This is a genomic window from Pseudomonas vlassakiae, assembly GCF_014269035.2.
Classification (GTDB): Bacteria; Pseudomonadota; Gammaproteobacteria; order Pseudomonadales; family Pseudomonadaceae; genus Aquipseudomonas; species Aquipseudomonas vlassakiae.
This window is the reverse complement of record NZ_JABWRP020000001.1, coordinates 227,794-281,022: the sequence shown is the minus strand read 5'-3', so window position 1 is coordinate 281,022 and position 53,229 is coordinate 227,794. Positions and strand designations below refer to the sequence as shown.

Annotated in this window: 56 protein-coding genes, 3 tRNA genes and 2 pseudogenes (1 of these 61 only partly in view); 30 read left to right on the top strand and 31 right to left on the bottom strand. The window is 64.2% G+C overall.

Annotated features, from left to right (window positions below; all coding sequences use genetic code 11):
• Positions 1-4: 4 nt before the first annotated feature.
• Together HU738_RS01325 and HU738_RS01320 are read right to left on the bottom strand one after the other, a co-directional pair.
• A tRNA-Gly gene (locus tag HU738_RS01325) sits at positions 5-80 on the bottom strand.
• A 2-nt stretch (positions 81-82) separates the two neighbouring features.
• Positions 83-158, bottom strand: a tRNA-Glu gene (locus tag HU738_RS01320).
• 337 nt (positions 159-495) lie between these two features.
• Here HU738_RS01320 and HU738_RS01315 point away from each other — a divergent pair.
• Positions 496-1,263: a hypothetical protein gene (locus HU738_RS01315; RefSeq protein ID WP_186601967.1), complete on the top strand. Its 768-nt coding sequence runs from the start codon at positions 496-498 to the stop codon at positions 1,261-1,263.
• A gap of 109 nt (positions 1,264-1,372) precedes the next feature.
• Here the strand turns inward: HU738_RS01315 and HU738_RS01310 are convergent, their stop codons facing one another.
• Positions 1,373-1,855, bottom strand: a complete 483-nt coding sequence (locus HU738_RS01310) for a GAF domain-containing protein (protein ID WP_186601970.1) — start codon at positions 1,853-1,855, stop codon at positions 1,373-1,375.
• 2 nt (positions 1,856-1,857) lie between these two features.
• Positions 1,858-2,745 (bottom strand): ATP-binding protein, encoded by an 888-nt coding sequence (locus HU738_RS01305; RefSeq protein ID WP_176507659.1) that lies wholly within the window; start codon positions 2,743-2,745, stop codon positions 1,858-1,860.
• A gap of 224 nt (positions 2,746-2,969) precedes the next feature.
• Between HU738_RS01305 and HU738_RS01300 the strand changes: the two genes are divergently transcribed.
• Entirely contained in the window at positions 2,970-5,282 is a 2,313-nt protein-coding gene (locus HU738_RS01300) for a hybrid sensor histidine kinase/response regulator (protein WP_186601971.1), read from the top strand.
• Here the strand turns inward: HU738_RS01300 and HU738_RS01295 are convergent.
• Together HU738_RS01295 and msrB are read right to left on the bottom strand one after the other, a co-directional pair.
• Complete coding sequence (locus tag HU738_RS01295; RefSeq protein ID WP_186601972.1) at positions 5,272-5,760, bottom strand: glutathione peroxidase; 489 nt, start codon at positions 5,758-5,760, stop codon at positions 5,272-5,274. The genes HU738_RS01300 and HU738_RS01295 overlap by 11 nt on opposite strands.
• A gap of 2 nt (positions 5,761-5,762) precedes the next feature.
• Entirely contained in the window at positions 5,763-6,164 is a 402-nt protein-coding gene (gene msrB, locus HU738_RS01290) for a peptide-methionine (R)-S-oxide reductase MsrB (protein ID WP_186601973.1), read from the bottom strand.
• 165 nt (positions 6,165-6,329) lie between these two features.
• Here msrB and HU738_RS01285 point away from each other — a divergent pair, with 165 nt between their 5' ends.
• Together HU738_RS01285 and htpX are read left to right on the top strand one after the other, a co-directional pair.
• Entirely contained in the window at positions 6,330-7,541 is a 1,212-nt protein-coding gene (locus tag HU738_RS01285; protein WP_012313392.1) for a pyridoxal phosphate-dependent aminotransferase, read from the top strand.
• Between the two features lie 269 nt (positions 7,542-7,810).
• Positions 7,811-8,698 (top strand): protease HtpX, encoded by an 888-nt coding sequence (htpX, locus tag HU738_RS01280; RefSeq protein WP_003259721.1) that lies wholly within the window; start codon positions 7,811-7,813, stop codon positions 8,696-8,698.
• Positions 8,699-8,748: 50 nt separating this feature from the next.
• On the opposite strand, the gene HU738_RS01275 is transcribed toward htpX, so the two are convergent.
• Entirely contained in the window at positions 8,749-9,396 is a 648-nt protein-coding gene (locus HU738_RS01275) for a thiopurine S-methyltransferase (RefSeq protein ID WP_186601974.1), read from the bottom strand.
• A 101-nt stretch (positions 9,397-9,497) separates the two neighbouring features.
• Between HU738_RS01275 and HU738_RS01270 the strand changes: the two genes are divergently transcribed.
• On the top strand, positions 9,498-10,250 hold the full coding sequence (locus HU738_RS01270) for a DODA-type extradiol aromatic ring-opening family dioxygenase (RefSeq protein WP_186601975.1): 753 nt from the start codon (positions 9,498-9,500) through the stop codon (positions 10,248-10,250).
• Between the two features lie 150 nt (positions 10,251-10,400).
• Here HU738_RS01270 and HU738_RS01265 read toward each other — a convergent pair whose 3' ends face one another.
• Positions 10,401-12,083 carry a DEAD/DEAH box helicase gene (locus tag HU738_RS01265; RefSeq protein WP_054883710.1) on the bottom strand — a complete coding sequence of 561 codons (1,683 nt, stop codon included), beginning with the start codon at positions 12,081-12,083 and terminating at the stop codon, positions 10,401-10,403.
• 370 nt (positions 12,084-12,453) lie between these two features.
• On the bottom strand, positions 12,454-13,209 hold the full coding sequence (locus HU738_RS01260; RefSeq protein WP_176507308.1) for a spermidine synthase: 756 nt from the start codon (positions 13,207-13,209) through the stop codon (positions 12,454-12,456).
• Positions 13,210-13,325: 116 nt separating this feature from the next.
• Between HU738_RS01260 and HU738_RS01255 the strand changes: the two genes are divergently transcribed.
• Positions 13,326-14,672, top strand: coding sequence for a class II 3-deoxy-7-phosphoheptulonate synthase (locus HU738_RS01255; protein ID WP_176507309.1), 1,347 nt, complete (start codon positions 13,326-13,328; stop codon positions 14,670-14,672).
• Here HU738_RS01255 and HU738_RS01250 read toward each other — a convergent pair.
• Together HU738_RS01250 and HU738_RS01245 are read right to left on the bottom strand one after the other, a co-directional pair.
• Positions 14,653-15,767, bottom strand: a pseudogene (locus tag HU738_RS01250) (winged helix-turn-helix domain-containing protein). The gene HU738_RS01255 and the pseudogene HU738_RS01250 sit on opposite strands and share 20 nt — an antisense overlap.
• A gap of 233 nt (positions 15,768-16,000) precedes the next feature.
• Positions 16,001-16,219, bottom strand: a complete 219-nt coding sequence (locus HU738_RS01245; RefSeq protein WP_186601976.1) for a DUF1127 domain-containing protein — start codon at positions 16,217-16,219, stop codon at positions 16,001-16,003.
• Positions 16,220-16,315: 96 nt separating this feature from the next.
• Between HU738_RS01245 and HU738_RS01240 the strand changes: the two genes are divergently transcribed.
• Positions 16,316-17,167, top strand: a complete 852-nt coding sequence (locus HU738_RS01240; protein WP_176507312.1) for a LysR substrate-binding domain-containing protein — start codon at positions 16,316-16,318, stop codon at positions 17,165-17,167.
• 3 nt (positions 17,168-17,170) lie between these two features.
• Here the strand turns inward: HU738_RS01240 and HU738_RS01235 are convergent, their stop codons facing one another.
• The gene (locus HU738_RS01235; protein WP_186602221.1) at positions 17,171-17,920 is read right to left on the bottom strand and encodes a sulfite exporter TauE/SafE family protein; all 750 of its coding nucleotides are present in this window, start codon (positions 17,918-17,920) and stop codon (positions 17,171-17,173) included.
• Between the two features lie 112 nt (positions 17,921-18,032).
• On the opposite strand from HU738_RS01235, the gene HU738_RS01230 reads away from it, so the two are divergent.
• From HU738_RS01230 to HU738_RS01220, 3 genes are all read left to right on the top strand, one after another.
• The gene (locus HU738_RS01230; RefSeq protein ID WP_186601977.1) at positions 18,033-18,989 is read left to right on the top strand and encodes a LysR family transcriptional regulator; all 957 of its coding nucleotides are present in this window, start codon (positions 18,033-18,035) and stop codon (positions 18,987-18,989) included.
• Between the two features lie 55 nt (positions 18,990-19,044).
• Positions 19,045-19,500 carry a MarR family winged helix-turn-helix transcriptional regulator gene (locus tag HU738_RS01225; RefSeq protein WP_054883704.1) on the top strand — a complete coding sequence of 152 codons (456 nt, stop codon included), beginning with the start codon at positions 19,045-19,047 and terminating at the stop codon, positions 19,498-19,500.
• Between the two features lie 141 nt (positions 19,501-19,641).
• The gene (locus HU738_RS01220; RefSeq protein WP_176507314.1) at positions 19,642-20,070 is read left to right on the top strand and encodes an organic hydroperoxide resistance protein; all 429 of its coding nucleotides are present in this window, start codon (positions 19,642-19,644) and stop codon (positions 20,068-20,070) included.
• Between the two features lie 56 nt (positions 20,071-20,126).
• Here HU738_RS01220 and efp read toward each other — a convergent pair whose 3' ends face one another.
• Both efp and earP read right to left on the bottom strand, forming a co-directional pair.
• Positions 20,127-20,696, bottom strand: coding sequence for an elongation factor P (gene efp, locus HU738_RS01215; protein WP_054883702.1), 570 nt, complete (start codon positions 20,694-20,696; stop codon positions 20,127-20,129).
• A gap of 48 nt (positions 20,697-20,744) precedes the next feature.
• Complete coding sequence (gene earP / locus HU738_RS01210) at positions 20,745-21,878, bottom strand: elongation factor P maturation arginine rhamnosyltransferase EarP (RefSeq protein ID WP_186601978.1); 1,134 nt, start codon at positions 21,876-21,878, stop codon at positions 20,745-20,747.
• 129 nt (positions 21,879-22,007) lie between these two features.
• On the opposite strand from earP, the gene HU738_RS01205 reads away from it, so the two are divergent.
• On the top strand, positions 22,008-22,394 hold the full coding sequence (locus tag HU738_RS01205; RefSeq protein WP_186601980.1) for a hypothetical protein: 387 nt from the start codon (positions 22,008-22,010) through the stop codon (positions 22,392-22,394).
• Between the two features lie 2 nt (positions 22,395-22,396).
• Positions 22,397-22,867: a GreA/GreB family elongation factor gene (locus tag HU738_RS01200; protein WP_186601982.1), complete on the top strand. Its 471-nt coding sequence runs from the start codon at positions 22,397-22,399 to the stop codon at positions 22,865-22,867.
• A gap of 12 nt (positions 22,868-22,879) precedes the next feature.
• On the opposite strand, the gene HU738_RS01195 is transcribed toward HU738_RS01200, so the two are convergent.
• Entirely contained in the window at positions 22,880-23,812 is a 933-nt protein-coding gene (locus tag HU738_RS01195) for a LysR family transcriptional regulator (protein WP_186601984.1), read from the bottom strand.
• Between the two features lie 118 nt (positions 23,813-23,930).
• Between HU738_RS01195 and HU738_RS01190 the strand changes: the two genes are divergently transcribed.
• From HU738_RS01190 to HU738_RS01180, 3 genes are all read left to right on the top strand, one after another.
• Positions 23,931-24,680: a 3-oxoacyl-ACP reductase family protein gene (locus tag HU738_RS01190; RefSeq protein ID WP_186601986.1), complete on the top strand. Its 750-nt coding sequence runs from the start codon at positions 23,931-23,933 to the stop codon at positions 24,678-24,680.
• A 237-nt stretch (positions 24,681-24,917) separates the two neighbouring features.
• Complete coding sequence (locus HU738_RS01185; protein WP_176507320.1) at positions 24,918-26,099, top strand: MFS transporter; 1,182 nt, start codon at positions 24,918-24,920, stop codon at positions 26,097-26,099.
• 119 nt (positions 26,100-26,218) lie between these two features.
• Positions 26,219-26,599, top strand: a complete 381-nt coding sequence (locus HU738_RS01180; RefSeq protein ID WP_186601988.1) for a hypothetical protein — start codon at positions 26,219-26,221, stop codon at positions 26,597-26,599.
• An 88-nt stretch (positions 26,600-26,687) separates the two neighbouring features.
• On the opposite strand, the gene HU738_RS01175 is transcribed toward HU738_RS01180, so the two are convergent.
• Positions 26,688-26,777: transfer RNA gene (locus tag HU738_RS01175), tRNA-Ser, on the bottom strand.
• Positions 26,778-27,067: 290 nt separating this feature from the next.
• On the opposite strand from HU738_RS01175, the gene HU738_RS01170 reads away from it, so the two are divergent.
• The 3 genes from HU738_RS01170 (at position 27,068) to HU738_RS01160 (ending at position 29,626) form a co-directional block, all read left to right on the top strand.
• The gene (locus HU738_RS01170) at positions 27,068-27,757 is read left to right on the top strand and encodes a crotonase/enoyl-CoA hydratase family protein (protein WP_176507321.1); all 690 of its coding nucleotides are present in this window, start codon (positions 27,068-27,070) and stop codon (positions 27,755-27,757) included.
• 81 nt (positions 27,758-27,838) lie between these two features.
• On the top strand, positions 27,839-28,558 hold the full coding sequence (locus HU738_RS01165; RefSeq protein WP_176507322.1) for a lysophospholipid acyltransferase family protein: 720 nt from the start codon (positions 27,839-27,841) through the stop codon (positions 28,556-28,558).
• A 96-nt stretch (positions 28,559-28,654) separates the two neighbouring features.
• Positions 28,655-29,626: a magnesium and cobalt transport protein CorA gene (locus HU738_RS01160; protein ID WP_054883690.1), complete on the top strand. Its 972-nt coding sequence runs from the start codon at positions 28,655-28,657 to the stop codon at positions 29,624-29,626.
• Positions 29,627-29,657: 31 nt separating this feature from the next.
• On the opposite strand, the gene HU738_RS01155 is transcribed toward HU738_RS01160, so the two are convergent.
• Positions 29,658-30,392, bottom strand: a complete 735-nt coding sequence (locus HU738_RS01155) for an amidotransferase (RefSeq protein ID WP_054883689.1) — start codon at positions 30,390-30,392, stop codon at positions 29,658-29,660.
• Between the two features lie 478 nt (positions 30,393-30,870).
• Between HU738_RS01155 and HU738_RS01150 the strand changes: the two genes are divergently transcribed.
• Positions 30,871-31,680: a c-type cytochrome gene (locus tag HU738_RS01150; RefSeq protein WP_186601990.1), complete on the top strand. Its 810-nt coding sequence runs from the start codon at positions 30,871-30,873 to the stop codon at positions 31,678-31,680.
• 85 nt (positions 31,681-31,765) lie between these two features.
• Here HU738_RS01150 and HU738_RS01145 read toward each other — a convergent pair whose 3' ends face one another.
• The 4 genes from HU738_RS01145 to HU738_RS01130 all read right to left on the bottom strand — a co-directional run bounded on the left by HU738_RS01145 (position 31,766) and on the right by HU738_RS01130 (position 35,037).
• A complete protein-coding gene (locus HU738_RS01145) occupies positions 31,766-32,098 on the bottom strand; it encodes a ribonuclease E inhibitor RraB (protein ID WP_176507324.1) in 333 nt (110 codons plus the stop codon).
• 174 nt (positions 32,099-32,272) lie between these two features.
• Entirely contained in the window at positions 32,273-32,509 is a 237-nt protein-coding gene (locus tag HU738_RS01140) for a hypothetical protein (RefSeq protein ID WP_054883686.1), read from the bottom strand.
• A 134-nt stretch (positions 32,510-32,643) separates the two neighbouring features.
• Positions 32,644-34,701 (bottom strand): LTA synthase family protein, encoded by a 2,058-nt coding sequence (locus HU738_RS01135; protein WP_186601992.1) that lies wholly within the window; start codon positions 34,699-34,701, stop codon positions 32,644-32,646.
• A 144-nt stretch (positions 34,702-34,845) separates the two neighbouring features.
• A complete protein-coding gene (locus tag HU738_RS01130) occupies positions 34,846-35,037 on the bottom strand; it encodes a PLDc N-terminal domain-containing protein (protein WP_176507326.1) in 192 nt (63 codons plus the stop codon).
• Positions 35,038-35,160: 123 nt separating this feature from the next.
• Between HU738_RS01130 and HU738_RS01125 the strand changes: the two genes are divergently transcribed.
• Positions 35,161-36,099 (top strand): ZIP family metal transporter, encoded by a 939-nt coding sequence (locus tag HU738_RS01125; RefSeq protein ID WP_186601994.1) that lies wholly within the window; start codon positions 35,161-35,163, stop codon positions 36,097-36,099.
• A 130-nt stretch (positions 36,100-36,229) separates the two neighbouring features.
• On the opposite strand, the gene HU738_RS01120 is transcribed toward HU738_RS01125, so the two are convergent.
• Together HU738_RS01120 and HU738_RS01115 are read right to left on the bottom strand one after the other, a co-directional pair.
• Positions 36,230-36,760 (bottom strand): hypothetical protein, encoded by a 531-nt coding sequence (locus tag HU738_RS01120; protein WP_186601996.1) that lies wholly within the window; start codon positions 36,758-36,760, stop codon positions 36,230-36,232.
• A 60-nt stretch (positions 36,761-36,820) separates the two neighbouring features.
• Positions 36,821-37,357 carry an ankyrin repeat domain-containing protein gene (locus tag HU738_RS01115; protein ID WP_186601997.1) on the bottom strand — a complete coding sequence of 179 codons (537 nt, stop codon included), beginning with the start codon at positions 37,355-37,357 and terminating at the stop codon, positions 36,821-36,823.
• A 268-nt stretch (positions 37,358-37,625) separates the two neighbouring features.
• Here HU738_RS01115 and HU738_RS01110 point away from each other — a divergent pair, with 268 nt between their 5' ends.
• Positions 37,626-37,898 carry a DUF3509 domain-containing protein gene (locus HU738_RS01110; protein ID WP_054883680.1) on the top strand — a complete coding sequence of 91 codons (273 nt, stop codon included), beginning with the start codon at positions 37,626-37,628 and terminating at the stop codon, positions 37,896-37,898.
• A gap of 123 nt (positions 37,899-38,021) precedes the next feature.
• Here HU738_RS01110 and HU738_RS01105 read toward each other — a convergent pair whose 3' ends face one another.
• The 3 genes from HU738_RS01105 to aroC all read right to left on the bottom strand — a co-directional run bounded on the left by HU738_RS01105 (position 38,022) and on the right by aroC (position 40,937).
• Positions 38,022-38,558 (bottom strand): oxidase, encoded by a 537-nt coding sequence (locus tag HU738_RS01105; RefSeq protein WP_186601998.1) that lies wholly within the window; start codon positions 38,556-38,558, stop codon positions 38,022-38,024.
• A complete protein-coding gene (locus HU738_RS01100) occupies positions 38,555-39,712 on the bottom strand; it encodes an MFS transporter (RefSeq protein ID WP_186601999.1) in 1,158 nt (385 codons plus the stop codon). Before HU738_RS01100 ends, HU738_RS01105 begins: the two co-directional genes overlap by 4 nt.
• A 133-nt stretch (positions 39,713-39,845) precedes the next feature.
• Positions 39,846-40,937 (bottom strand): chorismate synthase, encoded by a 1,092-nt coding sequence (gene aroC / locus HU738_RS01095; protein ID WP_110639703.1) that lies wholly within the window; start codon positions 40,935-40,937, stop codon positions 39,846-39,848.
• A gap of 142 nt (positions 40,938-41,079) precedes the next feature.
• On the opposite strand from aroC, the gene HU738_RS01090 reads away from it, so the two are divergent.
• Complete coding sequence (locus tag HU738_RS01090; protein WP_176507331.1) at positions 41,080-42,042, top strand: alpha/beta hydrolase; 963 nt, start codon at positions 41,080-41,082, stop codon at positions 42,040-42,042.
• Positions 42,043-42,144: 102 nt separating this feature from the next.
• Entirely contained in the window at positions 42,145-42,933 is a 789-nt protein-coding gene (locus HU738_RS01085; protein WP_186602000.1) for a hypothetical protein, read from the top strand.
• Between the two features lie 37 nt (positions 42,934-42,970).
• On the opposite strand, the gene prmB is transcribed toward HU738_RS01085, so the two are convergent.
• On the bottom strand, positions 42,971-43,879 hold the full coding sequence (prmB, locus tag HU738_RS01080) for a 50S ribosomal protein L3 N(5)-glutamine methyltransferase (protein ID WP_186602001.1): 909 nt from the start codon (positions 43,877-43,879) through the stop codon (positions 42,971-42,973).
• A gap of 181 nt (positions 43,880-44,060) precedes the next feature.
• Here prmB and HU738_RS01075 point away from each other — a divergent pair, with 181 nt between their 5' ends.
• From HU738_RS01075 to HU738_RS01055, 5 genes are all read left to right on the top strand, one after another.
• Entirely contained in the window at positions 44,061-44,651 is a 591-nt protein-coding gene (locus HU738_RS01075; RefSeq protein ID WP_054883673.1) for a cysteine hydrolase family protein, read from the top strand.
• 88 nt (positions 44,652-44,739) lie between these two features.
• Positions 44,740-45,060 carry a hypothetical protein gene (locus tag HU738_RS01070; RefSeq protein ID WP_176507334.1) on the top strand — a complete coding sequence of 107 codons (321 nt, stop codon included), beginning with the start codon at positions 44,740-44,742 and terminating at the stop codon, positions 45,058-45,060.
• 105 nt (positions 45,061-45,165) lie between these two features.
• Positions 45,166-45,726 carry a Smr/MutS family protein gene (locus HU738_RS01065; RefSeq protein ID WP_060479984.1) on the top strand — a complete coding sequence of 187 codons (561 nt, stop codon included), beginning with the start codon at positions 45,166-45,168 and terminating at the stop codon, positions 45,724-45,726.
• Positions 45,727-45,795: 69 nt separating this feature from the next.
• Positions 45,796-46,341, top strand: a complete 546-nt coding sequence (folE, locus tag HU738_RS01060; RefSeq protein WP_103449647.1) for a GTP cyclohydrolase I FolE — start codon at positions 45,796-45,798, stop codon at positions 46,339-46,341.
• A 58-nt stretch (positions 46,342-46,399) separates the two neighbouring features.
• On the top strand, positions 46,400-46,765 hold the full coding sequence (locus HU738_RS01055) for a glutathione S-transferase N-terminal domain-containing protein (protein WP_186602002.1): 366 nt from the start codon (positions 46,400-46,402) through the stop codon (positions 46,763-46,765).
• Positions 46,766-46,793: 28 nt separating this feature from the next.
• On the opposite strand, the gene HU738_RS01050 is transcribed toward HU738_RS01055, so the two are convergent.
• A complete protein-coding gene (locus tag HU738_RS01050) occupies positions 46,794-47,396 on the bottom strand; it encodes a glutathione S-transferase family protein (RefSeq protein ID WP_176507336.1) in 603 nt (200 codons plus the stop codon).
• A 146-nt stretch (positions 47,397-47,542) separates the two neighbouring features.
• On the opposite strand from HU738_RS01050, the gene HU738_RS01045 reads away from it, so the two are divergent.
• A complete protein-coding gene (locus HU738_RS01045; protein ID WP_186602003.1) occupies positions 47,543-48,739 on the top strand; it encodes a benzoate/H(+) symporter BenE family transporter in 1,197 nt (398 codons plus the stop codon).
• Between the two features lie 66 nt (positions 48,740-48,805).
• On the opposite strand, the gene HU738_RS26255 is transcribed toward HU738_RS01045, so the two are convergent.
• The 3 genes and pseudogenes from HU738_RS26255 to HU738_RS01035 form a co-directional block, all read right to left on the bottom strand.
• Entirely contained in the window at positions 48,806-49,669 is an 864-nt protein-coding gene (locus HU738_RS26255; protein WP_371263261.1) for a methyl-accepting chemotaxis protein, read from the bottom strand.
• A pseudogene (locus HU738_RS26250) lies at positions 49,667-49,891 on the bottom strand (HAMP domain-containing protein); the annotation flags it as partial. The pseudogene HU738_RS26250 and the gene HU738_RS26255, both read right to left, overlap by 3 nt.
• A gap of 969 nt (positions 49,892-50,860) precedes the next feature.
• Positions 50,861-52,258 (bottom strand): aminotransferase-like domain-containing protein, encoded by a 1,398-nt coding sequence (locus HU738_RS01035; protein ID WP_186602005.1) that lies wholly within the window; start codon positions 52,256-52,258, stop codon positions 50,861-50,863.
• A 228-nt stretch (positions 52,259-52,486) separates the two neighbouring features.
• Here HU738_RS01035 and HU738_RS01030 point away from each other — a divergent pair, with 228 nt between their 5' ends.
• On the top strand, positions 52,487-53,229 hold the 5' portion of the coding sequence (locus HU738_RS01030; protein WP_186602008.1) for an MFS transporter. It continues 475 nt past the right edge of the window; only the first 743 of its 1,218 coding nucleotides appear in the window; it begins with the start codon at positions 52,487-52,489; its stop codon lies off the right edge, out of view.

Below are 53,229 nucleotides of genomic sequence, written 5' to 3'. Positions count from 1 at the left end.
AATCTGGAGCGGGAAACGAGACTCGAACTCGCGACCCCGACCTTGGCAAGGTCGTGCTCTACCAACTGAGCTATTCCCGCATTGGCGTCCCCTAGGGGACTCGAACCCCTGTTACCGCCGTGAAAGGGCGGTGTCCTAGGCCACTAGACGAAGGGGACACGCTGCTGGCATTGCTGCCTGCTTTCACTCCCTGCCGCGTTTCGCTGTGTGCTTTACGCTGCAAGTGGCGCGCATTCTATGGATGCTTGAAAGGGTCGTCAACCCCTTTGTAGAAATTTATTTAAATCAATGACTTCGGTCCATATAGACGGTGTCGCCAAGCCGCGCCGAAGGATTGGCGTTGCTTTCCTGACGCAGTCGTCGCAAAGTGCCATCACTTGAGGAAAGCGGCGCTCGGCCGACAAAGTGCAGCAAGGCGGCCACGTCGGTCCCTTCGCGGTAGCGGCCGCTACCACTACACTCTATTAAGTAAAACTTCTTGATGAGGCGTTAACGGTGACACCACTTCTGATCACTCTGCTCATCGTGGCGGGTATCGCGTTGCTGATCGTGATCGGCTACCTCAACAACGTGGTCGAAAACAGCAAGCTTGAACGCGCGCGACTGAAAGTCGAACTCGCCGACCGGGTGCGCCGCTGCGGCGAAATCACCGAGACCTTCCCGGGCCAGTTCATGACCCCGGCGCTCAAGCTGCTGCTGGCACGCCTGGAGCTGAACCTCAACCAGCGGCAACTGGCGCTGGACAAGCACAATGCGCAACTAAAGGCACGCGTCGCCGAACTCGAAGGGCTGATTGCCCAAGGCGAGCGCATTCCGGTGAACAACCCGCCCTGCCCGATCCAGACCGAGGCCAAGGCCAAGGATGTGCGCTTCCTGCTGGAAGCCCTGCACACCCAGATCGTCAAAGGCACCCAGGAAAACGTCCTGCAGACCAACGAAGGCAAGCACTGGGTCAGAGAAATCCGCCACATGCTGGTGCTGCTGCACATAGAGTTCTTCAACAACCTTGGCCAGCAGGCCCTGCAGCAGGAGCAGCCCGGCCAGGCGCGCCTGGCTTTCGAACGCGGCGTGCAATACCTGCGCAAGCAGCCGGAACCGAAAGTGTATGAAGAGCAGCTGACCTATCTGGAGAAACTGCTGGCGCGGGCCAATGCCCAGGTGCTGGACAAGATGGAACCGGCGGAGAACGAGCAGAACGAACTGACCCAGGGGCTCAAGACCGATGACGAAGAGACCTGGAAGAAGCGCGTGATCTACGACTGATCCCTTGACCTGTACCGGCCTGTTCGCGGCTGAAGCCGCTCCTACAGCGATCGCGCAGTCCTTGTAGGAGCGGCTTCAGCCGCGATGGGGCCGGTACAGGCACACAACATCAGCAGTCGGTCAGCTCCAGAAAGATCGCCGCCAACCGTTCCAGCCCCACCTGATCCGCCTCACTGAAACGCGCCAGTTTCGGGCTGTCCAGGTCCAGCACACCAATCAGCCGCCCGTCCTTCACCAGCGGAATCACCAGCTCGCTGTTGGACGCGCTGTCGCAGGCAATATGCCCCGGGAACGCATGCACGTCCTCGACCCGCTGGGTCTGTCGGGTGGCTGCAGCCGCGCCGCACACACCCTTGTTGAACGGAATGCGCACACAGGCCACCTGGCCCTGGAACGGGCCGAGCACCAGCTCTTCGTTGCGATTGAGGTAGAACCCGGCCCAGTTCAGGTCATCCACCTGGTGGTAGAGAAACGCCGAAAACTGCGCCGCATTGGCGATGAAGTCGCGCTCGTCGGCAAACAGCGCCTGTACTTGCGCGGCCAGCAGGTTGTAGCCGTCGAGGCCGGTGCCACTGGCATTGAGGTCGATCATGTTTACTTTTGCTCCAGCAATTGCAGCCCGACCCAGTAGCGGGCGAACTGATAGGCACAACGGCCATTACGGTTGCCGCGCCCGGTTGCCCAGCGCACGGCGAGAATGTCCAGGGCTTCGTCACGCTGCCAGGCCAGGCCGGCAGGGCGGGCCAGCTGGCCGATCCAGTGTTCGACCACGTCGAGGAAGTGCTCCTGGCTGAACGGGTAGAACGACAGCCACAGGCCGAAACGGTCGGACAGGGCGATCTTGTCCTCCACCGCTTCGTTGGGGTGCAGCTCGCCGTCGACCATTTTCCAGTTTTCGTTGTCGCTCTGCTTTTCCGGCACCAGGTGGCGGCGGTTGGACGTCGCGTACAGCAGCACGTTGTCCGGGGCCTGCTCCAGCGAGCCGTCGAGCACGCTCTTGAGCACGCGGTAGTCGCCCTCCCCGGCTTCGAACGAGAGGTCATCGCAGAACAGGATGAAGCGTTGCGGCAGCTTCTGCAGCTGCTCGACGACACGCGGCAGGTCGGCCAGGTGGTCGCGCTCGATCTCGATCAGGCGCAGGCCGGCGCCCGCATGCTCGGCCAGCAGGGCACGTACCAGCGACGATTTGCCGGTGCCACGCGAGCCCCACAGCAAGGCGTGGTTGGCCGGCATGCCGTTGATGAACTGGTGGGTGTTGCGGCCCAGCTGGTCGCGTTGCTTGTCGACACCGATCAGGTCGCTCAGGCGGATGTCCAGGCTGACTTCCAGCGGCATCAGGTAGCCCGTGCGGCCATCGCGCTGCCAGCGCGCCGCCAGGGTGGTGTTCCAGTCGATTTCCGGGCGTGGCGCCGGCAACAAAGGTTCGAGACGCGCCAGCACCGATTCCGCGCGTTCCAGGAAAGCATTCAAGCGAGCGTCCATGACGACTCCTACAAATTCAGATTCTAGGCTGCTGTGCCGGCCTCTTCGCAGCTAAAGCCGCTCCCACAGGGATCGCACCCGTCCTGTAGGAGCGGCTTTAGCCGCGAAGAGGCCGGCACTGGCAAATGAGCAATCAAAGCCGAATGTGCGACAGACCCGCCAGTAGCCAAGGTTGATCGGCTATGCTTGCGCAGCGCAAGGAACGTTAAACCGGCTCGGGACCCATGGATATCAAGTTCACCAATCGCCTGTCATACAAGCAAGCCCGGTTGACAGTCCTGGTCGGCTTCATCCTGGGAACATTGCTCAGTCTCATCCAGATCGGCATCGATTATGCCAGCGAAGACGCATCCATCAACCGTGAAGTGCAGGCGTTGCTGCAAATCAGCCACAACCCGGCCTCGCGCATCGCCTACAACATCGATGCGGAACTGGCGCTGGAACTCACCCGCGGCCTGCTGGAGTCGCCAGCAGTCATCCGTGCGCGGCTGATCGACAACAACGAAACGGTGCTGGCCGATGTCGAACGGCCACGGCTCGAGGACCGCTACCGGCCGCTGAGCGACTTTCTGTTCGGTGAAAAACGCCAGTTCAAGGAACGCCTGTACCTGACCCACATGCCCGAGGAATACCTCGGCACGCTGTACCTGGACGTCGACACCTTCACCTTCGGCAGCCGCTTCCTCGACCGCGCCGAGGTCACCCTGCTCAATGGTTTCGCCCGCAGCCTGGTGCTGACCGGCATCCTCCTTGCGCTGTTCTACATGATGCTGACCAAACCGCTGGTCACCGTGATCGCCGCCCTCACCGGGCGCGACCCGCGCCAGCCGGGGCAAACCCGGGTGGACTGCCCGCCCGGGCACGAACAGGACGAGATCGGCGTGCTGGTCCGGGTCGCCAACCAGCAGTTCGTCAGCATGGCCACCGAGATCCAGCAGCGGCGCACCGCGGAAAACCGCTTGACGCAGTACCTCAACGAACTGGAAGACATCGTCTCGGCCCGCACCGAAGAGCTCAAGGCCAGCAACAATCGCCTCAGCCAGTCCAACCAGGAGCTGGAAGAGGCCCGCCAGCGTGCCCTGGACATGGCCCAGGCGCGCGCTGCGTTCCTGGCCAACATGAGCCACGAGATCCGCACCCCGCTCAACGGCATGCTCGGCATGATCGCCCTGGCCCTGGACAGCCCACTGGCCGGCGAACAGCGCCAGCAGCTGTCGATTGCCCACGATTCGGGCAAGGTGCTGGTGGAACTGCTCAACGATATTCTCGACCTGTCCAAGTTCGATGCCGGGCAGCTGGAACTGGAGCGCATCCCCTTCGACATGGGCGCCATGGTCGAGGACACCGCCAACCTGCTGTCGCAGAATGCCGCGCAGAACGTCGAGCTGACCTGCCTGATCGCTGGCGACTTCCCGAGCTCGGTGCTCGGCGACCCCACGCGGGTACGCCAGGTGGTCAGCAACCTGCTGTCCAACGCCCTCAAGTTCACCCGCTTCGGCCGCGTCGACGTGCGCCTGGCACGCATCGTCGGCGGTGTGCGCCTGGAAGTGCGCGACACCGGCATCGGCATCCCCGAAGCGGCCCAGGCGCGGATCTTCCAGCCGTTCACCCAGGCCGGTGCCGGCATCACCCGGCAGTACGGCGGCACCGGGCTGGGCCTGGCCCTGACCCGCAACCTGTGCAAGGCCATGCAGGGGCATCTGCACATCCAGTCCGAGCCTGGCTTTGGCAGCCGCTTCAGCGCCGAGCTGCCATTGCCCACCCACACCGAGGCCATCGCACCGGCCGCCCTGCAGGGCAAGGTCGTCGCCCTCAGCGACGCCGGCAGCGGCCTCAGCGAGCTGCTGCAGGGCCTGCTGCCGGGCTGGGGGCTGGACTATCAACGGCACGACGGCCGCGCCACGCTCGACGCCAGCGTCGACCTGCTGATCACCGATGACCTGGAGCAGCTGTTCCAGCTGCGCCCGGCACTGAAGGCGCCGATCCTGCTGGTGACCGCCTATGGCAACTTCCTGCCCGGCGAGCAATCGGCGCAACTGGCGCCTTTGCACCAACTGGCCCGGCCATTGGCGCGCAACGCGCTGTATCAGACCCTGCGCCGCACCTTGCAGGGGCATGCCCCGGAGCACCCCCTGGCCACCCCGCTGCTCACCACCACCGAAGGCCGTGCGCGCATCCTGCTGGTGGAGGACAACCCGGTGAACCAGTTGGTGGCCAAGGGCATGCTGGCCAAGCTCGGCTGCCAGGTAGAAGTCGCCACCCAAGGCGTCGAGGCCCTGGAATGGCTGGAGCGAGAAGACTTCGACCTGGTGCTGATGGACTGCAACATGCCGGTGATGGACGGCTACGAGGCCAGCCGGCGGATTCGCCAGAGCGGGCGCTGGCCGGAGCTGCCGATCGTCGCCCTGACCGCCAACGCCATGCCTGAAGAGCGCGAGCGCTGCCGCGCGGCGGGCATGAGCGACTACCTGGCCAAGCCGTTCCGCCGCGAGGAGCTACTGGCGCTGATCGACCACTGGGTGCCGCTCAGCGGCTGAGCAGGCGCTCGATGTCGGCTTGCAGCGCCTGTGGCTTGGTGGTCGGCGCGTAGCGAGTGACCTTGCCGCTGGCCGGGTCGACCAGGAACTTGGTGAAGTTCCACTTGATCTTCTGCGTGCCAAGCAAGCCTGGTGCACGCTGCTTGAGTTCGACGAACAGCGGGTGGGCGCCGGGGCCATTGACCTCGATCTTGCGAAACAGCGGAAAACTCACGCCGAAATTGGCCTCGCAGAACTGCGCGATGTCCCGCGCATCACCCGGCTCCTGCTGGCCAAACTGGTTGCAAGGGAAGCCCAGCACCACCAGGCCACGTTCGCGGTAGTCCCGCCACAGCTGCTCCAGCCCCTGGTACTGCGGGGTGAAGCCGCACTGGCTGGCGGTGTTGACCACCAGCAGCGCCGTGCCAGCAAAGTCGCCGAGCTTTTTCTGCTCGCCGCCCAGGGTCACACAAGGGATGTCCAGCATCGATCCGGCCATTCTCAGGCTCCGTCACGGGGTTTGAAGTCCAGGCACACCGAGTTGATGCAGTAGCGCAGGCCGGTCGGTGGCGGGCCGTCGGGGAACACATGGCCCAGGTGGGCGTCGCACTGGGCGCAGGTGACCTCGGTGCGGATCATGCCGTGGGAAGTGTCGCGGATTTCGATCATCGCGCTGGCTTCGATCGGCGCGTAGAAGCTCGGCCAGCCGCAGCCGGAATCGAACTTGGTCTGCGCGTCGAACAGCGGCAGGCCGCAGCAGATGCAGTGGTACACGCCAGCCCGGCGCTCGCTGTTGTACTTGCCACTGAATGGCCGTTCGGTGCCTTTGAGGCGGCACACCTGGTACTGGGCGGGGTCGAGCATGGCGCGCCACTCTTCGAGTGTCTTGTCGATCTTTTGCATAAGTGAACCTCGGCAGGCTGAATTTCACCTCGCGCCGTCTTTTCCGTAACGCGGGTGGCACGTATATTAGTTGGCTTCGTGTGCAAGGCCTCCAGTCTGGCACCCGCGCCCCGCCCTTTCAAACCTTAGACGGCGGCGCCGCGTATTCTCAATCGGGATCACATCATGCAGTTCAGCAAATCGAACAAGCTCGCCAATGTCTGCTACGACATTCGCGGCCCGGTGCTCAAGCACGCCAAACGCCTGGAAGAGGAAGGCCACCGCATCCTCAAGCTGAACATCGGCAACCCGGCGCCGTTTGGCTTCGAAGCGCCGGACGAAATCCTCCAGGATGTGATCCGCAATCTGCCGACCGCGCAGGGCTACAGCGACTCCAAAGGCCTGTTCAGCGCGCGCAAGGCGGTGATGCAGTACTGCCAGCAGAAGGAAATCGAAGGCGTCACCATCGAGGACATCTACCTCGGCAACGGGGTGTCCGAGCTGATCGTGATGTCGATGCAGGCGCTGCTGAACAACGGCGACGAAGTGCTGATCCCGGCCCCTGACTACCCACTGTGGACCGCGGCCGTGAGCCTGGCCGGTGGCAAGCCGGTGCACTACCTGTGCGACGAGCAGGCCGACTGGTTCCCGGACCTTGAGGACATCAAGGCCAAGATCACCCCCAACACCAAGGCGCTGGTGATCATCAACCCGAACAACCCGACTGGCGCGGTGTACTCCAAAGAGCTGCTGCTGGGCATGCTGGAGCTGGCCCGCCAGCACAACCTGGTGGTGTTCTCCGACGAGATCTACGACAAGATCCTGTACGACGAAGCCGTGCACATCAGCACCGCCTCGCTGGCCCCGGACCTGCTGTGCCTGACCTTCAACGGCCTGTCCAAGTCGTACCGGGTGGCCGGCTTCCGTTCCGGCTGGCTGATCATCTCCGGGCCCAAGCACCACGCCCAGAGCTACATCGAAGGCATCGACATGCTGGCCAACATGCGCCTGTGCGCCAACGTGCCGGCCCAGCACGCCATCCAGACCGCCCTGGGCGGCTACCAGAGCATCAACGACCTGGTGCTGCCGCCGGGCCGCCTGCTGGAGCAGCGCAACCGCACCTACGAGCTGCTCAATGACATCCCGGGCGTCAGCTGCGTCAAGCCGATGGGCGCGCTGTATGCGTTCCCGCGGATCGACCCGAAAGTCTGCCCGATCCTCAACGACGAGAAGTTCGCCCTCGACCTGCTGTTGTCGGAAAAACTGCTGATCGTTCAGGGTACGGCGTTCAACTGGCCGTGGCCGGACCACTTCCGCGTGGTGACCTTGCCGCGGGTGGATGACCTTGAGGCGGCGATCGGGCGGATCGGTAATTTCCTGCGGACCTATTCGCAGTAGGGTTCGACGGGGGATTTGCGGTGGCGCCGAGATCGAGCGCCGCCCGCGATGCGCCGCGCGGGCGGCGCTCGATCGCACACACGCCTCAACCCTCAACGCGAACACCTTTTCTTACATCCTGCAACGCTCTATCTCACAGCCCGCGCAAAAACCTCTGCCATACTCCGCCGTACACAGTTTGAAATAGTCGCCCGATTGAAACCCTGCGACCGGCACCTTATATACCCCGCAGTAAGCAACAACTCATCCGTCAGGAGAACGTAACAACCATGATGCGCATTCTGTTGTTTGTAGCCACCAACCTCGCGGTGGTGCTGGTTGCAAGCATTACCCTGAGCCTGTTCGGTTTCAACGGGTTCATGGCCGCCAACGGGGTTGACCTCAACCTCAGCAGCCTGCTGGTGTTCTGCGCCGTGTTCGGCTTCGCCGGCTCCCTGGTTTCGCTGTTCATCTCCAAGTGGATGGCGAAGATGACTACCGGCACCCAGATCATCAGCCAGCCGCGCACCCGCCACGAGCAGTGGCTGTTGCAAACGGTCGAAGAGCTGTCGCGCGAGGCCGGCATCAAGATGCCCGAAGTGGGTATCTTCCCGGCCTACGAGGCCAACGCCTTCGCCACCGGCTGGAACCGCAACGACGCGCTGGTAGCCGTGTCCCAGGGCTTGCTGGAGCGCTTCTCGCCCGATGAAGTGCGCGCCGTGCTGGCCCACGAGATCGGCCACGTGGCCAACGGTGACATGGTCACCCTGGCGCTGGTGCAGGGCGTGGTGAACACCTTCGTGATGTTCTTCGCCCGCATCATCGGCAACTTCGTCGACAAGGTGATCTTCAAGAACGAAGAAGGCCAGGGCATCGCCTACTACGTGGCGACCATCGTTGCCGAGCTGATCCTGGGCATTCTGGCCAGCATGATCGTCATGTGGTTCTCGCGGCGCCGCGAATACCGTGCCGACGAAGCCGGTGCACAACTGGCCGGCACCGCCGCGATGATCGGCGCCCTGCAGCGCCTGCGCGTGGAGCAAGGCCTGCCGGTGCACATGCCCGACACCATGAAGGCCTTCGGCATCAATGGCGGCCTCAAGCACGGCCTGGCTGGCCTGCTGATGAGCCACCCGCCGCTGGAAGACCGCATCGAGGCCCTGCGCCGCCGCGGTTGATCCAACCGGTAAAGGAAAGGGCGACCTAGGTCGCCCTTTTTCGTTTGCGCTCAGAACTTCACGCGGTACACCCGCTCGATCAGGCTCTTGACCCCCGCCTCCAGGAATTTCGGGCTCTCGCCGATCACCTCCTGCTCGTCAAGCGCCTCAACCTGCCAACCGGCAAACCCGCGCCTCACCTCATCGTCAGCCACCGAAAACGGCGGCCCGGCCAGCAGTGCCTGCGGGTAATCCAGTGTCAGCAGCAGCCCGGCACCCGCCGGCAATGCCTGTGAAAGCAAGCGCATGTAGTGCGCACGCATTTCCGGTGGCAAGGCAATAAGTGCGGCGCGATCATAGAGCGCCACGCAATCCGCCACATCCTCGGCCCGCAAGGCAAAGAAGTCGCCACACCAAAGCTCTACATCACCGCTGCGCCAGACTTCGAAGGCACCCTGCTGCGCTACCCGTGGCTCCAGCCCATGCTCACGGAAGAAGGCCTCTACTGCCTGGCGTGACAACTCTACCCCCAACACCCGGTGCCCCTGCGCCGCCAGCCAAGCGAGGTCCAGGCTCTTGCCGCACAGCGGTACCAGCACACGGCTGCCCGGCGCCAGCTGCAAGTGCGGCCAATACTTCTGCAGAAATGGGTTCACCCGAGCTTGATGAAAACCGATCTGGTTGTCGGCCCACCGCTTCTGCCAGAACGCTGGTTCCATGATTACTCCCGATTTTTAGATGGTTTGTCGGTAAAACTTGGTTTGGATTTCGATCGATAGTTGATTGAAGATGACTGCATCATAACCTTCAGGACCCCGCCATGCTGCCCAGCCTGTTCATTTCCCACGGTTCTCCCATGCTCGCCTTGCAACCAGGCGCCAGCGGGCCGGCATTGGCCGGGCTGGCCAGTGCCCTGCCACGGCCGAAGGCGATCGTGGTGGTGTCGGCGCACTGGGAAAGCCCTGAGCTGCTGGTGACCAGTGGCGCGCGACCAGAGACCTGGCACGACTTCTACGGCTTCCCGCCGGCGCTGTACGCGGTGCAGTATCCGGCGCCGGGCGAACCAGACCTGGCAAGCCGGGTCGCTGAACGGCTGCAGGCGCGCCTGGACCCGCAACGACCGTTCGATCATGGCGCCTGGGTGCCGCTGTCGCTGATGTATCCGGATGCGAGCATCCCGGTCATTCAGGTATCGCTGCCCAGCCAGATGGGGCCCGGGTTGCAGGTCAAGGTCGGCCAGGCGCTGGCTGGGCTGCGAAACGAAGGCATCCTGCTGATTGGCTCCGGCAGCATTACCCACAACCTCGGTGAACTGGACTGGCACGCTGGGCCGGATGCAGTCGAACCCTGGGCACTGGCGTTTCGCGACTGGGTGGTGGAGCGGCTGCAGGCAGATGACCAGGCGGCGCTACTGGACTACCGGAAACAGGCGCCATTTGCGGCGCGCAACCATCCCAGCGACGAGCATTTGCTACCGCTGTTCTTTGCCATGGGGGCCGGGGACAGGTTCGGGATCGTGCACCAAGGCTTCACCCTGGGGGCGCTGGGGATGGACATCTACCGGTTCGACTGAAGGGCCCTTTCGCGGGTAAACCCGCTCCTACAGGAACCTCACAACCCTCAAGGCCTGTGAAGCCCCTGTAGGAGCGGGTTTACCCGCGAGAGGCCCTGACAGGCAAAAAAAATCCCCGACCTGGGCCGGGGATTTTTCACTGCATCAGGATCAATCTTCGCGATAACGGCGCAGCTTCAGCTGCTTGCCGGCTACGCGAGTGTCCTTGAGCTTGGACAGCAGCTTCTCGAGGCCATCTTCCGGCAGCTCGATCAGGCTGAAGCTGTCGCGTACCTGGATGCGGCCGATGGCGTCACGGGCCAGGCCACCTTCGTTGAGGATCGCGCCCAGCAGGTTCTTGGCAGCGATACCGTCACGGGCACCCAGGGCGGTACGGCAGCGCACGCGGCCTTCGGCCAGCGGCATTGGCGCACGACGCTCACGGTCACCACCGCGATCGCCACGATCGCTGCGCTCACCACGCTCGGTACGCTCGCCACGCGGGGCGAAGCTTGGTACCAGCGGCTGCTCGCGCTCGACGGTCGCCAGGTCCAGCGCCTGGCCGTTGGTGGCCTTGCGCAGCAGGGCCGAAGCCAGGGCGCGTGCGCTGCAGCCGAGGTCGGCAGTCAGGCGGTCGAACAGCTCGCCATGGGTGGCTTCTGCTTCGGCAACCAGCGGCGCCAGGCTGTTGGTCAGCTTCTTGATGCGGGCGTCCAGCACAGCCTGGGCGTTCGGCAGGCGGGCTTCGGCAACCTTCTGCCCGGTCACGCGCTCGATCACCTGCAGCATGCGGCGCTCACGCGGGGTGACCAGCAGCAGCGCACGGCCATCGCGGCCGGCACGGCCGGTACGGCCGATACGGTGCACGTAGGATTCCGGGTCGTACGGCATGTCGACGTTGAACACGTGGGTGATGCGCGGTACGTCCAGACCACGGGCAGCGACGTCGGTGGCGACGACGATGTCCAGGCGGCCATCCTTCAGCGAGTCGATCACCCGCTCACGCTGGTTCTGAGCGATGTCGCCGTTCAGCGCGGCAGCCTTGTAGCCCTTGGCTTCCAGCGCGGCGGCCAGGTCCAGGGTGGCTTGCTTGGTGCGCACGAAGGCGATCAGCGCGTCGAACTCTTCGACTTCCAGCAGACGCAGCACAGCCGGGATCTTCTGGTCGGCGTGGACCATCAGGTGGGCCTGCTCGATCGCGGTGACAGTCTGGGTCTTGCTCTGGATCTTGACGTGCTTGGGCTCGCGCAGGTGGCGTTCGGCGATCGAGCGGATCGACGACGGCAGGGTGGCGGAGAACAGCACGGTCTGGCGGCTGGCCGGGATGGCATCGAAGATCACTTCGAGGTCGTCCATGAAGCCCAGCTTGAGCATTTCGTCGGCTTCGTCCAGCACCAGGTACTGCACGGTCGACAGGACTTTCTCGTCACGACGCAGGTGGTCGCACAGACGGCCCGGGGTGGCGACGACGATTTGCGCGCCGTTGCGAATGGCGCGCAGCTGTGGGCCCATCGGGGCACCACCGTACACGGCCACTACGTTTACGCCTGGCATCTGCTTGGCGTAGGTTTCGAAAGCGGTAGCAACTTGCAGCGCCAACTCACGGGTTGGCGCCAGGATCAGGGCTTGCGGTTCGCGCTTGCTCACATCGATCTTGTTGAGGATCGGCAGGGCGAAGGCAGCGGTCTTGCCGGTGCCAGTCTGCGCCTGGCCGATCATGTCGTGACCGGCGAGGATGATCGGGATCGATTGTTGCTGAATGGCCGATGGCTCTTCGTAGCCGGTAGCCAGTACGGCAGCAACAATGTTCTGATTAAGATCGAGAGCGGCGAAGCCGCCGGTTTCCTGGGTCATGGGTCTGCCTCTAAGTGCATCCGCAAAGACCCATGCTGCAAAGCTGCACATGCCTTGAAAGACCGGAACGGTCACCCAGGCAGCTTTGTCGGCGGGGATTTGCGAAAACGATTGAAAAAGAAAAACTTGAGAAGGTCCGCCTAGCGGACGTGCAGCCGAAGCTGGACTCGGAGGATTTGCACCACCTGATTTTGAGGTCCGCTAAAAGACCGGCGCGTACTATACCCGAATTAATGCCGGGGAGTGAGTAAATTTTTCTGTCCCAACAGCCAGTATCAGGCCATCAGGCGCAGGCAGCTGAATCGGTTTTCTTCTGAAGCTCCGTGCTGGCTTCTTCGCGGGTTTACCCGCGAAGCAGGCGACGCGATCTTCAGGTTGCCGGGCGTATCTCGCGGATCAAGCCTTCCAGGCTGTACCCCAGCCGCGGCGCCAGCGCCTCGGCCCGCGCCCGCAGGCCAGCGAGGTCCAGCTCCTGCTCCAGGTCCGCCGGCACCAGCAAGATCACATTGCCCTCCTTCACCGGCAGCTCCCAGTAATGCCGGTGGTACAACCCGCGCAGCAGCGCCGCGCCCAACGGCTTGCCGTCGTCGTTGGCCCACTGGTTGATCACCAGCCAGCCACCCGGGTTGAGTTGCTTCTGGCAGTTCTCGAGGAAATTCCACGCCAGGTGCCCGACACCCGGCCCATGGTCGGTGTACAGGTCGACGAACAGCAGGTCTGCCTGCTCGGCCGTGGGCAGCAGCTCCAGGGCGTCGCCAATGCGCACGTACAGCCGTGGGTCGTCATCCAGCCCCATGTATTGCATGGCCAGACGCGGCACGTCGGCACGCAGTTCGATGGCCTCGATGTCCTCCAGTGGCAGGAACTTCATGCAGGCCTGGGTCAGGGTACCGGCGCCCAAGCCAAGAAACAGCGCACTTTCCGGCTGTTCATGACACAGCGCACCGACCAGCATGGCGCGGGTGTAGTCGTACTCCAGCCAGCTGGGGTCTGCGGTGAATACGCAGCTCTGCTCGATGGCATCGCCGAACTCGAGGAAGCGGTAATCCTCCACCTCGTACACGCTGATGACGCCAAAGGCATCCTCGACCCGGGCCAACAGCTTCTCTTCCCGCTCCGTCGCCATCTACCTGCCACCCACCCGCGCAAAACGCGCATTGTCCGCCAACGCCCCGGATGCAACAAGCTCGGCGCCGCTGTTACCATGGCAGGCAGCCTATAACAGACAAGACCGAGCCTGTGATGAACCGACCGTGGAGCCCCGACAGCTGGCGTGCCCTGCCGATCCAGCAGCAACCGACCTACCCCGACGCCGCGCACCTGCGCAAGGTCGAGCAGACCCTGGCCAGCTACCCACCCCTGGTGTTCGCCGGCGAGGCCCGCGAGCTGCGCCGGCAGTTCGCTGAAGTGACCGAGGGCCGCGCCTTCCTGCTGCAGGGTGGCGACTGCGCCGAGAGCTTCGCCGAGTTCTCGGCAGCGAAGATCCGCGACACCTTCAAGGTACTGCTGCAGATGGCCATCGTCATGACCTTCGCCGCCGGTTGCCCGGTGGTGAAGGTCGGGCGCATGGCCGGGCAGTTTGCCAAGCCGCGCTCCTCAGGCGACGAAACCATCGGCAACGTCACCCTGCCGGCTTACCGTGGCGACATCGTCAATGGCATCGGCTTCGACGAAAAGAGCCGCGTGCCGGACCCGGAGCGCCTGCTGCAGGCCTACCACCAGGCCACTGCCAGCCTCAACCTGCTGCGCGCCTTTGCCCAGGGCGGTTTCGCCGACCTGCACCAGGTGCACAAGTGGAACCTCGACTTCATCGCCAATTCGGCGCTGGCCGACAAATACCACCAGCTGGCCAACCGCATCGACGAAACCCTGGCGTTCATGCGCGCCTGCGGCCTGGACAGCGCGCCGCAACTGCGCGAAACCAGTTTCTTCACCGCCCACGAGGCGCTGCTGCTCAACTATGAAGAAGCCTTCGTACGCCAGGACAGCCTGACCGGCGACTATTACGACTGCTCCGCGCACATGCTGTGGATCGGCGACCGCACCCGCCAGCTCGACGGTGCCCATGTCGAGTTCCTGCGCGGTGTGCATAACCCGATCGGGGTCAAGGTCGGCCCGAGCATGAACCCCGACGAGCTGATCCGCCTGATCGACACGCTCAACCCGGCCAACGACCCCGGCCGCCTCAACCTGATCGTGCGCATGGGCGCCGGCAAGGTCGGCGCGCACCTCCCAGGGCTGATTCGCAGCGTCGAGCGCGAGGGGCGCAAGGTGCTGTGGAGCTCCGACCCGATGCATGGCAACACCATCAAGGCCAGCAGCGGTTACAAGACCCGAGACTTTGCGCAGATCCTCGACGAGGTGAAGCAGTTCTTCCAGGTGCACCAGGCCGAGGGCAGCCATGCCGGCGGCATCCATATCGAAATGACCGGGCAGAACGTCACCGAGTGCATCGGCGGCGCCCGGCCGATCACCGAAGATGCCCTGTCCGACCGCTACCACACCCACTGCGACCCACGGATGAACGCCGATCAGTCGCTGGAACTGGCCTTCCTGATCGCCGAAACCCTCAAGCAGGTGCGGCGCTGAGCAAAGCCTGACGCAACTGGCTGCCCTCAGCCCGCGGGCAGTTCAGTTGCACTCGCTGCAGGCCCAGCCACCGGGCCAGGCGCAGCAGGTTGGCGGCCAGGGCCTGATAGCCCTCCTCGTCCAACGCTGGCGATTCTGCATGCACGGCGTGCACCGCCAGTTGCCCCTGGGCCCGCTCGGCACGCAGGTCCAGGCGCGCGGCGATCCGTTCGCGATAGAGGAACGGCAGCACGTAGTAGCCGTATACCCGCTTGTGCGCCGGGGTGTAGATCTCCAGGCGGTAGTGGAAATCGAACAACCGCTCGGTGCGGTTGCGCTCCCAGACCAATGAATCGAACGGCGACAGCAGCGCGCTGGCCTCGATACGACGAGGGATGCTTGGCGTGCCGGCACAATAGGCAAGCTGCTTCCAGCCCTGCACTTTGACCGGCTGCAGGCGGCCGTCGGCGAGCAGGTCTTGCAATGCGGCCCGGCCCTGGCCTGGTTCGAGGCGGAAGTAGTCGCGCAGGTCGCGCTCGGTGGCCACGCCCAGCGCCGTGGCGGCGTGCAGCATCAGGCCTTGGCGGGCCTCGGTTTCGCTTGGCAGGGCCTGGTCGAGAATGGCCTTGGGCAGGACCTTTTCCGGCACATCGTAGAGCCGCTCGAAACCGCGCCGCCCCGCCACCGTCACTTCACCGGCGGCGAACAACCATTCCAGCGCGTGCTTTTCTTCACTCCAGTCCCACCACGGGCCCGCCCGCTCCTGCCGGGTGGACAGGCTGCCCGCGCCCAGCGCGCCCTGCTCACGTACGGCGGCCAGCACGCGGGCGATCACGTCCTGGCGTTCGCGACCGAACCGCGCGAGCTGGCGGTAGATGCCCCGGCCATCGGCGGCATGGGCCATGCGCCAGCGCAACAGGGGGTAGAGGTTAAGCGGCAGTAGCGAGGCTTCGTGCCCCAGTATTCGAACAGCTGGCGCTGGCGGCCACGGCCCCAGGCGAGCTGGTCGAGCAGTTCCACTGGGTAGTTGCCGAGGCGCGAAAACAGCGGGAGGTAATGGGAGCGGACCACGGCGTTGACCGAGTCGATCTGCACCACGCCCAGGCGTTGCAGCATGCGCTTGAGTGCCGGCAGGGTCGGCGCGGAGCCAGGCTGCTTGCCGAAGCCTTGGGCAGAAAGGGCCAGGCGCCGGGCCTGGGTGATGGACAGTTTGAGCGGCAAGCCTGGCCTCCTTGTGGTGGGTCTACCGGCGTCATCGCGGCTAAAGCCGCCCCTACAGAGGCTACCGCGTCCGCTGCAGGAGCGGCTTTAGCCGCGATGACGCCGGTAGACCCACCGACAAACCTAGCTCATTTACGCAACGGGTCATCCCAGAAATGCCGCTCGGCCTCTTGCTGGATGTCTGCCCGGCTCAAGCCCAGGTCATGCAAGGTCTCATCACTCAGGCTGGCCAGTTCCTGGCGCTGGCGGTACAGCTGCAGCCACCGGACAGGACGGTCCAGGGCCGCATGCCACAGGTGGTTCAGGGAAAAGGCAGGTTGCTGGATGCTGCTGACATGACCTTTCATCGTGAAGCCCTTCGTGTTGATGGCTTCAGTTTCCGCCCAGGCTTAAGATCAATCCAACGAATGTTTCTGATGCCATGCATCTCGGAGATTGATGCAATGTCCCAGTACCAGAGCCTTGATGCCGACGTGCTGCGCACCTTTGTCGCCATCGCCGAACAAGGCGGCTTCACCCGCGCCGGTGAAGTGGTCAACCGCACCCAGTCGGCGGTGAGCATGCAGATGAAACGCCTGGAAGAAGACATCCTGCAGCGCCAGTTGTTCGAGCGTGACGGCCGTCAGGTCCGGCTTACCGCCGAGGGCCAGGTGCTGCTCGGCTACGCCCGGCGCATCCTCAAATTGCATGGCGAAGTGTTCAACACCCTGCGCATGCCACACATGGTCGGGATGGTGCGCATCGGCACGCCGGACGACTACGCCATGCGCTTCCTGCCGACCATCCTCTCCAGCTTCGCCCAGGCCTACCCGCTGGTGCAGGTGGAGGTGCATTGCGACTCGTCCAGGCAATTGATGCTGCGCCAGGACCTGGACCTGACCATCGTCACCCGCGAACCGGGCAACGAGGTTGGCCAGTTGCTGCGTCAGGAACGCCTGGTATGGGCAGCCGCCGAAGGCTTCTGCCCGCAGGAACAACGGCCAATGCCCTTGGCGCTGTTCAACACCGACTGCTTCTGCCGTGCCTGGACCTGCAACGCTCTGGAGGCCCAAGGCATCGACTACCGCATCGCCTACACCAGCCCCAGCCTGGCAGCGATCTTTGCCATCGTCACCGCAGGGTTGGCAGTGACCGCGCAATTGCAGAGCCTGATCGGCGGCAACCTGCGCATTCTCGGCGAAAACGAAGGCTTGCCGCAGTTGCCGGTGGCCAACGTGATGCTGTTGCGCAACAGCCAGAGCCAGTCGCCGATCACCGACTGCATGGCCGACTACATCGTCGAGGGGTTCATGTGACCCCTACACCTCGAAGCCCAGCATCACCGCACACACCACCAGGAACACACAGAACATCGCCCGCAGTGCTTTCTCGGGCAGCGCGTGCGCCAGCCTTACCCCCCAGCTGATGCTCAACAGCCCGCCGACTGCCAGGGGAATACCCACGCTCCAGTCGACGCTGTGGTGCACCCCATAGGTCACCAGGGTCACCAAGGTACTCGGCGCCGCGAGCGCCAGCGACAGGCCCTGCGCCACCACCTGGGTGGTACCGAACACACTGGTCAGGATCGGCGTGGCCACCACGGCACCGCCGACACCGAACAACCCGCCCATGGTGCCGGCAAAGCTGCCCAGCACACCCAGCCAGGGCCAGGCGTAACGCAGCTCGGCGCTGGGCGGCGAGACCTTGAGGAACATCCGCGCCACGTTCCAGATCGCCAGCGCCACCAGGAAGCCGACAAAGCCCAGGCGCATCGAGTGGGCATCGATACCCACCGCCCAGACCGAGCCGAGCCAGGCGAACAGGAAGCTGCACAAAGAAAGCGGCACGGCATGGCGCAGCTCGATGCGGTTGCGCTGGTGATAACGCCACAGCGCCAGCAGCACGTTCGGCACCACCATGACCAGCGCCGTGCCTTGCGCCAACTGCTGGTCGAGGCCAAACAGCACGCCCAGTGCCGGGATGGCGATCAGCCCGCCGCCGATACCGAACAACCCACCCATGGTGCCCAGGCCGGCGCCCAGTACGATATACAACAACCACTCGATCATCAGGGCCTCATCCGCCTGCGTTGGTAATGCGGGCATGCTAACGATTGCGCTCTGGCGGGGAAACGCACAGCAACGCACAATGGCTATGCGTTTCTTGCAAAAGCGAATGATCATGAACCCCGACACCCTGACCGACCAGTTGAGCCTGTTTCTTGATGTGCTGGATAGCGGAAGCTTCTCTGCTGCCGCTCGCCGCCATCCACTGACCCCGTCCGCCGTGGCTCGGCGCATCGACAACCTGGAGAGCGCCGTCGGTAGCCGCCTGTTCACGCGCAGCACCCATGCCGTACGCGCCACCCCGGCGGGCAATGCCTTTGCCGAACGCGCCCGGCGCATTCTCGAAGAGCTGCGCCTGGCCCGCGCCGAAGCCGTATCGCTGAGCAGTGCCCCGGAAGGCTTGATCCGCATCGATGCCCCGGCCGCCTTCGGCCGCCGTCACCTGGCGCCGGCAATCGCCGATTTCCTGGTGGCCTATCCGGGCCTGGACGTGCAATTGCGCCTGATCGACAGTTTCGTCGACCTGCATGGCAGCCACCTGGGCGAGGTCGACCTGGTGCTGCGCGCCGGCCCCTTGGCCGATACCCGGCTGGTGGCCACCAAGCTGGCGCACATGGTACGCATCGCCTGCGCCAGCCCGGCCTACCTGGCCAGCCGCGGCATGCCCAGCTGCCCCAGCGAGCTGCCCGGCCACGACGGCCTCGACTGGGACGGCCTGGCACCACCGTTCGCCTGGCGCTTCGCAGTCGACGGGCAGATGCGCCTGTACCGCCCGGCGCGCATGCGCATGGCTGCCAACAACGCCGAGACCCTGCTGTTCGGCGCCCTCGCCGGCCTCGGCATCGCCCACCTGCCTACCTGGCTGATCAGCGACTACCTGCTGCGCGGCGAACTGCTGCCGCTGTTCTGCGACAGCGGCCTGCCCGAAGCCGAAACCAGCGGCATTTATGCACTGCGCCTTGAACATGAAACGAACTCTCGCAGCCGTTTGCTGCTCGAATTTCTCAAGAGCCGCTTCAGCCCGGTTCCACCCTGGGACCTGGCGCTGCGCAGTGAACTGCGCTGGCAGTAAGCGCCCCAACCTTCAGCGTGCTAGATTTCTCCATTGATGACATTCAAGGACCTGCATGAACGCCAACACTCAAGCCTCTTGTGACGAGCTGCTGCTGGACAACCAGGTCTGCTTTGCTCTGCACTCCACCTCGTTGCTGATGACCAAGGTCTACAAGCCTCTGCTGCAAGCACTGGGCCTGACCTACCCGCAGTATCTGGCCATGCTCGTGCTGTGGGAGCAGGACGGTCTTACCGTAGGCGAAATCAGCCAGCACCTGCTGACCGACCCCGGTTCGCTCACGCCCCTGCTCAAGCGCCTGGAAAGCGAAGGCCTGCTGCAGCGCAACCGCAGCCGCGAAGATGAGCGTGTGGTGCTGGTGCAGCTGACCGACAAGGGCCGCGCCCTGCAGCAGCAGGCTCGGGAAGTGCCCCAATGCATTCTGAAGGCCAGCGGCCGCAGCCTCGAACGCCTGCAACAGCTGCAGACTGACCTGCTGGAGCTGCGCGACAGCCTGCAAAAAAACCTCTGACGGCTACGCTGTGTGTTGCTCGTTCCGATGAACGGTGAATATTTATCTTGCGCACTAACTAATTGCGCGCTAATTTAAATCCCGTACCCACACGACGCCACCTGATCACCAGGGGCGCACAGCACACTAGCGAGGCTCAAGATGCAAAAGGTCACTCCGCTGTACATCGCAGAAGCCACTTCCACCGGCGGTCGCGACGGCAAATCCCGCTCCAGCGACGGCAAGCTGGAAGTCAGGCTGAGCACCCCCAAGGAACTCGGCGGCGCCGGTGGTGACGGCACCAACCCTGAACAGATGTTCGCCGCCGGCTACTCGGCCTGCTTCATCGGCGCACTGAAGTTCGTTGCCGGCCAGGAGAAGAAAGCCCTGCCCGCGGATGCCTCGATCACCGCCAAGGTCGGCATCGGCCAGATCCCTGGTGGTTTCGGCCTGGACATCGACCTGAACATCAACCTGCCGGGCCTGGCCCAGGCTGACGCCGAAGCGCTGGTGGAAAAGGCTCATAAGGTCTGCCCTTATTCCAACGCCACCCGCGGCAATGTGGACGTGCGCCTGCACGTGACCGTGTAAATCACAGGCACAAAAAAACCCGGCCAAGGCCGGGTTTTTGCGTTTCGCAAGAAGGATTACTTCTTGGAGCGGCCTTTGAAGCTGTTGTCGCGCGTGTCGATGTCGATGAACTCACCGATCTCGATGAAGTCGGCTACCGAGATCTCGGTACCGTTCTTCAGCTTGGCAGGCTTCATGACCTTGCCCGAGGTGTCGCCGCGAGCAGCGTTCTCGGTGTACTCGACCTGACGGCTGATGGTGGTCGGCAGTTCAACCGATACCAGGCGGCCTTCGAAGAACACGGCTTCGCAGACGTCTTCCATGCCTTCTTCGATGTACGGCAGAACGGCTTCGATGTCCTCGGCGTTCAGCTCGTACATGGTGTAGTCGGTGGTGTCCATGAAGGTGTATTCGTCACCGTTGATGAACGACAGGGTCGCTTCTTTGCGATCCAGGATCACGTCGTCCAGCTTGTCGTCTGCACCGTAGACGGTTTCAGTCTTGTAGCCGGTCAGCAGGTTCTTCAGCTTGGTCTTCATGATCGCGCTGTTGCGACCCGACTTGGTGAACTCGGCTTTCTGAACCAGCCACGGGTCGTTGTCGATCCGCAGTACGGTACCGGGTTTCAGTTCTTTACCAGTTTTCATTACGAAGTATCCGAATCTGGATGGATTTATAAAAATCGAGGCCGCATATCATAGCCAATTTCGGTAAAACTGTACCAGCGCCTTGGCAAGGTCCGGCCGAGCGGCCTGGCAAGTGGCCCAATCACGGGCGTGCTGCTGCAGTTCCGCCCAGTGTTTGCGGGCCTCTTGCCAGGCCGCGTGCATGTCGCGGTTCATGTTCCAGGCACGCCAAAAGGCCATCAGCGCCCCGCTGGCGGCGTCCGACAAGCCCTGTCGATAATGGCTGAGGAAGGCTTCGAGCTTTTCCCAGTGGGCATTTTCCTCCTGCACATAGATGTGCCACAGCATCGGCCGTCCGGCCCACTGGGCGCGGACGAACGAATCTTCCCCGCGCACCGCGTTGAAATCGCAGCTCCACAGCAGACGGTCATAGTCATCCTGACTGACGAACGGCAGGATTTGCACGGTCAAGGTGCCGCGCTGGTGCACAGCGCCAGCTTGCAGTTGCTGCTCACCCAGCCAAGCCCCCAGGTCGCCGAGGATGCGCCCTTGCGGGACCAGCAGGTGAACCGGCTGGGCATCTTCGGCCAGCGCATCGAGCCAGCGCCCCAGCTGCCCGTTTTCGTAGGCGAACAGCGACAGCAGCAGCGCGCCAGGCTGCGCCTGTACGCCCAGGCTCTGGAGAAACGCCGCACGCGCCTCGGCCGACTGCTCAAAGGCTTGCCGGCGCGGCAGCAGGCTGGCCTCGCGCAACAGCCCACCGGTCTTGTCGGTGAAGCCCGGAAAGAAGAACACCTTGCGCAGGCCATTGGGCTGGGGCGATGGCAAGCCATGGCAGCCTTCGACCCAGTCCTCGGCACTGAGGTATTCAAGGTTAAGCCACAGCACCGGTGCCGGACGAGCACGCATCGCCTCGATGTAGGCCGCCGGCAACTGGCAGGCAAAGGCACCGATCACCACGTCGGCCGGCTCTGCGGGCTGCCAGTCGGCAGGCCAGGCACGCACCTCGACCCCCTGCTGCCATTGCTGCGCGGCACCGGCATCGGCGCCCGGGCACAGCGGCACGAAGGCATTCAGGTCGTCCACCCACAGGCGCACCGCCAGGTCGTGCTCGGCCACCAGCTGCCGGGCCAGGCGCCAGGTCACACCTATATCGCCATAGTTGTCGACGACACTGCAGAAAATGTCCCAGGTGGTTTTCATATGCCCTGCCTTGCCTTGCACGAAAAGGGCGAATTCTGCGGATAATTCGTCGTCGACAAAAGCGCCGCACAAAAATTCTCCAGCAGCATGCGACAATGCCCCCTTCGCCCGCTCTGCCAGGAAGCTGCCATGCCCCGCCAACGTGAATTGAAGATCACCCTCAAACCGCTGCAACTGATTTTCTGCGTGGCCTTGGGCCTGTGGCTCGGCGCCGTGGCGATTGGCCTGAGCCTGTGGCTGGCGCTGCAGCTGTGGCCCGAACAGGTGGCCCCCGTGGCCCAGGCGGTGGCGCCGGCCTACAGCAAGCCTGCACCGGCACAGCCGGTGGACGCGCAGCGCGAGATGTTCGAGCGCTACAAGGACATCCTGCACCAGCAGCAAATCCAGCAGGCCGCTGAGGCTGCCCAAGGCAACCCACGCAACCTCAACAGCCCCAAGTGCCAGTTCTGGCTTGCGCAGAACCGTACCGCGCCGACCGAGAAGAGCCAGGCCAACGTGTTGGAGTTCTGTTACTGACCATGGACAAGGCCATCCTGCTCACGCGCATCGTCGCAGCCCTGGAAACCGACATGGAGGTATTGCGTCGCGCGGCTCAGACCGCCTACGAAGCGGCCACCGCCGAAGAGAACATCGCCGAGAACAAGTACGACACCCTGGGGCTGGAAGCGTCGTACCTGGCCACCGGGCAGGCGCGGCGCACGGCCGAGATTCGCCAGGCGCTGCTGACTTATCAGCAGTTGCTGTTGCGCGAGTATGACCCGGCGCAAGGGGTGCAGGTGAGCAATCTGGTGACCCTGGAGGATGAGGACGGTGGGCAGCGCGTGCTGTTCCTTGGGCCTGAAGCGGCAGGATTGAAGATTGGCGAAGGCGATGAGTGGGTGACCGTGATCACGCCCCGTTCGCCCTTGGGGCAGCAGCTGGTGGGCAAGAAGGTCGAGGATGAGGTAAGGCTTGGGGATCAGCTTTTCTACATCATCGATGTCGCCTGAGGCGGCACCACTCTAGACCAAAGCATCAAACCGCCTCGCCAATCCCCGCTCGGCAAACTGCTCCACCACAAAGTCGATGAAGGCCCGGGTCTTGCCCGGCAACAGCTTGTGTTCCGCGTAATACAGGCTGATATGCCCGTCATCCACATACCAGTCCGGCAACACCCGCTGTAGCTGCCCGGCCTCCAGGTACGGCACGGCGAACGGCAAGCTGACCAGGGCGATGCCCAACCCTTGCTGCGCCACCGCACACGCCGCGTCCGAATCGCTCATGGTCATCGCCTGGCGCAACAGCAACGGCTGTTGTTCCTGCCATCGACTGGTCAAGGGCCAGGAACGTACACGCCCGGTCTGTGGGGAACGGATCAGAATTCCGTCGTGACGCTGCAATACCTGCGGGTCTTCGATAGCAGCGTGCCGGTGCAGGTAGCCGGGCGCCGCCACCAGCACCCGATGGGCCGGGGTCAGCTTGCGCGCCACCACGCCCAGCGGCAGCTCGAAACCACCGCCTATGGCGGCATCGAAGCCCTGGCCGATCAGGTCGACCTGGCGGTTGTCAAAATGCCAGTCGGGGGTGATCGCCGGATAACGCTGCAGAAACTCGCCGAGCAGCGGCAGCACGTACAAGCGGCCGAACACGGTACCCATGCTCACCCGCAGCAGCCCGGCCGGCTGCCCTTCGGCGCTGGCCAGGTTGGCCACGGCGTACTGGATGGTGCGGAAGCTGTCGCTCACCTCGCCCAGAAATCGCTGCCCGGCTTCGGTCAGGGTCAGCTTGCGCGTACTACGCTGGAACAGCCGCACCCCGAGGCGCGCCTCCAACTGGGCAACGTGCTTGCCCACCGCCGCCGGGGTGATGCTCAGACGCCGGGCTGCCTCGGCGAAACTGCCCACCTCGGCACTTCGGATGAAGCACTCGAGGGCGTTGAAGGATTCCATGGCCATTGATTACCAACCAAAGGTTTACTCTGCTAATAGTGATTGCCATCTTATCAGCAGGTAATCAGCGGTCGATACTGCGTCCATCCAAGGCATTCGGCCTTGCTTCCAGCAGGAGATCAGCATGTCCAAGCAACTTACCCTCGAAGGCAAAGTGGCCTTCGTCCAAGGCGGCTCGCGCGGTATCGGCGCAGCCATCGTGCGACGCCTGGCCCGAGAAGGTGCACAGGTGGCCTTCACCTACGTCAGTTCTGCCGGCCCGGCCGAAGCGCTGGCCGAAGAGGTCAAGGCTGGTGGCGGTCAGGCCCTGGCCTTGCGCGCCGACAGCGCCGACGCCGCCGCCCTGCAACTGGCGATCGACGACGCGGTGAAGGCTTTCGGCCGCCTCGACATCCTGGTCAACAATGCCGGCGTGCTGGCGGTTGCGCCGCTGGCCGAGTTCGACCTGGCGGACTTCGACCGCACCCTCGCAGTCAACGTGCGCAGCGTGTTCGTCGCCAGCCAGGCCGCAGCACGCTACATGGGCCAGGGCGGGCGCATCATCAACATCGGCAGCACCAACGCCGAACGCATGCCGTTCGCCGGAGGCGCCCCGTATGCCATGAGCAAGTCGGCGCTGGTCGGCCTGACCAAGGGCATGGCCCGCGACCTCGGGCCGCAGGGGATTACCGTGAACAACGTGCAGCCAGGGCCGGTGGACACCGACATGAACCCGGCCAGTGGCGAGTTCGCCGAAAGCCTGATTCCGCTGATGGCGATCGGGCGGTATGGGCAGGCAGACGAGATTGCCAGCTTCGTGGCGTACCTGGCCGGGCCTGAGGCGGGTTACATCACCGGGGCCAGCTTGCTGGCCGATGGTGGGTTTGCGGCTTGAGGGAGAGTGTCAGGGCGGCGATGCGCATGCCTTGAGTTGTATGCTGGTGCGCAGATCGAGCGCCGCCCGCGCGGCGCCTCGCGGACAAATCCGCTCCTACAGGCCTGCGCGCGGGCTGGCAACCCTGGCGTAACAGGTTCGGCACGTTGCAACAGCCTGTACGCCGCACGTGCGGCGCTCGATCTCACAGGCGCAACAAATTTATCGACGAACACCCCAGCCCCCAACGAGAACCCCATGAAATCCCCCTCCTTGAGCCGCGCGCTGATCCTGCTGATGGCCACCGCCACCGGCCTGGCCGTGGCCAGCAATTATTACGCCCAACCGCTGCTGCACAGCATCGCCCAACAGTTCGGCCTGAGTACCGCCAGCGCCGGCAGCATCGTCATCGCCGCGCAACTGAGCTACGGCGCCGGCCTGCTGCTGCTGGCACCGCTGGGTGACCTGTTCGAGCAGCGCCGGCTGATCGTGGTGATGACCGCTATCTCCACCTTGGGCCTGGTCATCAGCGCCTGCGCCCCAAGCCTGCCCTGGTTGTTGCTCGGTACCGCGCTCACCGGCCTGTTCTCGGTGGTGGCGCAGATCCTCGTGCCCATGGCGGCGACCCTGAGCGAGCCGCATCAGCGCGGCCGCGCAGTGGGCACCTTGATGAGTGGGTTGCTGCTCGGCATCCTGCTGGCGCGCACAGCCGCCGGTTTCATGGCCGAGCTGGGCGGCTGGCGCAGCATCTATGTGCTGGCCGCCGTGCTGATGGCACTCACCGCGCTGGCGCTGTACCGCAACCTGCCCGAACACAATAGCCATGCCGGCTTGAAATACCCGGCGCTGATCGGCTCGGTGTTCCGCCTATTCATCGAAGAGCCGGTGCTGCGCCTGCGCTCGCTGCTCGGCCTGCTGGCGTTCAGCCTGTTCGCGCTGTTCTGGACACCGCTGGCGTTCCTGCTGGCACGCGAGCCCTATCACTACTCCGACGCGGCCATCGGGCTGTTCGGCCTGGCCGGCGCCGCGGGTGCACTGGCGGCCAACTGGGCCGGGCGCCTGGCCGACCGTGGCAAGGGCTCGCTGGGCACCACTGTTGGCCTGGCGGCGCTGCTGCTGTCGTGGGTCCCGCTGGGTTTTGCCGAAACCTCGCTGCTGGCGTTGCTGGTCGGCGTACTGGCCCTGGACCTGGCCGTGCAGCTGGTACACGTGAGCAACCAGAATGCCGTGATCGCCTTGCGCCCCGAAGCACGCACGCGGCTGAATGCCGGCTACATCACCTGTTACTTCATCGGCGGTGCGCTAGGCTCGTTGCTGGGCACGCAACTGTTCCAGCGCCAAGGGTGGATGGGCATCGTGGTGGCAGGCCTGGTGATCGGCACGCTGGCCTTGGTGGTATGGGGCGTTTCGCAGCGCAAGGCCGCCGCGCAACTGGCTTGAGGCCATCAGCGGACGTGACGACCCGCCGCATTACCCTCCGTCGCCTGGCCGTTGACTTGCCTGCCCCGGCGGCGCTCAGTAAGCGCTGGTCACAGACCTTTCACTGACAGGACGACTCAATGACAAGACTCACGGTGCAATCCGGCGATTTCTTGCAAGGTGAAGGCGAGTTTCGCAATGGATCGCTCACACTCAAGACCCCGCGCAGCCCTTCACCCGGGGAGCGCATCTTACTGGCCCGCATCGTTGACCTGCGCCTGGCCAGCCTGGAGTCCAGCCGCAGCCTGGGCACCGCCCTCGGCTGGGGCGTGGCCGGGGCGCTGGTGGCCGGCCCGGTGGGGTTGCTGGCCGGGCTCTGGCTGGGCGGCAAAGAGGAAGAAGCCACCTTCCTGGCCACCTTCAAGGATGGGCGCAAACTGATGGCCATCACCGACGGCAAGACCTGGTCGAAGATCGACGACACCTGGCGCCAGCATCGCCGCCCGCCACCTGCCGATTGAGCCCCCGGCGGGGCCAGGGCCCGGTTGCTACACGGCCCCAAAATGCAAAAGCCCCCGAGCTTTTCAGCTCGGGGGCTTTTGCAGAATGTGGCGGTGAAGAAGGGATTTGAACCCTTGATACGATTTCTCGTATACACACTTTCCAGGCGTGCTCCTTCGACCACTCGGACACTTCACCGTTTTCTCTTCAAGGCTTTCACCCCGTCGAGGCGCGCTAATTTAGTAGAAGAGCTTTTCTTTGGCAAGCATTTTTTTCAAATTTTTCATGCATTTAAGCCAACCCACTGAAAAGCCGGGGTTGCCAGGGCAAAGCGGCCAATCTGGCCAGCGCTTTTACTCTCCACAAACGCTGCACCCTCGCCGCACAAGGCATTGCATCCCGACGCTGACTGGCCGGTCAGCCTTGCTGCTTTACCTGGCTCGCGGTGCTGGGTAACGTCTTCGCCACGTCACCCTAAGGATTGCGCCATGAGCGAGCTGATTACCTACCACGCCGAAGACGGCATCGCCACCCTGACCCTGAACAACGGCAAGGTCAACGCCATCTCGCCGGATGTCATCGCGGCCTTCAATGCCGCCCTCGACCGCGCCACGCAGGAACGCGCCGTGGTGATCATCACCGGCCAGCCAGGCATCCTCTCGGGTGGCTACGACCTCAAGGTGATGACCTCCGGCCCGAAAGAAGCCGTCGCCCTGGTCACCGCCGGTTCCACCCTGGCCCGCCGCCTGCTCTCGCACCCGTTCCCGGTGATCGTCGCCTGCCCCGGCCATGCCGTGGCCAAGGGCGCTTTCCTGCTGCTGTCGGCCGACTACCGTATCGGCGTCGAAGGGCCGTACAAGATCGGCCTGAACGAAGTGCAGATCGGCATGACCATGCACCACGCCGGCATCGAACTGGCCCGCGACCGCCTGCGTCGCTCGGCCTTCCACCGCTCGGTGATCAATGCCGAAATGTTCGAGCCCAAGGATGCCCTGGATGCCGGCTTCCTCGACAAGGTCGTGCCAGCCGAGCAGCTGCTTGAGGTCGCCCAGGGCGTGGCCCGCGAGCTGAAGAAGCTGAACATGCTGGCGCACAAGAACACCAAGCTGAAGGTGCGCAAGGCGCTGCTGGATAGCCTCGACGAAGCGATCCTGCTCGACCAGGGCCACATGGGCTGAGTACACCGGTTCACACCAGGGTTTGCCGCGGCCAGTGCACAGCCGTACACTGCGTCGCGACTGTCTGGTGTGAGTCGTACCATGCTTTACTCGCTTCGCATGTTCCTGCTGGGGCTGCATTTTCTGCTGGTGGGCGTCATCGGCCTGCTGATCGGCCTGCTGCGCCCCTTCAACCGCGATAACAGCCGTGTCTTCGCGCGCCTCTACAGCGTGCCAGCCACCTGGCTGATGCGCATCAAGGTCAAGGCCGAAGTCGGCCCGCTGTGGGACCAACCACCCGGCTGCGTGATCGTCGCCAATCACCAGTCCAACTTCGACCTGTTCATCCTCGGCCATGTGGTACCGCAACGCACCGTTGCCATTGGCAAGAAGAGCCTCGGCTGGATCCCGCTGTTCGGCCAGCTGTTCTGGCTCGGTGGCAATGTGCTGGTCGACCGTAAAAACGCCTACCAGGCGCGCAAGGCCATGCAGACCACCACGCGCATCCTGCAGGATGACACCTCGATCTGGATCTTCCCGGAAGGCACGCGCAACCCCGACGAACAATTGCTGGCGTTCAAGAAAGGCGCCTTTCACATGGCCGTGGAGGCCGGCGTACCGATCGTCCCGGTGTGCGTCAGCCGCTATGCCCGGCGCCTGAGCCTGAACAGCTGGCGGCGGCGGACCGTGATCGTGCGCTCGTTGCCGCCGATCGCCACCCGCGGCCTCAGCCAGCAGGACCTGCCCGCACTGATCGAACAGTGCCGCACACAGATGCAGCTGTGCATCGATAACATGGAAAACGAACTGGCAAAGGCCTAGGTTGCTTTGATCGCGAGCAAGCTTGCGCCGCCAGTTGCTCTGCAGCCAACTACAGCCCAAGCTGTAACCCGTGTACAACCGAACAAGTGGATAACCATGGGTCGAGTCGTGGCATCGGCGGTGTATGCCGCCGGCAGAAAGGTCACCAACATCAATATCGACGAAGGCAGCGAGTGGGCGCGCAAGCCGGGGCACTTCGTGTGGATCGGCCTGGAAGAGCCCAACGCCGAGGAACTGGCCAACTTGCAGTGCCAGTTCAACCTCCACGAACTGGCCATCGAGGACGCGCTGGAAAAACACAGCCGGCCCAAGCTGGAAACATTCGGTGACGCGCTGTTCATCGTCACCTATTCGCCAGTCCGCCATCAGGGCAAGCTGGAGTTCATCGAAACCCACATCTTCGCCGGCAACGGCTACATCATCACCTGCCGCAATGGCCACTCGAAATCCTACGCGCTGGTGCGCCAGCGCTGCGAGGCGCGCCCGCTGCTGCTCGAACATGGCGAAGACTTCGTGCTGTATGCCCTGCTCGACTTCGTCACCGAGAACTACCAGCCGGTCAGCGAGGCCATTCATGGCGAGATCGAGGAGCTGGAACAGAGCGTGCTGAGCACCACGCTGCAGGAGGAGGATATCCAGCGCCTGCACGGGCTGCGCCGCGACATCCTGCGCCTGCGCCGCTATGTGGCGCCGATGGTGGAAATCAGCGAGGAACTGCAGCGCCTGAGCTTCCCGTTCATCGACAAGAACATGCGCCCGTACTTTCGTGACGTGCAGATCCACGTGACGCGGCAGATGGAGGACCTGGCCGGGATTCGCGACATCGCCAGCCAGACCATCGAAATCGGCATGCTGCTGGAATCGTCACGGCAGAGCATCGTGCAGCGCAAGTTCGCCGCGTGGGCGGCGATCCTGGCCTTCCCCACGGCGATTGCCGGGATCTACGGGATGAACTTCCAGAACATGCCAGAGTTGGGGTGGCACTATGGCTACTTCGCAGTGCTGGGTGTGATCGCGCTGGGGTGTACGGGGTTGTTTGCCAGCTTCAAGAAAGCCGGCTGGCTTTAGCGTGCCGGGGCCGCTGTGCGGCCCCGGCGAATCAGGCGGCGCTGTCGCTGGCCTTGGCCGGCTGCTGGATGAAGCGCAGCATCCATTCGCCCACCAGGTCGCCCTGGTGCTCGGTGGCCAGGCTGGCAATCGCCTTTTGGTACACCTCGTCCCCGAGGTACTCCTGACGCGCATCGAGCAGCGCCCGCGAGTAGTCGTGGACGAACTCGGGGTGGCCCTGGAAACAAAGCACCTGGTCGCGGATGTGATACGCCGCATTCGGGCAGAAGTCGCTGGAGGCGATTACCGTGGCGCCTTCCGGCAGCTCGGTGACCTGGTCTTGATGGCTGATCAGCAAGGTCAGCTCGGAAACCTCCGGGTCCATCCACGGTGCATGCGCCGCCAGCGAGTAGCGGTGCACGCCCACGCCCCAGCCCTGGTCGGCGCGCTCGGCCTTGCCACCCAGGGTCAATGCCAGCAGTTGATGGCCGAAGCACACACCCAGCAGCTTCTCGCCACGCTCGTAGAGCTTGAGCAGGTAGGCCTTGAGCGTCTGGATCCAGGGGTCGCTGCCGAACGAGTCGGCCTTGCTGCCCGTCACCAGGTACGCATCGAAGCGTTCGCCGTCGGGCGGGTACACGCCGTTCATCACGTTGTACACACGAAACTCGGCTGCGATCGGCTGACGCGAGAAGAGCTGCTCGAACATCCTTCCGTAGCCCTGGTACTGCGCGGTCAACTCCGGTCGCAGGACATCGGTTTCAAGGATGCAGATGCGTAACGACATAGGGATAGTCCTGAACGACATGGGTGGGAATCTGCTGTAGAGACTGACGCGAAAGCCACGTACAAGCAAGTAGGCTGCACTGACGAACGGTCACATTTTGTCGAATATCCAAGGGGGGATCTGCGGCTGTCTAGGCAGAGCTTGCCAGCGCGATGGCTAAAGGCCTCATAGCCAAACGGCATCGTATTTGGCCCCTTTAGAACAAAGCGTTCTCGACAATGCATGACGCTCGCCCTGTGGGTGGTTTATATCCACATACATGAGGCAAGCAGACCCGACAAGGAAGCCACCGGGTATTCAGGAATAACAACAAGAAGGCGGTCCGCCATGTTCAGACAATCAAAACTTCGCCAAGCCGGGCTCATTCTCTTCGCCACGACTTTGCTGCTGATTCTTCCCAACCTCACGCGGTTGTTCGGCTGACAGCGTCAATGCTTCGCTTGGGTTAATCTTGCGGTTTTCAGATCGGAGATTGCCCATGCGTCATTGCCTGGCTCTGGTAGCCCTGGTGTTGAGCCTGCCGCTGTCGGCGGCGCAGTTGCACCTGGAGCTGGGTGACAGCACCCGGGAATGGTCCACCGGCGAACTGTTGCAGCACCCTCAGGCCCGCGATATCGACATCGATCAGGACGTTTCCTACAAGCGGCCCATGCATTTTCGCGCCGTGCCACTGGCGGCACTGCTGCAAGGGGTCAAAGCCGACGACCATCTGCAGGCGGTGGCGCTGGACGGCTTTGCCGCGGAAATGCCAGCCGGGCCGCTACTGCAGCAGGCGCCGGCACGCGCCTGGCTGGCCGTCGAGGACCCGGCCAAACCGTGGCCTGCGCTGGGTGACGGCAAGCCGAGCGCCGGCCCGTTCTACCTGGTGTGGACCAACCCGCAGGCCAGCGGCATTCGCCCCGAACAATGGCCATTCCAGGTCGCCACGATCCGCCGCCTGGCGCCGGTCGAACAACGTTTCCCGGCACTGCTGCCCGACCCCAGGCTGGCAGCCAATGACCCGGTACGCCAGGGCTTCGCCCTGTTCCAGCAGAACTGCCTGGCCTGCCATCGGCTCAACGGTGCGGGGGATGCCCAGTTCGGGCCGGACCTGAATGTGCCGCACAACCCGACCGAGTATTTCCAGCCTGAGTATCTGCGCAGCTACATTCGTGACCCGCAGAGCTTGCGGCAATGGCCGCAGGCGCGGATGCCCGGATTCGCCGATAGCGTGCTGAGTGAACGGGAGCTGGATGCGCTGCTGGCTTATCTGAAACATATGGCCGGGCGCAGGCCTTTAAATCGGTAGCCTTCTTCGCGGGTAAACCCGCTCCTACAGGGATATCACTGCCTCGGGCCTTGTGATGCACCCGCGAAGAAGGTGACACATGCCTTCAGGCAATCAGCCTTTCCTGCTTGACGCCCCACCCCTCCACTTCGCCGCCACAGGGTGAAACGACCTGCTCGAAGGCCTCTTCGAAATCACCAATCCCGCCATAGGTGGCATACATGACCTTGCTCAGTTCCAGGTGCCACGCGCCATCGTCCAGTTCACGCACCTGAGCATTCAACGATTCGCCACGAAACTGCCCGGCTGCCCGCCGCGCGCCGGCTTCATCTGGAAATACCGCGTAGAACTCGATGGGGTGGATGCGGGTAAAGTCGAAACCGCCAGCTTTCATCTGGCGCAGGACATTGCTGCTGATATCGTCGTTCAGGCTGCTCATGAATCGTCCTCCCGAATAATGCGATGGATAGACTTTCCGTGCACTACGCACCTGCCGGCACTGCCGACAGATCGAGCTGATGCAAGACGCGAATTGAAGGGGTACAGGCCCGCAGAAAAGGGCGGCACCTTCCACCAGCGTAGTGCCTGCACCGGCACCACGCCAACCGGTGATTCAGGGCGCTTCGTGGATGCTGGTGATGATCACGCCGGTCTGCTCCTTGAGCCAGCGTGCAGTGGGGGACGGGGCGCGGTCCTGGAAGTCGTTGAGGTCCAGCTCATCCATGACCGGAAACAGATGCGAACGGATGGCGCGGGCCGCCTCCTCTTCGCTGGGGCACTGTTCACCGTGCAGCAGCAAGGTGGTTGGCTCGCCTTTCTGATCGGCAAAGATGACTTCCCACTCTTTCATTGACTAGCCCTCTCAATCAAAGAACACCCGGTGAGTGACGCCTGTAGATGCAGACCTTGGCCTCAGGCATTCGTTCCGGCAACGAAAAGGGCCGCATTGCGGCCCCTTTGTGTTCACTGATTGCTGCCTGAGGCTTATTTCTTCGGCGTACCGTGGACGACACCGGCGGTGTTGTCCAGCAAGCTCTTGGTCGCCGTCTGGATGAAGGCCTCGAGCTGCTGCAGCATCTGCGGCTGCTCCGGGCTTTCGATCAGTTCGGCCTTGAACTCGCTGCCCAGCTGGTAGCGGTACATGCGCGGGCTCATGTCCTTGGACTCGATGAGCAGGTGATCGCCCTTGACCAGGCCGACGATCTGCTCGCTGCCCGATGGCTTGATCATGCCGACGCCCGGGTCACCCTCAGGCAGGTTGAGCAGGTCGCGGCCCCAGCACTGGTGACGCGTTTCGCCACCCAGGCGGCCCATGATGGTCGGCACGATGTCGACCTGGGTACCCACGGTGTGGTTGACCGCACCGAACTTCTCCTGGATGCCCGGCGCGATCAGCAGCAGCGGCACGTTGAAGCGGCCCAGGTCAAGCTCGGTGACCTGCTGCTGGTTGCCGAAGCCGTGGTCGCCGACGATCACGAACAGGGTGTCCTTGAAGTACGGCTCCTTGCGCGCCTTCTCGAAGAACTGGCCCAACGCCCAGTCGGAGTAGCGCATGGCGGTGAGGTGCTCGTCCAGGCGACCCTGGCCGGTGACCTTCTCCACCGGCAGGTTGCTTGGCAACGCGTACGGCGTGTGGTTGGACAGGGTCTGCAGCAGCGCGTAGATCGGCTTCTTCTGGTCGTGCTTGGCCAGTTCCTCGTTACCGCGGTCGAACATGTCCTGGTCGGACACGCCCCAGGTCGGGTCGGAGAACACCGGATTGACGAAGTCGTTACGGCCGATGAAGGTGGTCATGCCCTGGTTGCCAAAGAACCCGGACTGGTTGTCCCAGGCGAAGTCGCCGTTGTAGACATAGACGTCGTCGTAGTCGCGGGCACTGAGCAGTGCCGGCAGGCCCGACAGCTTGTGGCCACCCTCAGGGGTCTGCATCAGGTATTCGAAGCCTGGCAGGTTGGGGAAGCAGGCCATGGTGGCGAACATGCCCTGGTGGGTATGGGTGCCGTTGGAGAAGAAGCGGTCGAACAGCAGGCCTTCCTTGGCCAGCTTGTCGAAGTACGGGGTGATGTTGTTCGGGCTGCCCAGCGCACCGACCGAGTGGCCGGCGAAGCTTTCCATGAGGATCACCACGACGTTCTTGATCGGCAAGGTGCGATCAGCTGGCGGCACGAAATCGCGGCGCACGGCGGCCTCGTCGGCATCGACCAGGGTGTCGTTGGCGGTCAGCAGCTGCTTGCGCACGGTCTCGGTGGCCAGCTCTTGCTTGAGCACCGGTTTCCAGATATTGGCGCGGTCTTCGCCGAAGCGGCTCTTGGCTGCGTCGATCAGGGTCAGGGTGCCGTTCAGGCCCAGCTGGTTGACGAAGTTGGAGTCGGTGGTGAAGGCATCACCCCAACGCATCGGCGGGCCCTGGCGCAGGGTGCCACGGGCGGCGACCACCGCCACCAGCAGGACCACCATGAACACCGCCACACGGGCGTACCATGGCGCCACACGCTGTTCGCCGGTACCCCGGGTCAGGCGGTCGATGCCCTTGAACAGCAGGCTCAGCAGCCAGGTGCCGAAGGCCCAGGCCAGCAGGTAGCGAACCACCGGGAAGCCGTACCAGAGCATGCTCAGAACGGTCTTCGGGTCTTCCTTGATGTACTGGAAGACCAGGCCGTTGAGGCGCTGGTGGAACTCACGGTAGAAGTCCATCTCCATCAAGCCGAGGAACATCACCACGCTCGAGGCGAGGGTCAGCCAGAAACGGAACAGCCCGCGCCGGGCCATCAGCCAAGGGCTCAGCATCGCCAGCAGCAGAGGAATGCTCAGGTACACCACCACCCGCAGGTCGAAGCGCAATCCGTTGAAGAAGCCTTCGGCGACAGTCGAGTAAGGGGTGTCGCCGATCATGTCGTTGTTGTAGACCAGCAGCGCCAGGCGCACCAGGCTGAGCATCAACATGATCACCAGGCCGCTGAGCAGCGTGTAGGCCAGGTGCGATTTCAAGGTCGGCGTGAACGCTCGCGCGCCCTGTTGCCTCAAGGCATCCGTGTTAGCCATGAATGGGAAGGTCCTAGGATTGCGGTTTGCGGAGGTGGCGTTGGGGCTGGCCCAACGCAAGCATTATGCGGGAGCGGATTCTGTTTAATCCAATGTGAAAATTTTGTCACGTCACTATTGCTGATTTTGTCTGGGACGCAGCTTTCACAGACGGACATTGCCCCGCGGCCCGGCAATCGCCCAGATCACCAGGCCGATCACCGGCAGCAGGGCTATCAGCAGGATCCACAACACCTTGATCCCTACCTCGCTGCCGCTCTTGATCACGTTGAGGATTGCCCAGATGTCGAGGGCGAGGATAATCAGGCCGACCAGGCCATTGAAGGTAGAGCCCATGCCACGTTCTCCTTGAAAGGCTGTTGCTCAGCATAGTCCTCTATTGGAGCGATAGAAGTGAATCCTTGGCCTGCCGCGCAGGTCACTACCTACACTGCAAGCATTCCTGCATTCGAGGTTCCCATGCCCCCTGCTCACAGCCAAAGCGCCACCCCACCCTCCCTGCTGAATGCCTGGCGCGAGCAATTGCTCAGCAGCCCATGGCTCAGCGCGGGCCTGGCCGTGAGCCTGCTGGCGGTCGCCGTGCTGCTGGTGGCCAGCTTCTGGAACGCCATCAACGGCGACCACGCCGACAACCTGCACCTGGCTGCGCTCGGCGGGCTTTCCGGTTTTGCCGCAACCGCCTTGGGTGCGGTGCTGGCGGTAGTGCTGCGCGATGTCAGCGCACGCAGCCAGGATGTGATGCTCGGCTTTGCCGCCGGCATGATGCTCGCTGCCAGTTCGTTCTCGCTGATCCTGCCGGGCCTGGATGCTGCCCGCGCAATCACCGGCAATGGCCCGGCAGCGGCGTTCACTGTGGTGCTGGGCATGGGCCTGGGCGTGCTGCTGATGCTCGGCCTCGACCGCTTCACCCCGCACGAGCATGAGAGCACCGGCCCTTGCGGGCCGGAGGCCGAGCGCATCAGCCGGGTCTGGCTGTTCGTGCTGGCGATCACCTTGCACAACCTGCCCGAAGGCATGGCGATCGGGGTGAGCTTCTCCAATGGCGACATGAACATCGGCCTGCCACTGACCAGCGCGATCGCCATCCAGGACATTCCCGAAGGCCTGGCCGTGGCCCTGGCCTTGCGGGCGACCGGGCTGTCGAACCTCAAAGCTGCGCTGGTGGCGATTGGTTCGGGGCTGATGGAGCCCTTGGGCGCGGTGATCGGCCTGGGCATCTCCACCGGCTTTGCCCTGGCCTATCCGATCAGCATGGGGCTGGCGGCGGGGGCGATGATCTTCGTGGTGTCCCACGAGGTGATTCCCGAAACCCACCGTAATGGTCACCAGACGTCGGCGACCCTGGGGCTGATGGGTGGGTTTGCGGTGATGATGTTTCTCGATACGGCGTTGGGTTAGATGGGGTCGCCGATGTCATTGCGGTGTCGCTGAGATCGAGCGCCGCCTGCCAGCCTTGGCGCATGCCTGCAGGAGCGGATTCATCCGCGATGCGCCGCGCGAGCGGCGCTCGATCCCCAGGCGCTACAACTCAAACGTGAACCGCGACCTTCAAGGCCTCCAACGCTGGCTCGACCTTGATCCCCAGCGCTGCCCCGAGTTCCAGCACCCGCTCCAGGTCCTGCTGGCCCACCATCACCATCTGCAGCTCATCATCGAGCAATTGGCTGAAGTTGAGCAGCACATAGCCACCGGCCTCCTTGTTCAAAGCCCCCATCTGCACCTGGATGCGGTTGAGTGCGGTCAGCGGCTCGGTACGCGCCAGCTGCTTGGGCTTGAGGGTGAACGGCACGCTCTGGTCGAACGAATCGCTGATGCGCTGGAACAGCTCCTGGTAGCTGTCGGCCTGGAATACCACGGTGTCTGGCAGGCTGCCGAGCACGACCCACTCACCCAGCGGGATCGGGAAGCTGTCGTCGTAGTTGATGTCCGGGTTGGCGGCGAGGAAGGCAGCGGGGTCGGCGTAGGCCTGGGCGGCCTCGTCGGCGATGCGCTCGATATCCTCATCGCGCATGCAGCCGGCGCCGACGAGGCTGATGAATTCGAGCAACTGGTTTTTCATGAAAGGGGGCCTGCGACGGGTGAAAAGTCGCCAAGGATAGCCGCAAATGCCCCCGGGCGGTTAGCCGGCCAGCGCTTGCAGGCGTGCGGCAGCGTCAACCGCGCCCATGGTCTGCGCCGCCATCAGCGCCGTGGCGCCACGGGCGTCCTGGTGCGCCGGGTCGGCGCCCTGGGCGAGCAGATAGTCGAGAATCTCTGTGCGGTTGAACATCGCCGCCAGCATCAGTGCGGTGCGCCCATCCTGCGCAGCAGCATCCACAGGGACGCCGCTTTCCAGTAGCAGGCGAATCATCGCCAGGTCACCCTTGAATGCCGCACCGGCGATGGGCAACTGGCCGTTGTCGTTGGCGATCAACGGGTCGGCCCCCTGGGCCAACAGCACCCGCACCGCTTCATGATGGCCGTGGTAGCTGGCCAGCATCAGCAAGGTATCGCCCTTGTGATTGCGCAGGTTGGCCGGCAGGCCACTGGCCAACAGGCGACCAAGCATCTCGGCGTCGCCCTGGCGGGCACGCTCGAAGACCTGCTCGGCAAACGCGGCGGTTTCGTCCTCGGTCATGGCGGTGGCGGTGGCGGTGGCGGTGGGTTGAGCGGACATCGGGAACCTCCTGGCATAAATGATTGCCCAAGTCTTTGTCAGGCATGCCATTGCGGTCAAAGGTTCAGATTCTATTGCGCCGATAGGAACAACCCACGCCGTGCAAAATGCACTGTGCAAAATGCACGACCTTGCAGCCTGCACGATACCGCTGCTGAAAAACTTCCCTAAACCCCTGTATTTACTGGATTTTCCCGATTTCCGAGTTCTGGCACGGTCACTGCAACAATCAACTCACGTCTGCACCCCCAAACAGTCAGGAGTTGATATGGACCTCATTCAGGAAAAATTCGTCTCGGTATTCCCGGCCTACCAGGTCGCTACCCAGCCCCGCCCTGACGGTGGCGTGCTGCTGACCCTGCGCGCCGCCGATGGCAAAGTGACCCGCCGCGTGCTGACCTACGGCCAACTGCACAGTGCCGAGCAGCTCTCCTGGGCCATCAGTGCCATCCGCCGTGACCTGGCCGAGCAGGCCAGTGAACTGCCAGTGATTTCCATGCTGCAGAGTCAGCAGCGGTTTGCCCTGCCGACCTATCGCTGAGGTTCGTCTGTGCCGGCCTCTCGCGGATAAATCCGCTCCTACCCAGGTACTGCATTGCCCCTAGGGATGGCGGGGTACCTGTGCGTAGGAGCGGATTTATCCGCGATGAGGTCCGGTCAGACACTAAAGCTCGTCGATCCCAAGAAACGCCCGGGCAGTCACATCACCGGTAAACCGAGGCTCCACGCCCTGCTCACTGCCAAACAGGCGCAACGCCAGGCAGAACGGATTGTCCCCCAGCTCCACCCAGCGCCGCGTCCCCGCCGGCACCACCAGTTGATCACCCTTCTCGCACAATACCGCATACACGTACTCGCCCAGGCGCAGGCCGACTTGCGCGCGGCCAGCCACCACGGCGAACACTTCGTCGCTGGCGTGCACGTGCTCGTCACGCACATCCACCTGGGCCGGGTCGAGGCCATCACGGTTGAGCAGCGTGAACGCCGCACTGCCGTGGGCCGTCATCCATTGGTCGAGGTGTTCACGGCAGGCCTCGAGCACGTCAGCCTCGCTACTGCCCGGGCGCACGCGCAGCACCAGCGGGCTGTGGCTGAAGCGCACGCCCTGCTCGGCCAGGGTCGCGGTGATGTCGTCGTGGTGGGTCAGCACCTTGTTCGGCAAGCCTGGGCTGGACGGGTGGAAAACACAGAGGATGCTCATCGGCTGCTGGTCCTGGTCGATTTCGAACGAGTGGCAATGATAACGGCTGCCGCCAACGCTGCGGCGCTGGCCATACCAAAGGTGAAGGACGGCCCCAGCAGTTTCCAGCTGTAGCCTGAATACAAGGCGCCCAGCGCACCACCGGTACCCGACAGCGCCGCGTACAGGGCCTGGCCCTGGCCTTGCTGGCGGGCACCGAAACTGGCCTGCACGAAGGCGATGGACGCGGCGTGAAAGCAACCGAAAGTGGCCGCGTGCAGCAACTGGGCGAACACCAGCACCGCCGGCTCACTTGCCAGGTTGCCCAGCAGCAGCCAGCGCAGCGCCGCCAGCAGGAAGCTGACCAGCAGCACCCGCTGCACACTGAAGCGGGCAAACAGGCGGCTCATCACCATGAACATCAGTACCTCGGCCACCACGCCCAAGGCCCACAGCAAGCCGATGGCACCGCGGCTATAGCCCAGGTGTTCGAGGTGCAGGGTAAGGAAGGTGTAGTACGGGCCGTGGCTGAGCTGCATCAGCGCCACGCAGACATAGAAGGCGATCACCCCCGGCGCGGTCAGTTGGCGCAGGAAACCGCCCGCCTCACGTCGCTCGCCCTGCTCCACCGGCTGTGCGTTGGGCACCCACAAGCTGGCGGCGACGATGCCGGCCATGATGGTCACCAGAGCCACCGGGTAAATGTCCAGGCTCAGCCATTCGAACAGCCGCCCCAGGCCGACCACGGTGAGGATGAAGCCGATCGAACCCCACAGGCGCACCTGACTGTAGCGCGAGGTCTGCCCATGCAGGTGGGCCAGGGTGATGACTTCGAACTGTGGCAGCACCGCGTGCCAGAAGAACGCATGCAGGGCCATGACCAGCGCCAGCCAGGCGTAGCTCTTGCCGAAGAAGATCAGCGAGAAGGTGGCCAGGGTCGACAAGGCGCCCAAGCGCACGATCAGCAGGCGCTGGCCGCTACGGTCACCGAGCCAGCCCCACAGGTTGGGGGCAACGCAGCGCATCAGCATGGGGATGGCCACCAGCTCGCCGATGCGGGCCGGGGAGAACCCCAGGTGGTCGAAGTACAGGGCCAGGAACGGGGCGGTGGAGCCCAGCAGGGCGAAGTAGAACAGGTAGAAGCTGGACAGGCGCCAGTAGGGTATTGCAGGCATGGGATAAGCCTTGTGGGGGACCTGTGCCGGCCTCTTCGCGGGTAAACCCGCGCCCACAGGGACCGCACAATATTGGAAATCGTGGTGACGCTGTGGGAGCGGGTTCACCCGCCAAGAGGCCCTTGCAGGCTGATCAGAGCTGGCCCAGCACCGGGGTGTTGACCTTCACGTCAGCGTTCTGCGCACGGTGGCGCAGCAGGTGGTCCATCAGCACGATGGCCATCATCGCTTCGGCGATCGGGGTAGCGCGGATGCCGACGCACGGGTCATGACGGCCCTTGGTGATCACATCGACCGGGTTGCCGTCGACGTCGATGGAACGCCCCGGGGTGGTGATGCTGGACGTCGGCTTCAGCGCCAGGTGGGCGACGATCGGCTGGCCCGAGCTGATACCACCGAGGATGCCGCCAGCGTTGTTGCTGAGGAAACCTTCCGGGGTCAGTTCGTCACGGTGTTCGGTGCCGCGCTGGGCAACGCTGGCGAAACCGGCGCCGATTTCCACGCCCTTCACCGCGTTGATGCTCATCAGCGCGTGGGCCAGTTCGGCGTCGAGGCGGTCGAAGATCGGTTCGCCCAGGCCCGGCATCACGCCTTCGGCCACCACGGTGATCTTGGCCCCGACCGAATCCTGGTCGCGACGCAGCTGGTCCATGTAGGCCTCGAGCTCCGGCACTTTGCTCGGGTCAGGACTGAAGAAGGCGTTTTCCTCGACCGAATCCCAGCTCTTGAACGGGATTTCGATCGGGCCCAGCTGGCTCATGTAGCCACGCACCTGGATGCCCTGGGTGGCCAGGTATTTCTTGGCAATGGCACCGGCGGCCACGCGCATGGCGGTTTCCCGCGCCGAGCTGCGACCACCGCCGCGGTAATCGCGGATACCGTACTTGTGGTGGTAGGTGTAGTCGGCGTGGGCCGGACGGAACAGGTCCTTGATCGCCGAGTAGTCCTTGGACTTCTGGTCGGTGTTGCGGATCAGCAGGCCGATCGAGCAGCCAGTGGTGCGGCCTTCGAACACGCCGGAGAGAATCTCCACTTCATCGGCTTCCTGGCGCTGGGTCGTGTGCCGGCTGGTGCCGGGCTTGCGCCGGTCGAGGTCGTGCTGCAGGTCGGCGAGGGAGATTTCCAGGCCAGGAGGGCAACCATCGACAATGGCGACCAACGCCGGGCCATGGCTTTCGCCAGCGGTGGTGACAGTGAACAGCTTGCCGTAGGTATTGCCGGACATGGACGCTCCGCGAAATCTGCCTGAGATGAACGAAAGCGGGCAGTATACAGATGGAATGGCTGTCTGTGCGCGGCCTGGTCCTTGCCTGCGAACCTTCCCGCAAACATTGGGTCAAACCGTCATCTCCCCACTGTAGTACCGCATGATGTCGCGCCTCGTCGCCTTGTTCCTCCTGCTGTGCGCTGGCCTGGCCCAGGCCGCCGCCCCTACCGTGCTGCAACGCCCCATCGACCTCGATACCGGCCAAGGCGTGCTGCACGGCAGCCTGCTGCTGCCGCAACAGGCCACGCCACCACCGGTGGTGCTGATCATCGCCGGCTCCGGCCCCACCGACCGCGACGGCAACAACCCGGCCTCGGGGCGCGTCGACAATCTCAAGCGCCTGGCGCTGGTGCTGGCCAACGAGCACATCGCCAGCGTGCGCTACGACAAGCGCGGGGTGGCCGCCAGCCAGCCGGCTACGCCCGATGAGCGCGACCTCAGCGTGCAGCGCTACGTCGACGACGTGGTGGCCTGGAGCCGCAAGCTCAAGGCCGACCCACGCTTCGGCCCGCTGATCCTGATCGGCCACAGTGAAGGGGCGCTGATCGCCAGCCTGGCCGCCGAACGTGCCGGCGCCAGCGCGGTGATCACCCTGGCCGGCATGGGCCGGCCACTGGCGGACGTGCTGCGCGAACAACTGGCCCAGCGCATGTCGCCCGCTTTACTGGCCGGTGGCAGCGCCCTGCTCGACCGCCTGCAGGCCGGGCAGACCAGCCTGGACGTGCCAGCACCGCTGCGCCAGGTGTTCCGCCCCAGCGTGCAGCCCTACCTGATCACCCTGCTCCAGCAGGACCCGGCGCAGGCCTTCGCCCGCTTGCCGATGCCGGCGCTGATCGTCCAGGGCCGCAATGACGTGCAAGTCGACGTGGCCGACGCCGAACGCCTCAAGGCGGCCAAGCCAGATGCCCAGCTGGTGTTGATCGACGGCATGAACCACATGCTGCGCATCAGCCCCAAGGACATGCACCAGCAGCGTGACAGCTACCTCAACCCGGAGTTGCCGTTGGCACGGGAGCTTGGCGAGCGAGTGGTCAGCTTCATTCACCAGTTGCCTTCGGCCTGACCCTCAAACATCGGCAAAACCTGCCGATAACGCGGTATTGGTGCTGAACGGGACCGTTTTGCGGCCCTTTCAGCACCCGCCCGTATCTGAGGAAACGCCTAGATGACCGATGCCCCCGCCGCCGCCGAACCGGCCGAACAGCCGCACGCCCCGGAACCTGCCGCCCTGCCTTGGGCCGACCTTGCCGTCGAACATTTCCAGCTGCTGCGCCTGGCGCCTTTGCCCACCGACCGCAACAGCGGTGCGCGGCCGTTGCGCTTCGTCGAGTTCGCCTACGCAGAGCGCCATGACCAGGCCCACAGCCTGCTGCGCATGGAAATCCGCCTGCCGGGGCAGAAGGTGCGCAAGGAGCAGAACCAGCTGGATGTGCGGGTAGACCACGCCGAGCGCCTGGTGACCCTCGGCAGCGACAGCGGCCTGCAACTGGAGCCGCTCAACCGTGGCCTTGGCCGCTTCATGCTCGGCCAGGCCGTGCAGTGGCTGCAGCGTCGCTGGTCGAACTACCGGGTCGAAGGCATGGCGTTGCCGAACAAGGATGCGCTGAACGAAGACACTCGCCTGCGCCGCGACCGTTTCATCACCGCCAGCGGCCTGGAAGTGGAATACGCCGACCCACAGCACCTCAAGGGTCGCACCCTCGACACCACGGTGAGCCAGCTCAAGGGCGGCTGGAATACCGAGAAGGTGCAGCAGCTGGCGGTTCTCGATACGGCGGCGATGTTGCAACAGGCCGAGCAACAGTTGCTGGAGAAAGAGGGGCAGCTGCGCGAGCGCGATGAACGGGTGGCCAAGTACCGTCGCGAAGACAGCGGGCTGCGCTTTACCATCACTTGCCTGGTGGCGTTCGCCGTGTTCCAGGCCGGGTTGCTGATCTGGATCGCCACCCGGTAAACAGCCGGGGCCGCTTTGCAGCCCCAGCAGGCCAATCTCAGACTCGGGCCTTGAACAGTGCCTGATGCTGGCGGCACTGCTCGGCGGTGAGCATGAACACACCATGCCCGCCACGCTCGAATTCCAGCCAGGCGAAGTCGACTTCCGGGTACAGCGCCTCGACATGGACCTGGCTGTTGCCAACCTCGACGATCAGCAAGCCTTTCTCGGTCAGGTGGTCGCCCGCCTCGGCCAGCATCCGTCGCACCAGGTCCAGGCCATCCTTGCCGCAGGCCAGGCCCATTTCCGGCTCGTGGTGATATTCGGCCGGCATGTCACCGAAGTCCTCGGCGTCGACGTACGGCGGGTTGGACAGGATCAGGTCGAAACGCTGCCCCGGCAGGCCGGCAAAGCCGTCACCCTGTACGGTGAACACGCGCTCGTCGAGGCCATGGCGTTCGATGTTCTGGTTGGCCACCTCCAGCGCGTCGAACGACAGGTCGGCCAGCACCACTTCGGCCTCGGGGAACACTTCGGCAGCCACGATACCGATGCAGCCGGAGCCGGTGCAGAGGTCGAGGATGCGCGCCGGCTCCTGCGCCAACCATGGCTCGAAGCGCTTTTCGATCAGCTCGCCGATCGGCGAACGGGGCACCAGTACGCGCTCGTCGACGATGAACGACATGCCACAGAACCAGGCTTCGCCCAGCAGGTAGGCGGTCGGCACGCGGTCTTCGATGCGGCGCTTGAGCAGATGCTGCAGGCGTACCCGCTCGTCATCCTCCAGCTGGCAGTCCAGGTAGCTATCGGCGATTTCCCATGGCAGGTGCACGGCGCCCAGCACCAGCAGGCGGGCTTCGTCCCAGGCATTGTCGGCGCCGTGGCCGAAGAACAGCTCGTGCTCATGGAAGCGGCTGACCGCCCAGCGGATGTGGTCGCGCAACGTGCGCAGACGAGATGTGATCACGGGGTACTCCTAATTCAGACCGTACAAAAGTCTAACAGCCCCACCCGCACATTTGTTCCCCGCTATGCCCCGACGGCCAGCCACAGGCCAGTAAACATGCCGCTTGCGATGTCAACCATTCCCATTGGCGCCAAGGCAAGGGAGAATAGGTATACAAAAGCCCTGACCCAAGGAGCCCTTGATGTCCGTTCCAACCACGATGTTCCGCCTCACTGGCCGCGATTACCCGCCGGCCAAGCTGAGCCAAGCCAGCCTGATCATCATCGATGCGCAGAAGGAATACCTGAGCGGTCCTCTGCAACTGTCGGGCATGGACGAGGCCGTGGCCAACATCGCCCGGTTGCTCGACGCCGCCCGCAAGGCCGGCCGTCCGATCATCCACGTTCGCCACCTCGGTACCGTTGGCGGGCGCTTCGACCCGCAGGGGCCGGCCGGCCAGTTCATCCCCGGCCTGGAGCCACGCGAAGGTGAAATCGTCATCGAAAAGCGCATGCCCAACGCCTTCAAGAACACCAAGCTGCACGACACCCTGCAGGAGCTGGGGCACCTGGACCTGATCGTGTGCGGCTTCATGAGCCACTCCAGCGTCAGCACCACCGTGCGCCGCGCCAAGGACTATGGTTATCGTTGCACCCTGGTGGAAGACGCCTCGGCAACTCGCGACCTGGCGCTCAAGGACCAGGTGATCCCCGCCGCGCAGATCCACGCGTGCGAAATGGCCGTGATGGCCGACAACTTCGCCTGTGTCGCCCCTACCGCCAGCCTGATCTGAGCTGACGTTGCGATGACCGCCCGGCAGCCGGGCGGAACCCAAGGGCCCGGCCCAGGTCGAATTCCGGATGTCCACAGAGGAAACTGGAATGAAGCTCAAAGGCAGTTTCGACGCCAAGCGTCTGCGCCCGCGTGAACCGCGTAACTGGGGTGCGCGTATTGCCGCCGGCCTGTCGGCCCTGATCGCCACGCTCGGCGTGTTGCTGGCCATGGCCGGCATCGCCGGGCTGCTCGGCAACTACCCCGCCCTTGCCGAGCTCAACGCCAACCGCCCGCTGGCCAGCATCCTGGCCGTGGCCGGGCTGTTGCTGCTGTACCTTGGCGTACGCTTCTGGCGACGCAGCCGTATCCGCCTGCGCCGCGGGCGCGAGCTGAACCTGTCGCCGCACCTGATGAAAAAACACGATTAGCGCCTTGTGCCACCGGCCTCTTCGAGGCGTCGAACCGCCGCGAAGAGGCTGGTACTGACGACGCAGGGTTGATCGCGTAAACTACGCCGCCCACGTGGAGGCACCATGCAAGACGACGATTTTTCCCTGTTCAGCGCCGAAGTGCGCGGCGTCAAGCCGATCAAGCACGACCGCGCTGACGTGGGCAAGCCGAAAACCGACCGCAAACAGCTGGCCGGCCTGCGCCAGGCCGCTACCGTGCGCAGTGACCAGACCCTGGTGATCGACGGCCTGTCTGACCAGTTCGTCATCGACGTGGGTGCCGAAGACGAGCTGATGTGGCGCCGCGATGGCGTGCAGGAAAGCCAGATCCGCAAGCTCAAGCTGGGCCAGATCGCCTTCGAGGGCAGCCTCGACCTGCATGGCATGAGCGTGGAGAAGGCCCGTGAAACCCTGTGGGCCTTCATCGCCGAGGCCACTCAGCTGGAAGTCCGCTGCGTGCGGGTGACCCACGGCAAGGCCGCGCGCCTGGACGGCAAGCGCCCGATGATCAAGAGCCACGTCAACACCTGGCTGCGTCAGCACCCGCAAGTGCTCGGTTTCACCTCGTGCCAGGCTCGCCATGGCGGCACTGGCGCGGTGTATGTGATGCTCAAGCGAACCATGATGGAAGGCCGCGACGAGTAACGCCGTGCTTGCAGCGCCGCGCGCGGCGCCGTACCCTTCATTTTTGCGATTTTTCCCACAGGTAGATACATGTCCCTGGAACAGAACTACACCGAGATCCTCAGCCAACTTGGCGAGGACGTCTCCCGTGAGGGCCTGCTCGACACGCCCAAGCGGGCTGCAAAGGCCATGAAGTACCTTTGCCGCGGTTACGAGCAGACGCTGGAAGAAGTCACCAACGGCGCGCTGTTCACCTCCGACAATAGCGAGATGGTGCTGGTCCGGGACATCGAGCTGTATTCGATGTGCGAACACCACATGCTGCCTTTCATCGGCAAGGCCCACGTCGCCTACCTGCCCAAGGGCAAGGTCCTGGGCCTGTCGAAGGTGGCGCGCATCGTCGACATGTTCGCCCGCCGCCTGCAGATCCAGGAAAACCTCAGCCGCCAGATCGCCGAGGCCGTGCAGCAGGTGACCGGCGCCGCAGGCGTGGCGGTGGTCATCGAGGCCAAGCACATGTGCATGATGATGCGCGGCGTGGAGAAGCAGAATTCGACCATGCTCACGTCGGTGATGCTGGGTGAGTTCCGTGAAAACGCCTCGACTCGCAGCGAGTTTCTCAGCCTGATCAAGTGATCGGCGCACGATTCGAGCCGGCCCCCAGGGGTCGGCTTTTTCATTTCAGGAGTAGCCCATGATCGTCAAAGCCCTGCGGGTCGGCCTCGGCCAGCTCATCGTGTTCGGCGACTGGATCAGCCGCCCGGCCAAGCGCAGGCGCGATGCGGCGGCCCAGGCGCGGGTCGAGCAAGAGGCCAAGGGCCTCGCGCTGTACCAGTTCCATGCCTGCCCGTTCTGCGTGAAGACCCGCCGCACCCTGCACCGCCTGAATGTGCCGGTGGCGCTGCGTGATGCCAAGAACGACGACGTGCATCGCCAGGCGCTGCTTGAAGGCGGCGGCCGGGTGAAAGTGCCATGCCTGCGCATCGAAGAGGCGGGCAACGTGACCTGGATGTATGAATCCAAGGCCATCATTGCCTACCTGGACAAGCGCTTCGCGTAAGCCCTGCGCGCCCCATGTGGGAGCTGCCTTACTCGACCATCGGCACATGCCGTGGATGGCTGGCCACCCGCTCAAGCCAGGCGCGCACCGCCGGGTAATCAGCCAGGTCGAACCCGCCCTGATGCGCCACATGGGTGTAGGCATACAGCGCCACATCGGCAATCGAGTACTGGTCCCCGACCAGGTACGGCGTCATCTGCAACTGCCGCTCCATCACCTTCAACGCCTTGTAACCGCCCTTGTGCAGCTTGCGGTATTCCTCGACGCGCTCGTCCGGCAAGCCCAGGTAGAACTGGATGAACCGTGCCACGGCAATGTACGGCTCATGGCTGTACTGCTCGAAGAACTGCCACTGCAACACCTGGGTGCGCAGGCGCGGCTCGCTGGGCAGGAATTCGCTGCCGTCGGCCAGGTAGTTGAGGATGGCGTTCGATTCCCACAGGCAGGTACCGTCCTCGAGCTTGAGCACCGGTACCTTGCCGTTGGGGTTCATGGCCAGGAACTCTGGCGTTTCGGTCTCGCCCTTGAGGATATCCACCGACTGCCATTCATACGGGCGGTCAAGCAGGCTGAGCATCAGCTTGACCTTGTAGCAGTTGCCTGACTGGTAATCACCATACACCTTGAACATCGCCCGTCCCCTCCCATGCAGTTGCGAAAATTCGCCCAATAGTTGGCGACTGTACGGCTAAAAGCAATGCCTGCTGTATGGCAAGGATCAATTCGGCCCGCGTTAGTCTGAAAAAACTGCTTACACCTGGACAAGGACCCAACCCCATGACCGATGCCACCTCCGCGCGCCTGCGGCCCCTGGCAGACTCCTCCCCGTCGGCGGTCGTCGCCGGCTTCATCGCCATGCTGACTGGCTACACCAGTTCGCTGGTGCTGATGTTCCAGGCCGGCCAGGCAGCCGGCCTGACCAATGCGCAGATTTCTTCGTGGATCTGGGCGCTGTCGATCGGCATGGCGCTGTGTAGTATCGGCTTGTCGCTGCGCTACCGCACACCGATCACCGTGGCCTGGTCGACCCCCGGTGCGGCGCTGCTGATCACCAGCCTGGGTGGGGTCAGCTACGGCGAGGCCATCGGTGCCTACATCACCTGTGCGGTGCTGGTGGTGATCTGCGGCCTGACCGGCAGCTTCGAGCGCCTGGTCAAGCGCATCCCGGCGTCGCTGGCCTCGGCCTTGCTGGCCGGCATCCTGTTCAAGATCGGCAGCGAAATCTTCGTGGCCGCCCAGCACCGCACGCTGCTGGTGCTCGGCATGTTCTTCAGCTACCTGCTGGTCAAGCGCCTGTCGCCGCGCTACTGCGTGCTCGCCGCCTTGCTGGTGGGCACGGCATTGTCCGGCGCCCTCGGCCTGCTCGACTTCAGCGGCTTCAGGCTGGAAGTGGCGACCCCGGTGTGGACTACGCCAAGCTTCTCGCTGGCCGCGACCATCAGCATCGGCATTCCGCTGTTCGTGGTGGCCATGACCTCGCAAAACATGCCTGGCGTGGCCGTGTTGCGCGCCGACGGCTACCAGGTGCCTGCCTCGCCGCTGATTTCAACGACGGGCTTGGCTTCGCTGCTGCTGGCCCCCTTCGGCTCGCACGGGGTCAACCTGGCGGCGATCAGTGCGGCGATCTGCACCGGGCCGCATGCCCATGAAGACCCGGGCAAGCGCTATACCGCGGCGGTGTGGTGCGGGATCTTCTATGGCATTGCCGGTACGTTCGGCGCCACCTTGGCGGCACTGTTCGCGGCGCTGCCGAAGGAGCTGGTGCTGTCGATTGCGGCATTGGCGCTGTTCGGTTCGATCATGAACGGACTGACCGTGGCCATGAGCGAGGCACGCGAGCGTGAGGCGGCGCTGATCACCTTCATGGTGACGGCCTCGGGCTTGACGCTGTTCTCGATTGGCTCGGCGTTCTGGGGGATTGTGGCGGGGGTGCTGACCTTGTTGATCCTCAATCCTCGGGGTGTTCGACGGTAGATCGGCGTTACGGTTGAGATCGGGCGGCGCTCGATCTCGAACCTCACAAAATGCCCCGCCAGGCACTCACAGCCTAAAATGCCCAACCATGCCTTTCAGGTCATTACCCAACTGCGCCAGTTCGATACTGGACCGGGCATTGTCCTGCATCGCCAGCGCCGCCTGATCGGCACTGCCACGGATCTGCGTCACGCTGCGGCTGATCTCTTCGGCCACCGAGCTCTGCTGCTCGGCCGCCGCCGCAATCTGCTGGTTCATCTGCTGGATCAACGACACCGCCACCGCAATACTGCCCAGCGCACTCTCGGTCTGCAGCGCATCGGCCACGGCCAGGCGCACCAGCTCGGTACTGCCGCGGATCTGCGCCACCGACTGCTGGGCATTGCCGCGCAGGCTGGCCACCAAGCGCTCGATTTCCTCGGTCGACTGGCGGGTACGCCTGGCCAGCGCCCTTACCTCGTCGGCCACCACTGCAAAACCACGCCCCTGCTCACCCGCCCGGGCGGCCTCGATGGCCGCGTTGAGCGCCAGCAGGTTGGTCTGCTCGGCCACGCTCTTGATCACCTCCAGCACATCACCAATGGTGTGGATCTCGGCACTCAGGCTGTCGATGCCAGCGCTGGCGGTGTCCGCTGCCGTGGCCAGTTGCTCGATGCGCTGCATGCTCTCGCGCACCACGCGCTGGCCAGCGTCAACCTTGTCATCGGCGGCCTGCGCCGCCTGTGCGGCTTCTTCGGCATTGCGTGCCACATCGTGCACGGTGGCCGTCATCTGCTGCATGGCCGTGGCCACCTGCTCGGTCTCCTCCTTCTGGCTGCCGACTTCGCGGTTGGTCTGCTCGGTGACCGCCGACAACGCCTGGGCGCTGCCGGCCAGTTGCTCGATCCCCTGCTGCAGGCCGCTGACCACGCCAGACAGCCCAGCGGCCATCTGCTGCATGGCCTGCATCAACTGGCCGACTTCGTCGCTGCGCGGCGCCTCGCTGTCCAGGCTCAACTCGCCGGCGGCAATGCGCTGGGCTCGGCCGATCACGCGCTTGAGCGGGCCGACCACGGCGCGGGTGATCAGCCAGGCGGCGAGCACACCCACCAATAACGCCAGCCCGGTGGCCAGGGCGATGGCCAGGCGGTTGCGCGCCAGCTCAGCCTGCATGGCTTGCTGATCGACGGCATAGGCCTGGTCGACCCGGCCGGTGACCTGCTCGGCACGCGCCTGCAGCTGCGCCTTGATGCCTTGCTCCTTGCCCAGCAGGTCGGTGTATTCGTTGAGCTTGTCGGAGAAGCTGACAATGTGCCCGGCTACCTCGCCGAGCACACTCTGGTAACCCGCATCACCGACGGTGGCCTTGAGCTGCTCGACCAGCTGCGCCGCTTCGACCGTCTGGGCGATGCGGCCTTGCTCCCCCTCCTCGCCCTTGCGGCTCTTGTCCAGGCGCACCCGCGCTTCGTCCATGGCCTGCAACATCAGCCGCGACACCTGCGCCACCTGCCCCGCCTGCTCGAGGAACTCGCCCCCTTGCTGGCCCTGGGACTGCTTGAGGGTGTAGGTGCCATCGTCGGCCAGGCCGGCCTGCAACACATCGAGGTTGTTGGCCACGCTGGACACCGACCAACTGGCCATGTCCAGCGCCAGCTCCTTGGCCTGTACCGCTTCGACGAAGGCGTCGAAGGCTTGGCCGTAAGCCGCCAGGTCAGCCTCGGCCGCCGCCAGTGCTGGCAGGCTGCGGGCGCGCTCGGCAAGGTTCTGCAGGCCGCTGCGCAAGGCCTCGGCCTCCTTGATGTCGGAGCGCAGGGCAAAGGCCTGCTCGTGCTGGCGCAGCCGCAGCAGGTCGGTATTGACCTGGCCCAGCTGGCGCAGGCCGTCGAAGCGCTGGCCAACACTGTGCAGCGCCGCGATACCGATGGCCGCCACCGCGATGGTCAGCAGCAACACCAAGGCGAACCCCAGGCCCAGTTTACGGGCCATGCCCAGGTTGGCCAGAACACCGTGCCTGCTCGTCGCCATCGCCGATTCCCCTTCATCGTGCAAGGTTTTGCCGTGGGCCAAGCGTGGCAACGTTATTGCCCTGCTCACAAGGGGGTGACGGGAAAATGGTGTCAAATGGCTATGAGCGTGTCGCGATCAGCTAGCTGAAGGTCGCCCTGCGTGCTGAAGGAAGCCCTGGGCGCGGGTGTCCTGCCCGTAGGCGACATTGATACGCAGCCAGTCGCTGCCAGCGCCCTGGTAGTCGAAGGCGCTGCCCGGGGTCAGCAACACCGCATGCTCCAGCGCCAGGCGCTCAAGGCTGGCGAAGTCACGCCCAGGCACCCGCGCCCAGACGAACATGCCGCCATACGGCTCGCAGAACACTTGCCAGCCGTACTGCTCCAGCTGCCCGAGCAATTTGGCCATGTGCTGGCCCAGCCGCACCCGCAGGCGCTGCACGCTCTTGCGGTAGCTGCCGTTGGCCAGCATCTGCCCGACCACCTGCTCGGCAAAGCGCGAGGTGCCGATGCCACTGACCATCTTCAGTTCGGCCAGACGCGCCAGCAGCGGCGCGTCGGCCACCAGGTAGCCGACCCGCAGCGAACTGCTCAGGGTCTTGGAAAAGCTGGCCAGGTAGATCACTCGCTGCTCGCTGTCGAGTGTGGCCAGGCGAGTGGCCGGGCCTTCCTGGAAGTCGGCGTAGATATCGTCCTCGATGATGCGCAGGTCGTGCTCGCGGGCCAGCTCCAGCAGGCGATAGGCAACCTTGGGTACGAGGCTGGTGCCAGTGGGGTTGTGGTACAGGCTGTTGGTGAACAGGCAGCGTGGGCGGTGCTCGGCCAGCAGGCGTTCGAGCACCGCCAGGTCCGGGCCGGCCGCCGTGCGCGGTACCGGCAGCATGTGCACCTGATGCTGGCGTAACAGGTTGAAGAGGTTGTAATAGCCAGGGTTTTCCACCAGCACGGTGTCGCCGGGCCGCAACAAGGTCCGCACCAGCAGGTCGAGGCCATGGCTGGCACCCTGGACGGTGAGGATACGTTCGGGGCCGGCAGCGATGTCCAGCCGCGCCAGGCGCTTGTGCACGTGCAGCCGCAGGCTGGCCAGCCCCAGCGGCGGGCAATAGTCGAACAGGTCCTGGGGGGCGCCGCGGCTGACCTGGCGGATCGCCTGGGCCAGTTCGACGTCTGCGCGCCAGCTGTTCGGCAGCCAGCCGCAGCCGAGCTTGAGCAGTTCGTCGTGGCCTTCGCGGAACTGGCGCCAGCTGCCATCGCCTGCCTCGCCCCAGACCGGCGGATTGTCGCTTTCCAGGGTGACTTTGCGCTCGGCAACGAAGAAGCCAGTGCCATGGCGCGCCTCCAGCCAGCCGCTGGCGACCAGGCGGTCGTAGGCTTCGATCACGCAGGAGGCGCTAACCGACTGGCTGCGGGCCAGGCTGCGGATCGACGGCAGGCGGGACCCGGGACGCAGGCGCTGCTGTTCGATCCAGGCTTGGAGTTCTTCGGTGAGTTGTTGCACCAGTGGAGTGGGGCTTTGGCGGTCGAGGGTGAAGTGCATGGCGGCGGGTGTTTGCTCATCTTGAGCGAACAGTTAAGCACAAATGGAGCTTGGGTGTGCCTTGTTGGGTGTTTGCCCTGAGGGCAATGTCTGCTGAAATGGCCCTTTCGCGGGTGAGCCCGCTCCCACACGTACAGCGCAGACGGTGGAATTTGTGGGGTTCCTGTGTGAGCGGGTTTACCCGTGAAAGGGCCGGAACAGACAACCCGAGAACCAGGATCGTACCCAATGCCCTCGCGTCATTCCCCCGCCCTGTTGGCCTTCGCCCTGTGCCTGATCACCCTGGCCGTCAACCTGCAGGCCCCGCTCTACATCACCTACGCCGACCTCTCGGGCCAGGGCGCCGCTGCCACCGCAGTGGCCTTCTCCGGCTACGTGCTGGGCGTGCTGCCGGTGCTGCTGGCCCTGGGCGGACTGGCCGACCGGGTCGGGCGACGTCCACTGATCCTCGCCGCGCTGGTGCTGTCGATGATTGCCACGCTGCTAATGCTGTTTGCGCCAAGCCTGCAAACCCTCGGCGTGGCGCGCTTCTTCCTGGGCCTGGGCACCGGCCTGGCCTCGGCCACGGCAACCGCCTACATGACGGAACTGATGGGCGCCGACACCAGTGCCCGCGCCGCCAACTGGGTCACCGCCAGTACCTCGCTGGGCTTTGGCCTGGGCGCAGCGCTGACCAGCCTGTTCCTGCTGCGAGGCCCGAGCCTGACGCCCGGCAGCTTCCACCTGCAGTTGCTGCTGGGCGCAGTCGCAGTGCTGCTGGTCTGGCGCTTGCCCGACCCGCGACCGGCACAACGCAGTGCCATGCTGCGCCTGCCCTGCTACCCCCGAGGCAGCGTGGTCTATGGCCTGGCCATTCTGCTGGCCTGGGCCTGCGTCGGGCTGGTGATCGCCCTGCTGCCCGGGATCCTGCGCCAGCACGGCTTGAGCGCCTGGTCGGGGTTCTCGACATTCTGCGTGATCAGTTGCGGCCT

What these genes read in the sequence shown, in the direction of transcription:
- HU738_RS01195 (WP_186601984.1), bottom strand. Translation starts at nt 23,812, where the DNA reads ATGGCCATGGAATCCTTCAACGCCCTCGAGTGCTTCATCCGAAGTGCC.
- efp (WP_054883702.1), bottom strand. Translation starts at nt 20,696, where the DNA reads ATGAAAACTGGTAAAGAACTGAAACCCGGTACCGTACTGCGGATCGAC.
- earP (WP_186601978.1), bottom strand. Translation starts at nt 21,878, where the DNA reads ATGAAAACCACCTGGGACATTTTCTGCAGTGTCGTCGACAACTATGGC.
- HU738_RS01055 (WP_186602002.1), top strand. Translation starts at nt 46,400, where the DNA reads ATGATCGTCAAAGCCCTGCGGGTCGGCCTCGGCCAGCTCATCGTGTTC.
- HU738_RS01075 (WP_054883673.1), top strand. Translation starts at nt 44,061, where the DNA reads ATGTCCGTTCCAACCACGATGTTCCGCCTCACTGGCCGCGATTACCCG.
- HU738_RS01240 (WP_176507312.1), top strand. Translation starts at nt 16,316, where the DNA reads ATGTCCCAGTACCAGAGCCTTGATGCCGACGTGCTGCGCACCTTTGTC.
- HU738_RS01125 (WP_186601994.1), top strand. Translation starts at nt 35,161, where the DNA reads ATGCCCCCTGCTCACAGCCAAAGCGCCACCCCACCCTCCCTGCTGAAT.
- HU738_RS01285 (WP_012313392.1), top strand. Translation starts at nt 6,330, where the DNA reads ATGCAGTTCAGCAAATCGAACAAGCTCGCCAATGTCTGCTACGACATT.
- HU738_RS01035 (WP_186602005.1), bottom strand. Translation starts at nt 52,258, where the DNA reads ATGCACTTCACCCTCGACCGCCAAAGCCCCACTCCACTGGTGCAACAA.
- HU738_RS01260 (WP_176507308.1), bottom strand. Translation starts at nt 13,209, where the DNA reads ATGGCGACGGAGCGGGAAGAGAAGCTGTTGGCCCGGGTCGAGGATGCC.
- HU738_RS01200 (WP_186601982.1), top strand. Translation starts at nt 22,397, where the DNA reads ATGGACAAGGCCATCCTGCTCACGCGCATCGTCGCAGCCCTGGAAACC.
- HU738_RS01065 (WP_060479984.1), top strand. Translation starts at nt 45,166, where the DNA reads ATGCAAGACGACGATTTTTCCCTGTTCAGCGCCGAAGTGCGCGGCGTC.
- HU738_RS01255 (WP_176507309.1), top strand. Translation starts at nt 13,326, where the DNA reads ATGAACCGACCGTGGAGCCCCGACAGCTGGCGTGCCCTGCCGATCCAG.
- HU738_RS01070 (WP_176507334.1), top strand. Translation starts at nt 44,740, where the DNA reads ATGAAGCTCAAAGGCAGTTTCGACGCCAAGCGTCTGCGCCCGCGTGAA.
- HU738_RS01085 (WP_186602000.1), top strand. Translation starts at nt 42,145, where the DNA reads ATGACCGATGCCCCCGCCGCCGCCGAACCGGCCGAACAGCCGCACGCC.
- HU738_RS01235 (WP_186602221.1), bottom strand. Translation starts at nt 17,920, where the DNA reads ATGATCGAGTGGTTGTTGTATATCGTACTGGGCGCCGGCCTGGGCACC.
- HU738_RS01170 (WP_176507321.1), top strand. Translation starts at nt 27,068, where the DNA reads ATGAGCGAGCTGATTACCTACCACGCCGAAGACGGCATCGCCACCCTG.
- aroC (WP_110639703.1), bottom strand. Translation starts at nt 40,937, where the DNA reads ATGTCCGGCAATACCTACGGCAAGCTGTTCACTGTCACCACCGCTGGC.
- HU738_RS01165 (WP_176507322.1), top strand. Translation starts at nt 27,839, where the DNA reads ATGCTTTACTCGCTTCGCATGTTCCTGCTGGGGCTGCATTTTCTGCTG.
- HU738_RS01275 (WP_186601974.1), bottom strand. Translation starts at nt 9,396, where the DNA reads ATGGAACCAGCGTTCTGGCAGAAGCGGTGGGCCGACAACCAGATCGGT.
- HU738_RS01245 (WP_186601976.1), bottom strand. Translation starts at nt 16,219, where the DNA reads ATGAAAGGTCATGTCAGCAGCATCCAGCAACCTGCCTTTTCCCTGAAC.
- HU738_RS01185 (WP_176507320.1), top strand. Translation starts at nt 24,918, where the DNA reads ATGAAATCCCCCTCCTTGAGCCGCGCGCTGATCCTGCTGATGGCCACC.
- HU738_RS01305 (WP_176507659.1), bottom strand. Translation starts at nt 2,745, where the DNA reads ATGGACGCTCGCTTGAATGCTTTCCTGGAACGCGCGGAATCGGTGCTG.
- HU738_RS01050 (WP_176507336.1), bottom strand. Translation starts at nt 47,396, where the DNA reads ATGTTCAAGGTGTATGGTGATTACCAGTCAGGCAACTGCTACAAGGTC.
- HU738_RS01180 (WP_186601988.1), top strand. Translation starts at nt 26,219, where the DNA reads ATGACAAGACTCACGGTGCAATCCGGCGATTTCTTGCAAGGTGAAGGC.
- HU738_RS01160 (WP_054883690.1), top strand. Translation starts at nt 28,655, where the DNA reads ATGGGTCGAGTCGTGGCATCGGCGGTGTATGCCGCCGGCAGAAAGGTC.
- HU738_RS01150 (WP_186601990.1), top strand. Translation starts at nt 30,871, where the DNA reads ATGCGTCATTGCCTGGCTCTGGTAGCCCTGGTGTTGAGCCTGCCGCTG.
- HU738_RS01300 (WP_186601971.1), top strand. Translation starts at nt 2,970, where the DNA reads ATGGATATCAAGTTCACCAATCGCCTGTCATACAAGCAAGCCCGGTTG.
- HU738_RS01270 (WP_186601975.1), top strand. Translation starts at nt 9,498, where the DNA reads ATGCTGCCCAGCCTGTTCATTTCCCACGGTTCTCCCATGCTCGCCTTG.
- htpX (WP_003259721.1), top strand. Translation starts at nt 7,811, where the DNA reads ATGATGCGCATTCTGTTGTTTGTAGCCACCAACCTCGCGGTGGTGCTG.
- HU738_RS01100 (WP_186601999.1), bottom strand. Translation starts at nt 39,712, where the DNA reads ATGCCTGCAATACCCTACTGGCGCCTGTCCAGCTTCTACCTGTTCTAC.
- HU738_RS01220 (WP_176507314.1), top strand. Translation starts at nt 19,642, where the DNA reads ATGCAAAAGGTCACTCCGCTGTACATCGCAGAAGCCACTTCCACCGGC.
- HU738_RS01115 (WP_186601997.1), bottom strand. Translation starts at nt 37,357, where the DNA reads ATGTCCGCTCAACCCACCGCCACCGCCACCGCCACCGCCATGACCGAG.
- HU738_RS01155 (WP_054883689.1), bottom strand. Translation starts at nt 30,392, where the DNA reads ATGTCGTTACGCATCTGCATCCTTGAAACCGATGTCCTGCGACCGGAG.
- HU738_RS01190 (WP_186601986.1), top strand. Translation starts at nt 23,931, where the DNA reads ATGTCCAAGCAACTTACCCTCGAAGGCAAAGTGGCCTTCGTCCAAGGC.
- HU738_RS01295 (WP_186601972.1), bottom strand. Translation starts at nt 5,760, where the DNA reads ATGGCCGGATCGATGCTGGACATCCCTTGTGTGACCCTGGGCGGCGAG.
- HU738_RS01135 (WP_186601992.1), bottom strand. Translation starts at nt 34,701, where the DNA reads ATGGCTAACACGGATGCCTTGAGGCAACAGGGCGCGCGAGCGTTCACG.
- HU738_RS26255 (WP_371263261.1), bottom strand. Translation starts at nt 49,669, where the DNA reads ATGGCCGCTGGGCTGTCTGGCGTGGTCAGCGGCCTGCAGCAGGGGATC.
- HU738_RS01110 (WP_054883680.1), top strand. Translation starts at nt 37,626, where the DNA reads ATGGACCTCATTCAGGAAAAATTCGTCTCGGTATTCCCGGCCTACCAG.
- HU738_RS01140 (WP_054883686.1), bottom strand. Translation starts at nt 32,509, where the DNA reads ATGAAAGAGTGGGAAGTCATCTTTGCCGATCAGAAAGGCGAGCCAACC.
- HU738_RS01045 (WP_186602003.1), top strand. Translation starts at nt 47,543, where the DNA reads ATGACCGATGCCACCTCCGCGCGCCTGCGGCCCCTGGCAGACTCCTCC.
- HU738_RS01230 (WP_186601977.1), top strand. Translation starts at nt 18,033, where the DNA reads ATGAACCCCGACACCCTGACCGACCAGTTGAGCCTGTTTCTTGATGTG.
- HU738_RS01205 (WP_186601980.1), top strand. Translation starts at nt 22,008, where the DNA reads ATGCCCCGCCAACGTGAATTGAAGATCACCCTCAAACCGCTGCAACTG.
- HU738_RS01225 (WP_054883704.1), top strand. Translation starts at nt 19,045, where the DNA reads ATGAACGCCAACACTCAAGCCTCTTGTGACGAGCTGCTGCTGGACAAC.
- HU738_RS01120 (WP_186601996.1), bottom strand. Translation starts at nt 36,760, where the DNA reads ATGAAAAACCAGTTGCTCGAATTCATCAGCCTCGTCGGCGCCGGCTGC.
- HU738_RS01130 (WP_176507326.1), bottom strand. Translation starts at nt 35,037, where the DNA reads ATGGGCTCTACCTTCAATGGCCTGGTCGGCCTGATTATCCTCGCCCTC.
- folE (WP_103449647.1), top strand. Translation starts at nt 45,796, where the DNA reads ATGTCCCTGGAACAGAACTACACCGAGATCCTCAGCCAACTTGGCGAG.
- HU738_RS01105 (WP_186601998.1), bottom strand. Translation starts at nt 38,558, where the DNA reads ATGAGCATCCTCTGTGTTTTCCACCCGTCCAGCCCAGGCTTGCCGAAC.
- HU738_RS01145 (WP_176507324.1), bottom strand. Translation starts at nt 32,098, where the DNA reads ATGAGCAGCCTGAACGACGATATCAGCAGCAATGTCCTGCGCCAGATG.
- msrB (WP_186601973.1), bottom strand. Translation starts at nt 6,164, where the DNA reads ATGCAAAAGATCGACAAGACACTCGAAGAGTGGCGCGCCATGCTCGAC.
- HU738_RS01310 (WP_186601970.1), bottom strand. Translation starts at nt 1,855, where the DNA reads ATGATCGACCTCAATGCCAGTGGCACCGGCCTCGACGGCTACAACCTG.
- HU738_RS01090 (WP_176507331.1), top strand. Translation starts at nt 41,080, where the DNA reads ATGATGTCGCGCCTCGTCGCCTTGTTCCTCCTGCTGTGCGCTGGCCTG.
- HU738_RS01265 (WP_054883710.1), bottom strand. Translation starts at nt 12,083, where the DNA reads ATGACCCAGGAAACCGGCGGCTTCGCCGCTCTCGATCTTAATCAGAAC.